Annotated in this window: 55 protein-coding genes and 1 tRNA gene (2 of these 56 only partly in view); 35 read left to right on the plus strand and 21 right to left on the minus strand. The window is 60.4% G+C overall.

The features are described 5' to 3' along the window. The 3 genes from ASE04_RS27900 to ASE04_RS27910 form a co-directional block, all read left to right on the plus strand. Positions 1–560: the 3' portion of a molybdopterin oxidoreductase family protein gene (locus ASE04_RS27900; protein WP_056825570.1), read on the plus strand. It extends 1,579 nt beyond the left edge of the window; the window shows 560 of its 2,139 coding nt (coding positions 1,580–2,139); the start codon falls outside the window, past its left edge; the stop codon is at positions 558–560. Then, complete coding sequence (locus tag ASE04_RS27905; protein WP_056825572.1) at positions 557–1,150, plus strand: NUDIX domain-containing protein; 594 nt, start codon at positions 557–559, stop codon at positions 1,148–1,150. Before ASE04_RS27900 ends, ASE04_RS27905 begins: the two co-directional genes overlap by 4 nt. A 96-nt stretch (positions 1,151–1,246) precedes the next feature. Continuing rightward, positions 1,247–2,410, plus strand: a complete 1,164-nt coding sequence (locus tag ASE04_RS27910) for an alpha-D-ribose 1-methylphosphonate 5-triphosphate diphosphatase (protein WP_056825574.1) — start codon at positions 1,247–1,249, stop codon at positions 2,408–2,410. Positions 2,411–2,513: 103 nt separating this feature from the next. On the opposite strand, the gene purN is transcribed toward ASE04_RS27910, so the two are convergent. Continuing rightward, positions 2,514–3,188 (minus strand): phosphoribosylglycinamide formyltransferase, encoded by a 675-nt coding sequence (gene purN, locus ASE04_RS27915; protein WP_056825578.1) that lies wholly within the window; start codon positions 3,186–3,188, stop codon positions 2,514–2,516. Then, positions 3,185–4,258 carry a phosphoribosylformylglycinamidine cyclo-ligase gene (gene purM, locus ASE04_RS27920; protein WP_056825580.1) on the minus strand — a complete coding sequence of 358 codons (1,074 nt, stop codon included), beginning with the start codon at positions 4,256–4,258 and terminating at the stop codon, positions 3,185–3,187. The genes purN and purM overlap by 4 nt, the downstream gene beginning before the upstream one ends. A 243-nt stretch (positions 4,259–4,501) precedes the next feature. Between purM and ASE04_RS27930 the strand changes: the two genes are divergently transcribed. The 7 genes from ASE04_RS27930 to ASE04_RS27965 all read left to right on the plus strand — a co-directional run bounded on the left by ASE04_RS27930 (position 4,502) and on the right by ASE04_RS27965 (position 14,020). Next, a complete protein-coding gene (locus tag ASE04_RS27930; RefSeq protein ID WP_056825865.1) occupies positions 4,502–5,623 on the plus strand; it encodes an AI-2E family transporter in 1,122 nt (373 codons plus the stop codon). After that, complete coding sequence (hdaA, locus tag ASE04_RS27935) at positions 5,620–6,333, plus strand: DnaA regulatory inactivator HdaA (protein WP_056825584.1); 714 nt, start codon at positions 5,620–5,622, stop codon at positions 6,331–6,333. The genes ASE04_RS27930 and hdaA overlap by 4 nt, the downstream gene beginning before the upstream one ends. Positions 6,334–6,398: 65 nt before the next feature. After that, the gene (locus tag ASE04_RS27940; RefSeq protein WP_056825587.1) at positions 6,399–8,603 is read left to right on the plus strand and encodes an RNA degradosome polyphosphate kinase; all 2,205 of its coding nucleotides are present in this window, start codon (positions 6,399–6,401) and stop codon (positions 8,601–8,603) included. Between the two features lie 12 nt (positions 8,604–8,615). Further along, positions 8,616–10,139 (plus strand): exopolyphosphatase, encoded by a 1,524-nt coding sequence (ppx, locus tag ASE04_RS27945; protein ID WP_056825589.1) that lies wholly within the window; start codon positions 8,616–8,618, stop codon positions 10,137–10,139. Positions 10,140–10,310: 171 nt separating this feature from the next. Continuing rightward, the gene (locus tag ASE04_RS27950; protein WP_056825594.1) at positions 10,311–10,931 is read left to right on the plus strand and encodes a YdeI/OmpD-associated family protein; all 621 of its coding nucleotides are present in this window, start codon (positions 10,311–10,313) and stop codon (positions 10,929–10,931) included. 325 nt (positions 10,932–11,256) lie between these two features. Next, complete coding sequence (locus tag ASE04_RS27960) at positions 11,257–12,450, plus strand: TCR/Tet family MFS transporter (RefSeq protein ID WP_056825598.1); 1,194 nt, start codon at positions 11,257–11,259, stop codon at positions 12,448–12,450. Between the two features lie 166 nt (positions 12,451–12,616). Beyond that, positions 12,617–14,020, plus strand: coding sequence for a DUF1254 domain-containing protein (locus ASE04_RS27965; protein WP_056825599.1), 1,404 nt, complete (start codon positions 12,617–12,619; stop codon positions 14,018–14,020). Positions 14,021–14,102: 82 nt separating this feature from the next. On the opposite strand, the gene ASE04_RS27970 is transcribed toward ASE04_RS27965, so the two are convergent. The 4 genes from ASE04_RS27970 to ASE04_RS27985 form a co-directional block, all read right to left on the minus strand. Next, positions 14,103–15,461, minus strand: a complete 1,359-nt coding sequence (locus ASE04_RS27970) for an esterase-like activity of phytase family protein (RefSeq protein WP_056825601.1) — start codon at positions 15,459–15,461, stop codon at positions 14,103–14,105. Positions 15,462–15,506: 45 nt separating this feature from the next. Continuing rightward, a complete protein-coding gene (locus ASE04_RS27975) occupies positions 15,507–16,574 on the minus strand; it encodes an adenylate/guanylate cyclase domain-containing protein (RefSeq protein WP_056825604.1) in 1,068 nt (355 codons plus the stop codon). A gap of 148 nt (positions 16,575–16,722) precedes the next feature. Next, positions 16,723–17,868: a ribonuclease D gene (rnd, locus tag ASE04_RS27980; protein WP_056825606.1), complete on the minus strand. Its 1,146-nt coding sequence runs from the start codon at positions 17,866–17,868 to the stop codon at positions 16,723–16,725. An 83-nt stretch (positions 17,869–17,951) separates the two neighbouring features. Beyond that, entirely contained in the window at positions 17,952–19,343 is a 1,392-nt protein-coding gene (locus ASE04_RS27985) for a multicopper oxidase family protein (protein ID WP_056825608.1), read from the minus strand. Positions 19,344–19,610: 267 nt separating this feature from the next. Here ASE04_RS27985 and aspS point away from each other — a divergent pair, with 267 nt between their 5' ends. Further along, on the plus strand, positions 19,611–21,401 hold the full coding sequence (gene aspS / locus ASE04_RS27990) for an aspartate--tRNA ligase (protein ID WP_056825867.1): 1,791 nt from the start codon (positions 19,611–19,613) through the stop codon (positions 21,399–21,401). Positions 21,402–21,465: 64 nt separating this feature from the next. On the opposite strand, the gene ASE04_RS27995 is transcribed toward aspS, so the two are convergent. Beyond that, positions 21,466–22,632 carry a serine hydrolase domain-containing protein gene (locus ASE04_RS27995; RefSeq protein WP_056825610.1) on the minus strand — a complete coding sequence of 389 codons (1,167 nt, stop codon included), beginning with the start codon at positions 22,630–22,632 and terminating at the stop codon, positions 21,466–21,468. Between the two features lie 66 nt (positions 22,633–22,698). On the opposite strand from ASE04_RS27995, the gene ASE04_RS28000 reads away from it, so the two are divergent. Further along, on the plus strand, positions 22,699–23,343 hold the full coding sequence (locus ASE04_RS28000) for a TetR/AcrR family transcriptional regulator (protein WP_443216930.1): 645 nt from the start codon (positions 22,699–22,701) through the stop codon (positions 23,341–23,343). 68 nt (positions 23,344–23,411) lie between these two features. Here ASE04_RS28000 and ASE04_RS28005 read toward each other — a convergent pair whose 3' ends face one another. Further along, a complete protein-coding gene (locus ASE04_RS28005) occupies positions 23,412–24,599 on the minus strand; it encodes a hypothetical protein (protein WP_056825615.1) in 1,188 nt (395 codons plus the stop codon). A gap of 238 nt (positions 24,600–24,837) precedes the next feature. Here ASE04_RS28005 and parC point away from each other — a divergent pair, with 238 nt between their 5' ends. Beyond that, positions 24,838–27,093, plus strand: coding sequence for a DNA topoisomerase IV subunit A (gene parC / locus ASE04_RS28010; protein WP_056825616.1), 2,256 nt, complete (start codon positions 24,838–24,840; stop codon positions 27,091–27,093). A 155-nt stretch (positions 27,094–27,248) separates the two neighbouring features. Further along, positions 27,249–27,755 (plus strand): SRPBCC family protein, encoded by a 507-nt coding sequence (locus tag ASE04_RS28015; RefSeq protein WP_056825619.1) that lies wholly within the window; start codon positions 27,249–27,251, stop codon positions 27,753–27,755. On the opposite strand, the gene ASE04_RS28020 is transcribed toward ASE04_RS28015, so the two are convergent. The 4 genes from ASE04_RS28020 to hemB all read right to left on the minus strand — a co-directional run bounded on the left by ASE04_RS28020 (position 27,697) and on the right by hemB (position 31,073). Then, a complete protein-coding gene (locus ASE04_RS28020) occupies positions 27,697–28,578 on the minus strand; it encodes a DMT family transporter (protein ID WP_056825621.1) in 882 nt (293 codons plus the stop codon). The two genes, ASE04_RS28015 and ASE04_RS28020, sit on opposite strands and share 59 nt — an antisense overlap. Next, entirely contained in the window at positions 28,579–29,355 is a 777-nt protein-coding gene (locus ASE04_RS28025; RefSeq protein ID WP_056825623.1) for an arginyltransferase, read from the minus strand. A gap of 173 nt (positions 29,356–29,528) precedes the next feature. Continuing rightward, complete coding sequence (locus ASE04_RS28030; RefSeq protein ID WP_056825625.1) at positions 29,529–29,987, minus strand: RDD family protein; 459 nt, start codon at positions 29,985–29,987, stop codon at positions 29,529–29,531. Positions 29,988–30,062: 75 nt separating this feature from the next. Next, a complete protein-coding gene (gene hemB / locus ASE04_RS28035) occupies positions 30,063–31,073 on the minus strand; it encodes a porphobilinogen synthase (protein ID WP_056825626.1) in 1,011 nt (336 codons plus the stop codon). Positions 31,074–31,206: 133 nt separating this feature from the next. Here hemB and ASE04_RS28040 point away from each other — a divergent pair, with 133 nt between their 5' ends. The 10 genes from ASE04_RS28040 (at position 31,207) to ASE04_RS28085 (ending at position 41,315) form a co-directional block, all read left to right on the plus strand. Then, complete coding sequence (locus tag ASE04_RS28040; protein ID WP_056825628.1) at positions 31,207–31,644, plus strand: DUF6163 family protein; 438 nt, start codon at positions 31,207–31,209, stop codon at positions 31,642–31,644. 131 nt (positions 31,645–31,775) lie between these two features. Continuing rightward, a complete protein-coding gene (gene ldtR, locus ASE04_RS28045) occupies positions 31,776–32,291 on the plus strand; it encodes a transcriptional regulator LdtR (RefSeq protein WP_056825631.1) in 516 nt (171 codons plus the stop codon). Positions 32,292–32,733: 442 nt separating this feature from the next. Then, the gene (locus tag ASE04_RS28050) at positions 32,734–34,038 is read left to right on the plus strand and encodes a L,D-transpeptidase family protein (protein WP_056825633.1); all 1,305 of its coding nucleotides are present in this window, start codon (positions 32,734–32,736) and stop codon (positions 34,036–34,038) included. Positions 34,039–34,191: 153 nt separating this feature from the next. Beyond that, complete coding sequence (gene glyA / locus ASE04_RS28055) at positions 34,192–35,490, plus strand: serine hydroxymethyltransferase (RefSeq protein WP_056825635.1); 1,299 nt, start codon at positions 34,192–34,194, stop codon at positions 35,488–35,490. A 9-nt stretch (positions 35,491–35,499) separates the two neighbouring features. Then, complete coding sequence (nrdR, locus tag ASE04_RS28060) at positions 35,500–35,976, plus strand: transcriptional regulator NrdR (protein ID WP_056825637.1); 477 nt, start codon at positions 35,500–35,502, stop codon at positions 35,974–35,976. Between the two features lie 3 nt (positions 35,977–35,979). Next, positions 35,980–37,116, plus strand: a complete 1,137-nt coding sequence (ribD, locus tag ASE04_RS28065; protein WP_056825639.1) for a bifunctional diaminohydroxyphosphoribosylaminopyrimidine deaminase/5-amino-6-(5-phosphoribosylamino)uracil reductase RibD — start codon at positions 35,980–35,982, stop codon at positions 37,114–37,116. Beyond that, positions 37,116–37,736 (plus strand): riboflavin synthase, encoded by a 621-nt coding sequence (locus tag ASE04_RS28070; RefSeq protein WP_056825642.1) that lies wholly within the window; start codon positions 37,116–37,118, stop codon positions 37,734–37,736. Before ribD ends, ASE04_RS28070 begins: the two co-directional genes overlap by 1 nt. A 286-nt stretch (positions 37,737–38,022) precedes the next feature. Then, positions 38,023–38,478: a 6,7-dimethyl-8-ribityllumazine synthase gene (gene ribH / locus ASE04_RS28075; RefSeq protein WP_056825644.1), complete on the plus strand. Its 456-nt coding sequence runs from the start codon at positions 38,023–38,025 to the stop codon at positions 38,476–38,478. Positions 38,479–38,481: 3 nt separating this feature from the next. Beyond that, positions 38,482–38,964, plus strand: a complete 483-nt coding sequence (gene nusB, locus ASE04_RS28080) for a transcription antitermination factor NusB (RefSeq protein WP_056825646.1) — start codon at positions 38,482–38,484, stop codon at positions 38,962–38,964. A gap of 215 nt (positions 38,965–39,179) precedes the next feature. Continuing rightward, positions 39,180–41,315 carry a sodium-translocating pyrophosphatase gene (locus tag ASE04_RS28085; RefSeq protein WP_056825647.1) on the plus strand — a complete coding sequence of 712 codons (2,136 nt, stop codon included), beginning with the start codon at positions 39,180–39,182 and terminating at the stop codon, positions 41,313–41,315. Positions 41,316–41,387: 72 nt separating this feature from the next. Here the strand turns inward: ASE04_RS28085 and ASE04_RS28090 are convergent, their stop codons facing one another. Next, the gene (locus tag ASE04_RS28090; RefSeq protein WP_056825649.1) at positions 41,388–41,921 is read right to left on the minus strand and encodes an outer membrane protein assembly factor BamE; all 534 of its coding nucleotides are present in this window, start codon (positions 41,919–41,921) and stop codon (positions 41,388–41,390) included. Between the two features lie 182 nt (positions 41,922–42,103). Here ASE04_RS28090 and ASE04_RS28095 point away from each other — a divergent pair, with 182 nt between their 5' ends. The 7 genes from ASE04_RS28095 to ASE04_RS28125 all read left to right on the plus strand — a co-directional run bounded on the left by ASE04_RS28095 (position 42,104) and on the right by ASE04_RS28125 (position 47,328). Beyond that, positions 42,104–42,694: a ubiquinol-cytochrome C chaperone family protein gene (locus ASE04_RS28095; protein ID WP_056825870.1), complete on the plus strand. Its 591-nt coding sequence runs from the start codon at positions 42,104–42,106 to the stop codon at positions 42,692–42,694. A 10-nt stretch (positions 42,695–42,704) separates the two neighbouring features. Continuing rightward, positions 42,705–43,259 carry a YceD family protein gene (locus ASE04_RS28100; protein WP_056825651.1) on the plus strand — a complete coding sequence of 185 codons (555 nt, stop codon included), beginning with the start codon at positions 42,705–42,707 and terminating at the stop codon, positions 43,257–43,259. Positions 43,260–43,362: 103 nt separating this feature from the next. After that, complete coding sequence (gene plsX / locus ASE04_RS28105; protein WP_056825653.1) at positions 43,363–44,409, plus strand: phosphate acyltransferase PlsX; 1,047 nt, start codon at positions 43,363–43,365, stop codon at positions 44,407–44,409. Positions 44,410–44,428: 19 nt separating this feature from the next. Beyond that, positions 44,429–45,400: a beta-ketoacyl-ACP synthase III gene (locus ASE04_RS28110; protein ID WP_056825656.1), complete on the plus strand. Its 972-nt coding sequence runs from the start codon at positions 44,429–44,431 to the stop codon at positions 45,398–45,400. Between the two features lie 110 nt (positions 45,401–45,510). Continuing rightward, on the plus strand, positions 45,511–45,849 hold the full coding sequence (locus tag ASE04_RS28115) for an integration host factor subunit alpha (protein ID WP_056825658.1): 339 nt from the start codon (positions 45,511–45,513) through the stop codon (positions 45,847–45,849). Between the two features lie 204 nt (positions 45,850–46,053). After that, entirely contained in the window at positions 46,054–46,587 is a 534-nt protein-coding gene (locus ASE04_RS28120; protein ID WP_056825660.1) for a MerR family transcriptional regulator, read from the plus strand. Between the two features lie 78 nt (positions 46,588–46,665). Then, on the plus strand, positions 46,666–47,328 hold the full coding sequence (locus tag ASE04_RS28125) for an HAD family hydrolase (RefSeq protein WP_056825662.1): 663 nt from the start codon (positions 46,666–46,668) through the stop codon (positions 47,326–47,328). Here ASE04_RS28125 and ASE04_RS30865 read toward each other — a convergent pair. Next, the gene (locus ASE04_RS30865; RefSeq protein WP_156408897.1) at positions 47,325–47,516 is read right to left on the minus strand and encodes a hypothetical protein; all 192 of its coding nucleotides are present in this window, start codon (positions 47,514–47,516) and stop codon (positions 47,325–47,327) included. The two genes, ASE04_RS28125 and ASE04_RS30865, sit on opposite strands and share 4 nt — an antisense overlap. 233 nt (positions 47,517–47,749) lie before the next feature. On the opposite strand from ASE04_RS30865, the gene ASE04_RS28130 reads away from it, so the two are divergent. The 3 genes from ASE04_RS28130 to ASE04_RS28140 all read left to right on the plus strand — a co-directional run bounded on the left by ASE04_RS28130 (position 47,750) and on the right by ASE04_RS28140 (position 48,984). Further along, a tRNA-Pro gene (locus ASE04_RS28130) sits at positions 47,750–47,826 on the plus strand. 581 nt (positions 47,827–48,407) lie between these two features. After that, the gene (locus ASE04_RS28135) at positions 48,408–48,623 is read left to right on the plus strand and encodes a hypothetical protein (RefSeq protein WP_056825872.1); all 216 of its coding nucleotides are present in this window, start codon (positions 48,408–48,410) and stop codon (positions 48,621–48,623) included. Between the two features lie 148 nt (positions 48,624–48,771). Further along, positions 48,772–48,984, plus strand: coding sequence for a hypothetical protein (locus tag ASE04_RS28140; RefSeq protein WP_056825664.1), 213 nt, complete (start codon positions 48,772–48,774; stop codon positions 48,982–48,984). A gap of 3 nt (positions 48,985–48,987) precedes the next feature. Here the strand turns inward: ASE04_RS28140 and ASE04_RS31330 are convergent, their stop codons facing one another. From ASE04_RS31330 to ASE04_RS28165, 6 genes are all read right to left on the minus strand, one after another. Then, entirely contained in the window at positions 48,988–49,137 is a 150-nt protein-coding gene (locus ASE04_RS31330) for a hypothetical protein (protein ID WP_200960778.1), read from the minus strand. Between the two features lie 62 nt (positions 49,138–49,199). After that, positions 49,200–49,493, minus strand: coding sequence for a hypothetical protein (locus ASE04_RS28145; RefSeq protein WP_056825666.1), 294 nt, complete (start codon positions 49,491–49,493; stop codon positions 49,200–49,202). Positions 49,494–49,552: 59 nt separating this feature from the next. Then, positions 49,553–50,776, minus strand: a complete 1,224-nt coding sequence (locus tag ASE04_RS28150; RefSeq protein WP_056825667.1) for an O-antigen ligase family protein — start codon at positions 50,774–50,776, stop codon at positions 49,553–49,555. Then, positions 50,773–52,326 carry an undecaprenyl-phosphate glucose phosphotransferase gene (locus tag ASE04_RS28155; protein WP_056825668.1) on the minus strand — a complete coding sequence of 518 codons (1,554 nt, stop codon included), beginning with the start codon at positions 52,324–52,326 and terminating at the stop codon, positions 50,773–50,775. Before ASE04_RS28155 ends, ASE04_RS28150 begins: the two co-directional genes overlap by 4 nt. A 57-nt stretch (positions 52,327–52,383) precedes the next feature. Beyond that, positions 52,384–53,553, minus strand: coding sequence for a glycosyltransferase family 4 protein (locus ASE04_RS28160; protein ID WP_056825669.1), 1,170 nt, complete (start codon positions 53,551–53,553; stop codon positions 52,384–52,386). Positions 53,554–53,558: 5 nt separating this feature from the next. Further along, entirely contained in the window at positions 53,559–54,134 is a 576-nt protein-coding gene (locus ASE04_RS28165) for a polysaccharide biosynthesis/export family protein (RefSeq protein WP_056825670.1), read from the minus strand. A gap of 188 nt (positions 54,135–54,322) precedes the next feature. Here ASE04_RS28165 and ASE04_RS28170 point away from each other — a divergent pair, with 188 nt between their 5' ends. Continuing rightward, on the plus strand, positions 54,323–56,470 hold the full coding sequence (locus tag ASE04_RS28170) for a GumC family protein (RefSeq protein ID WP_056825671.1): 2,148 nt from the start codon (positions 54,323–54,325) through the stop codon (positions 56,468–56,470). Here ASE04_RS28170 and ASE04_RS28175 read toward each other — a convergent pair whose 3' ends face one another. After that, positions 56,471–57,023, minus strand: partial view of a GNAT family N-acetyltransferase gene (locus ASE04_RS28175; RefSeq protein WP_244490499.1) — the end only. 683 nt of this gene lie beyond the right edge of the window; 553 of the gene's 1,236 nt are visible here — the last part of the coding sequence; the start codon falls outside the window, past its right edge; its stop codon occupies positions 56,471–56,473. It abuts the gene before it with no gap.

A 57,023-nucleotide genomic window follows, 5' to 3' on the forward strand; every position in this document is an offset into this window, starting at 1 on the left:
GCCAGCCGGATTTCGAGGACGCGCATTTCCTCAAGGGCTTCGCGCATCCTGATGGTAAGTTCCATTTCCGCCCGGACTGGGTCGATGGCGCCGCACCGAACAAGCCGCCGGCTGCCGTCGGCGCTCTCGGCCCGCACGAGCAACTGCCGGCGTTTCCGGATCAGGTCGATGTCATCGAGCTTGCCGATGCCGAGCATCCGTTCCGCTTGGCAACATCGCCGGCCCGCAACTTCCTGAATTCGAGCTTCTCTGAAACGAAGACCTCGCGCCAGAAGGAAGGGCGGCCGGAGCTGATGGTGAACCCGGCCGACGCCTTTGCTGGCGGCATCGAACATGGCGACCTAGTTCGGATCGGCAACGACCGTGGCGACTTGCGGATTCATGTGCGTTTGACCGAAGAGGTCAAACGGGGTGTGTTGATCGCCGAGGGCCTCTGGCCGAACAAGGCGCATGTCGACGGCGAGGGGATCAACGTGCTCACCGGCGCCGATCCGGTCGCGCCCTATGGCGGCGCGGCGGTTCACGACAACAAGGTTTGGCTGCGCAAGGATGTCGCATGACGAAATTTGACAAGGCAAGAGCCGAGATCGTCGATGAAAAGACGCTCTCGAATGGCTGGACGCGCCTGAGCGGCTTCCAGATCGACTATACGGATTCCGAAGGCGAGACGCATCGCCTGCAGCGTGAGGTCTACCACCGCACCCCGGCCGCGACGATCCTGCTCTACGATCCGAAGCGCGACACCGTCGTCCTCGTACGGCAGTTCCGGCTACCGGTCTTCCTCCACGGCGAGCCGGCGTGGATCATCGAGGCACCGGCTGGGCTGCTCGATGGCGATGCCCCGGAAGCTGCCATCCGCCGCGAAGCTGAGGAAGAAACCGGTTTCCGCGTCCGCGATGTACGCTTCCTCTTCAAGGCCTACAGTTCACCGGGCTCGAGCATGGAACTGCTGCACTTCTTTGCCGCCTCGATCGACACGACCGATCGCGTCTCCGATGGCGGCGGCCTTGCTCACGAGCACGAGGACATCGAGGTTCTGGAGGTGCCGCTGGACAAGGCGGTGGCGATGATCGAGGACGGCGAGATCATTGACCTGAAGACGATCACGCTCCTGCAATGGGCGGCAATGAACCGCGATGCGCTGCGCTAGCGGTAGATCACATTGCGCGGCTCATCTTCACACCGATGTCATGAATCAGCGCTAAGCGCTCCGCCTTGTCATAAATACTTGCCTGGAGATAAACCGATGTGGCTCAGCAATTTTACTCTCGTCCTTCCAGATGAGATCGTGAGCCACGGCTCGGTCCGTGTCGAGGACGGCGTCATCGCTGAAATCAGGCCCGAGCCGGTTGCCAACGCTGCGATCGATGGCGCCGGGCGCCTGCTGATGCCGGGCTTTGTCGACCTTCACGGCGATATGGTCGAACGCGAGATCGCGCCGCGTCCGAATGCACCGATGCCGATCGATTTCAGCATCCACGAACTGGACAAGAAGCTTGCAGCCGCAGGCGTCACCACCGCGTTCGCGGCGGTCTCCTTCGCAACGGAAAGCGTCTACGGCCACGTCCGCTCGCTCGAAACGACCTCGGCGGTGATCGAAAGCATCAGCCGGCTGAAGAATAATCTGCTGATCGATCACCGCGTTCACGCCCGCTATGAAATCACCAATCTCGGCGCCGCACCGACGCTGGAAAAGCTGCTCGATGCTGGCCATGTCGACATGGTCTCGCTGACGGATCACACGCCGGGGCAGGGGCAATACAACAACATCGAGAGCTACATCCTGAGCATCGCCGAACGCCGCGCCATTTCCGAGGAGATGGCCGCCGAGATGGTCGCCAAGCGTATCGAGATGCGCAACAATCCCGACATCGAGATCAAGCTGAAGCAGGTCGTGGACCTTGCTCTGAGGCACAAGTTGTCGCTCGCCTCACACGATGACGACAGCGCCGAGAAGGTCGCGCAGATGCACGATCTCGGCGTGACGATCAGCGAGTTTCCGGTGACACTCCCGGCAGCGGAAGAAGCGCGTCGTCGCGGTCTCTGGACGCTGATGGGCGCTCCGAACGCGCTGCGCGGCCAATCGATGTCCGGCAATCTCAGCGCATTGGATGCCGCCGCCGCCGGCCTTCTGACCGTCATTGCCGCCGATTATCATCCGGCGGCCTTCGTGCCCGGCATCTTCAAGATCGCCGACCGCACGAGCCTGCCTTACGCCGTCGCCATGGCGACCCGCAATGCGGCGCGTTCAGCCGGTCTCATGGATCGCGGTGAAATTGCCGTCGGTCAGCAGGCCGATCTGGTTGTCATCGAGGCCGGCGACGTGCACCGCATCCGCGCCACCTTCCGCAAGGGCCTGTTCGTCTATAGCGATGGCACGCTGCATCAGCCTCGGGCGCTTGCCGCCTGAGGCAAGGAGCATATCCCGAAATCGGAGCCGGTTTCGGGATGTGGGTATCACTGGAAAACAAGGAATGAGAGCAGGGCGGGAATCCCACGGATCGCGCCGTGTTTTAAGCGCCTTCGCCGATCAGCGAGATGACGCTGCTACGCTCCGCCGGCGCTGCTGCAGCGTCGGTGCTGACGGCCTTGCCGCCCTCCATTTTCACCTTGCCCTGGGCAAAGAGCCGCAGCGCCTGAGGGTAAAGCTGATGCTCGACGGTGAGCACACGTGCCGCGAGGCTGTCGGCACTGTCGCTGGAGAGGACTGGAACGGCCGCCTGGCCGATGACCGGTCCCTCGTCCATGCCTTCGGTGACGAAATGCACGGTGCAGCCGGCGATCCGCATTCCGGCGTCGATTGCGCGCTGATGCGTATGCAGGCCGGGAAACAGCGGTAGCAGGGAAGGATGGATGTTGATCATCCGGCCCTCGTAGCGCTGGATGAAGGTGCCGCTCAGCAGTCGCATGTAGCCTGCAAGGCAAAGAATGTCGGGCGAAAGCTGATCGAGTGCGGCAAAGATCGCCTCCTCATGCGCTTCCTTGCTCGCATAGTCCTTGCGCGCGAAGGCAAAGGTCGGGATGCCCTGAGCTGCCGCCTTGGCGAGCCCGCCGGCATCCGCCTTGTCGGAGATGACACCGACGATTTCCGCCGGAAAGTCGCCAGCCTTTGCGGCTGCGACCAGCGCCATCATGTTGGAACCGCCGCCGGAGATGAAGACGACGACGCGTTTGCGCGGCGACGTCATATGGCGAGCGTACCTTTGTAGAGCGTACCGGCTGCACCTTCGGCGCGCGCGATCATCCGACCGAGTGTCACGACCGTCTCACCTTCAGCTTCGAGAGCCGCGGTGACGGTTGCAACGTTCTCAGCCGAAACGACTGCAATCATACCGACGCCGCAGTTGAAAGTGCGCAGCATTTCGTTGGCCTCGACGCCGCCCGTCTTCGAAAGCCAGGAGAACACGGCCGGAACCTTGACGGCAGCCAGATCGATCTCGGCTGCCAGGTGCTTCGGAAGAACACGCGGAATGTTCTCAGGGAAGCCGCCACCGGTGATATGCGCCAGTGCCTTGATGGCCTTGGTTTCGCGTATCGCCTTCAGCAGCGGCTTTACATAGATGCGGGTCGGCGTCAGCAACGCTTCGCCGAGGCTCTTGCCTTCCGCGAACGGTGCCGGCGCATCCCAGGCAAGGCCCGAAATGCCGACGATCTTGCGCACGAGCGAGAAGCCGTTGGAATGAACGCCCGAGGAGGCGAGGCCGAGGATCACGTCGCCTTCGGCGATGTCGCCCGACGGCAGCAACTGGCCGCGCTCTGCTGCACCCACGGCAAAGCCTGCCAAGTCGTAGTCGCCGGAGGAGTACATCCCCGGCATCTCGGCGGTTTCGCCGCCGATCAGCGCGCAGCCCGCGTCGCGGCAGCCGGCAGCGATACCCTCGACGATCGCCGCACCCTGGTCGGGGTCGAGCTTGCCGGTGGCGAAGTAATCGAGGAAGAACAGCGGCTCGGCACCCTGGACGACCAGATCGTTGACGCACATCGCAACGAGGTCGATGCCGACAGTGTCGTGATAGTCGGCGTCGATGGCGATCTTCAGCTTGGTTCCGACGCCGTCATTGGCGGCAACGAGCACCGGATCGATAAAGCCTGCGGCCTTGAGGTCGAACAGGCCGCCGAAGCCGCCGATCTCGCCGTCCGCGCCGGGGCGGCGCGTCGAGCGCACGGCGGGCTTGATCTTCTCCACCAGAAGGTTTCCGGCATCGATGTCGACGCCTGCGTCGCTATAGGTCAGGCCGTTTTTTCCAGACTGGCTCATGCTGCTCTCCGATGGCTGTGCGGGGCGGGAAATGTCACCGCCTCAATATGGGGGTCGCCATTGCATGACACGGGCCTATATGCAAGGGATTGCATGGAAAAAGCCCCAATTTCCCGCTCTTTTGAAGCAGGCCCTCGGGATTTCTAGCGGCGGGGTTGACCATTCTCTCAGCCACATCCTATGTGCACGAAGACTGCATCACGACGATGCGGAAATCGAGGCCGTCGATCAACGGGGAATATGATGCCACAGCAAGTTAGCGGGGCGGGTCTGAAGCGACAGGTCATCTTCTGGCTGATCGTGCTCGCCTTCTTCATCGGTTTCCTCTTTGTCTTCAGCTCGATCCTGCTGCCGTTCCTTGCAGGCATGGCGCTGGCCTATTTCCTCGATCCGGTTGCCGACCGGCTGGAGCGCTTCGGGCTGAGCCGCCTGATGGCAACGATCGTCATCCTGATTGCCTTCGTCTTCATGATCGTGCTGGCCCTGATGATCCTCATACCGGTTCTTGCCAGCCAGTTGAGTGATTTCGCCGGCCGTCTTCCGGGCTACATCGATCAGCTGCAGACCTTCATCGCCAAGTCGCAGAATTCGCTTCTGCCCGAATGGGTCCGCAACCAGCTCGGAACGATCAAGAACAATTTCTCCGAGATTCTGTCTCAGGGCTTCGGGCTACTCACGGGGCTTTTCGGTCAGGTCTGGAGTTCCGGCCTTGCCGTCGTCAACGTCATCTCGCTCATGGTCGTCACCCCTGTTGTCGCCTTCTACATGCTGCTGGACTGGGATCGGATGGTCTCGAAGGTCGATCAGTACATACCGCGAGACTATGTGGCCAACGTCCACCAGATCGCGCGTGAGATCGACCAGGCGATCGCGGGTTTCATTCGCGGGCAGGGCTCTCTCTGCCTCATCCTGGGCATCTGGTACGCGGTCGGCCTGTCGCTCGTCGGCCTGAATTTCGGGCTGCTGATCGGTCTTTTCGCGGGCATGATCAGCTTCATCCCCTACGTCGGCTCGATGGTCGGGCTGGTGCTTGCCGTCGGCGTCGCCATCGTGCAGTTCTGGCCTGACTATATCTGGGTCGGGGCCGTGCTCGCCGTGTTCTTCAGCGGGCAGTTCATGGAAGGCAATATCCTGCAGCCGAAGCTCGTCGGGCATAGCGTCGGCCTGCATCCCGTCTGGCTGATGTTCGCACTCTTCGCCTTCGGCGCGCTGTTCGGTTTCGTCGGCCTTTTGGTCGCTGTTCCGGCTGCCGCGGCCGTCGGTGTGCTTGTTCGCTTTGCGCTTTCACGCTACCTTGAGAGCGATCTTTATGCGGGCGGGTCGAACACCGGCCAGGTTCGCAGGACAAAAGCTGACCCTAAATGAATGAAGTGAAGAACGCTGGTTCCAGGCGCACTGCCGTGGAACAGATCCCGTTGGCCTTTTCGCACGACGCCGCAAGCGGTCGCGACGATCTGCTTATCTCCGAACGCCTGGCTGCTGCTGTCGCGATCGTCGATGCCTGGCCGCAATGGCCGTCGCCGGTCGTTATCCTCGCCGGTCCGGTGGGCTCGGGCAAATCGCATCTCGCCAACATCTGGAAGCAGCATAGCGGCGCCGTCGATATCCACCCGGCGAAGGGCGCTCATGCCGCTGTCAGCGCCGCGAGCGGCCCGGTGCTGTTCGAGGACGTCGACCGGCTCGGCTTCGATGACAACGAACTTTTCCACGTGATCAACAGTGTCCGCGAAAACGGACATAGCCTTCTGATGACAAGCCGCCTTTGGCCGATGTCGTGGCCCGTCGAGCTAGCGGACCTGCGTTCCAGGCTGAAGGCCGCCACCGTGGTGGAGATCGGCGAACCCGACGAAGAACTCCTCTGTCAGGTGATCGTCAAACTCTTCGCCGACCGGCAGCTTAATATCGACGACAAACTCGTGCTCTATATCGTTAACCGAATGGAGCGCTCGCTGAATGCGGCGCAGACGATCGTGGAAAGACTGGACCGGTTGGCGCTCTCTCGTGGCACCAAGATCAGTCGCTCTCTTGCTGCCGAAGTGTTGAATGAATTGGGCAATTCCGGCGCGCCCGATTGACTGTCACAGTTCCGTCGTGAAACTGATATAATTCGCAGGGCGAATGAAAACGGGGCAATTTGACAATGGATAACGCAGTCGCGGGGCACGACGAACCTACTCCTGAGACGAAGGAGACGGTGCTGCCGCTCGATGAGCTGCTTTCCAGCCCGGAGCGTTTCATCAACCGCGAATTTTCGTGGCTGCAGTTTAACCGGCGCGTGCTTGAGGAAACGCTGAACACCGAGCATCCGCTGCTTGAGCGCGTTCGCTTCCTGTCGATCTCCGCCGCCAACCTCGATGAATTCTTCATGGTGCGCGTCGCCGGTCTCGAGGCGCAGGTGCGCCAGAACATCGTGGTCCGCACCCCGGATGGCAAGACGCCTGCGGAGCAGCTCGACGCCATTCTTCAGGAGATCGACAACCTGCAGATGGAGCAGCAGGCTTCGCTTGCCGTCCTGCAGCAGTATCTCGCCAAGGAAGATATTCTGATCGTCCGTCCGGGCGCCCTCAGCGAGATTGATCGTGCATGGTTGGCCACTGAGTTCGAGCAGGCGATCTTCCCGGTCCTGACGCCGCTATCGATCGATCCAGCGCATCCGTTCCCCTTCATCCCGAACCTCGGTTTCTCGATCGGTCTGCAGCTGGTCAGCAGAAACGGCCGTGATCCGATGACGGCTCTGCTGCGTCTGCCGCCGGCGCTCGATCGCTTCGTGCGCTTGCCCGACGACGCCGGGACGATCCGCTACATCACGCTAGAAGACGTCGCCAACATCTTCATTCATCGTCTCTATCCCGGCTACGAGGTGCAGGGCTCAGGTACGTTCCGCATCATCCGCGACAGCGATATTGAAGTCGAGGAAGAAGCAGAAGACCTCGTTCGCTTCTTTGAGACGGCGCTGAAGCGCCGCCGCCGCGGTTCGGTCATCCGCATCGAGACCGATTCCGAAATGCCGGCCTCGCTGCGCCAGTTCGTGGTGCAGGCGACCAACGTGCCCGACAACCGCGTTGCCGTTCTGCCGGGATTGCTGGCACTGAACACCCTGTCGGAAATCACCAAGGCGCCGCGCGACGATCTGAGGTTCCCCTCATACAACGCGCGATTTCCCGAACGTGTCCGCGAGCACGCCGGCGATTGCTTCGCCGCCATCCGCGAAAAGGACATGGTGGTCCATCACCCCTACGAGTCTTTCGACGTGGTGGTCCAGTTCCTTCTCCAGGCTGCGCGCGATCCTGACGTCCTGGCGATAAAGCAGACGCTCTACCGCACGTCCAACGACAGCCCGATCGTTCGCGCGCTGATCGATGCCGCCGAATCCGGCAAGTCGGTCACGGCGCTGGTGGAGCTGAAGGCGCGTTTCGACGAGGAAGCCAATATCCGCTGGGCGCGCGACCTCGAACGCGCCGGCGTGCAGGTCGTCTTCGGCTTCATCGAATTGAAGACCCACTCGAAGATGTCGCTGGTCGTCCGCCGCGAAGAGGGCAAGCTGCGCAGCTACTGCCATCTCGGCACCGGCAACTACCACCCGATCACCGCGAAGATTTATACCGACCTGTCGTTTTTCACCTGCAATCCCGTGATTGCCCACGACATGGCCAACATCTTCAACTTCATCACCGGCTATGGCGAGCCGGAGGAGAGCATGAAGCTCGCCGTGTCACCTTATACGCTGCGTTCGCGCATCCTTCGCCACATCGACGAAGAGATCAAGCACGCCAAGAGCGGCGCGCCTGCTGCCATCTGGATGAAGATGAACTCGCTCGTCGATCCCGAGATCATCGATTCGCTCTATACGGCCAGCCGCGCCGGGGTCGAAATCGATCTGGTTATTCGCGGCATTTGCTGCCTGCGCCCGCAGGTACCTTGTCTGTCGGAAAACATCCGCGTGAAGTCGATCGTCGGCCGTTTCCTCGAGCACAGCCGCATCTTCTGCTTCGGCAACGGTCACGGGCTCCCGTCCGACAAGGCGCTGGTCTATATCGGCTCCGCCGACATGATGCCGCGCAACCTCGATCGCCGCGTCGAAACCTTGGTTCCGCTGACCAATCCGACCGTCCACGAGCAGGTCCTCTCACAGATTATGCTCGGCAATATCATTGACAATCAGCAAAGCTACGAGATATTGCCCGACGGAACGTCCCGACGCATGGAGGTGCGAAAGGGCGAGGAGCCGTTCAACGCGCAACAGTATTTCATGACCAACCCGAGCCTGTCCGGCCGTGGCGAAGCGTTGAAATCCAGTGCGCCCAAGCTGATCGCCGGCCTGCTTTCTGGCCGAAACAACAAGTAATATTGGACCTGCATGGTTGAATCAGAAGCCCAGGGGCGCCTTCCAGGCATTGCCCCGGTCTCCGTTGTCGATATCGGGTCGAATTCGATCCGTCTGGTCATATACGAAGGCATGTCCCGCTCGCCGACGATCCTTTTCAACGAAAAGGTACTTTGCGGGCTCGGCAAGGGCATAGCCCTGACGGGCAAGATGGACGAGGCGAGCGTTGAGCGTGCGCTGACGGCGCTCCATCGGTTCAAGGCGCTTTCCGATCAGGCGCGGGCGGCCACGATGTACGTGCTGGCGACTGCGGCGGCGCGTGAGGCATCCAACGGTCCCGATTTCATTCATAGCGCCGAAACGATCCTGCGGCGCAAGGTCCGCGTCCTCTCCGGTGAAGAGGAAGCAAAGTTCTCGGCCCTCGGCATCGTCAGCGGCTTTTTCGCGCCCGACGGCATCGCGGGCGATCTCGGCGGCGGTTCGCTGGAACTCATCGATATCAAGGGCAAGGAGATCGGCAAGGGTATCACCCTGCCGCTCGGCGGCCTTCGACTGTCTGAGTATGCAGGCGGCTCGCTCGAGAAGGCCCGTACGTTTGCGCGCAAGCACGTCAAGACGAGCGCGAAGCTGCTCGCTCAGGGGGCAGGGCGAACCTTCTACGCCGTTGGCGGCACCTGGCGAAATATCGCAAAGCTTCACATGGAGATGACACAGTACCCGCTGCACATGATGCAGGGCTACGAGGTGTCGCTTGAGGCCCTGATGCAGTTTCTCGATCAGGTCGAGGCTGCCAAGGACTCCAAGGATCCCGCGTGGATGGCTGTCTCCAAGCATCGCCGGGCGTTGCTTCCTTTCGGCGCTGTCGCCATGAAGGAAGTGCTGAGCGTCATGAAGCCCTCGGTCATCTCGTTCTCCGGACAGGGCGTGCGCGAAGGTTATCTGTACTCGTTGCTCACGGAGAGCGAGCGTCGCAGCGATCCGCTGCTGGCGGCAGCGGGCGAACTTGCCATCCTGCGTGCCCGTTCGCCCGAACACGCTCGCGAGCTCGCCGACTGGACCGGCCGCATGATGCAATGCTTCGGCATCGTCGAGACGGAAGAGGAGGCGCGCTATCGCCAAGCGGCCTGTCTTCTGGCCGACATCAGCTGGCGCGCGCATCCCGACTACCGCGGCCTTCAGGCGTTGAACATCATCGCCCATTCCTCCTTCGTCGGCATCAGCCATCCGGGACGCGCATTCATCGCGCTGACCAACTATTACCGCTTCGAAGGGCCGCATGATGATGGCGCGACCGGGCCGCTGGCCACGATCGCCACGCCGCAATATGTCGAGCGCGCCAAGCTGCTCGGCGGCATCTTGCGCGTCGTCTATCTCTTCTCTGCTTCGATGCCGGGGATCGTTCGCAATCTGAGCTTCCAGAAATCGATGAACCCGGATCTCGATCTCGAGTTCGTCGTTCCCGCCGAATATCACGATTTCGCCGGCGAGCGGCTGGATGGACGTCTTCAGCAGCTGTCGAAGCTTACCAACAAGCGCCTGGCCTTCCGTTTCGAGTAGGGCCCGTCGATCTTGGCCGAGGCGAGCCCGACATTTGGGCTCGGAAACCGCTCGAAAGTCGGCGCCGGTCGTCTCATGGTGCATTAAAGGTCTTCACCCCCAGGTTGACCTATTGGCTTGATATGCTTGAAATGCCCAGCCGACATCATGAGCGAAATCCGAGCGAGAGAAATGATCACCGATATCGAGGACTTTTTCACCAAAGGATGCGGTCGCTGCGAGCGCTTTGCGACGCCGGACTGTTCGACGCGGCAGTGGATCGACGGCCTCAACGAACTTCGCCGCATCTGTCGCGAGGCGGGGCTCGTCGAGACGGTGAAGTGGGCGCATCCGTGCTACATGCACGAAGGCCGCAACATCGTGATACTCGGGGCGTTCCGTGACAATTTTCGCTCGACGTTCTTCAACGCCGCGCTGCTGAAAGACCCCGAAGGCGTGCTCGAGAGACAGGGCCCGAATACCCAACATCCCGATATGCTCTGTTTCCGGAACAACGAACAGGTCGCGAAGATGGAGCCGGTCATCCGGTCCTATCTGAAGGAAGCCATGGGCTATGCGGAGGCGGGTATCAAGCCGCCCAAGCTGCAAAGCCAAATCGAACTACCGGACGAGTTGGTTGAGGCTTTGGACTCCGATCCGGAACTCGCCGAAGCCTTTCACGACCTGACACCCGGCCGGCAGAAGAGCTACGTGATCAATCTCAACGGAACGAAGAAGCCGGAAACGCGAATGGCGCGGATTGCCAAGTTCCGGGATCACATTCTTGCGGGCAAGGGCGCAACGGAACGATAGCTGCGAACAGTAACCAGTTCGGGCCTCTTCCATCGCATTCTGCTTCCCAATCAGCGGCGACAGCGATCATTCCTACGATGCCAGTTGCCAGATGCCAGCGACTGGCGTAAACGTTGCCCATCGCGAAAAGCGACCGCCTCTGTCGATCCGACCAACGGTCGGATGAAACGGACGATGTCCGAGGCAGTCGAGTACAAGCCATCCGCTGCACATCAAGCAGGGATCGGCCAGCGTTTCCAAAGAAACCAGATGCCTGCGTTCGCAGGCCCAACCGCAAGAACGGATGCCTGAGGGCACCGGACGCTTGCGGTGATCGGAACGCGTCATGAATAAACCACTTGTCGTTATTTTCACTGCCATTGTCCTCGATGCCGTCGGCATCGGGCTTATCTTTCCCATCCTGCCGTCACTCCTGAGCAACGTTACCCACGGCGGGAACGTCGCGGCCTACATCGGCGTGATGACCGCGCTCTATGCGGTCATGCAATTTATCTTCTCGCCGGTGCTGGGTGCGCTCAGCGATCGTATCGGCCGTCGGCCCGTGCTGCTCGTTTCGCTGGCCGGTGCGGCGGTAAACTATCTGATGCTCGCCTTCGCGTCCAATCTATGGATGCTTCTGCTCGGACGCGCGATCGCCGGCCTCACCAGCGCGAACATGTCAGTCGCGACAGCCTACATCACCGATATCTCTCCGGAGGATCAGCGAGCCCGCCGCTTCGGCCTGTTCAACGCGATGTTTGGCCTGGGCTTCATCGTCGGACCTGTGCTCGGCGGCGTCCTCGGTGACTATTGGCTACGCCTGCCGTTCATCGCCGCTGCGCTGTTGAACGGCTGCAATCTGCTGCTGGCGTTCTTCGTCCTGCCGGAATCGCGTGCGCCCGGCACGAAGAAAGTCGACCTGGCGGCGCTCAATCCGCTTCGTCCGTTACGGTGGGTATTGTCGGAGAAGCGCTTGCTGCCCGTGACGCTCATGTTCTTCATCCTGAGCTCCACCGGAGAAGCCTACGGCACCTGCTGGGCGCTTTGGGGAAATGACGCCTTCCAGTGGAACGGCCTCTGGATCGGCCTGTCGCTCGGCACCTTTGGCATCTGCCAGACCCTTGCTCAGGCGTTTCTTCCGGGGCCGGCCGTCAAGCTGCTGGGCGAACGTGGAGCCATCGTCACCGGCATTGCGGGCGCATGCCTCGCACTGACCGTCATGGCCTTCGCCGGCCAGGGCTGGATGATCTTCGCGATCATGCCGATTTTCGCACTCGGCGGCATCGGTACGCCGGCCTTGCAGTCGCTGGCGACCCGCCAAGTGGAAGAGCACCAGCAGGGCCAGTTCCAGGGCGTGCTCGCGTCGGCGGTAAGCCTTGCCACGATCGTCGGACCGCTCGGATTTTCGAGCCTGTATCTTCTTGTGAGAGCGCAGTGGCCGGGCGCGATCTGGCTCTCGGTGGTTGTCGTCTATGTTGCCGCGCTACCCGTGGTGCTGGGGCTACGACTGAAGGCACCAAAGCCCGAGTTTGCCTGCTGATCGCAGACGCCATCGGTTCTGCTTCGTGTCGCAACGGATAGGCCGGTGGCTTCGCTCTTGGGCGAATGGGCCCCGGCCAGGCGTAGATTTACTGTAACGTACTTCCTTTCGGCCGCCTTTAGGCGCTCCATCCGCTCAGGATTGGTCCCGGTTGGAGAAAAAGTTGATGAGAATCCTCGCGATCTTATGTCTGCTGCTGTTTGCTCCCTCAGCGATGGCCGCGGATAAGGCTCAGCGCGCCTTTGACAAGGAGATTGAACGTAACGCGGCTCAGGCCGTGGTGTGGGGCATGCCGGTGGTCAATTACGACCTGATGCGGCAGGAGATGCTCACCAAGACACCGGGAAAAGTCGGCCAGGTGATCTACTGGGGGCGCCCTCTGGATGGGAGAAACCAGACCCTGACACCCAATCCGGATGCCCTTTACTTCATGGTCTTCTTCACCACCAAGGATGGCCCCGTCGTTCTCGATCTGCCGCCTGCGGAGGACAAGGCATCGTTCAACGGCAACATCGTCACGGCCTGGCAGTTGCCGCTGGAGGACGCGGGCCTGCTCGGATACGACAAGGGCAAGGGTGGAAAATTCGTGGTTCTGCCTCCCGGCTACAAGGAGAAGCTGCCGGATGGCTACATCCCGCTGCGGTCCGAGGTCTACGGCGGCTACATGCTGTTTCGTTCGAACCTCAGGAGTCACGGCGAAGCCGACGTGCAGGCCTCGATCGACTACGGCAGGAAGATGAAAGTCTACCCGTTGTCAGCGGCTGCCAACCCGCCGGAGACAGTCTTTTCCGACGTGAAGGACGTCATGTTCGACTCCACGATCAAGTGGAACGCGAGCTTCTTCGAAAACCTGAACCGCGTCGTTCAGGAAGAACCGTGGATCGACCGTGACCGCGTCTTGATCGACGGGCTCAAATCTCTGGGGATCGAGAAAGGCAAGCCGTTTGCACCCGATCGGCACACGCAATCGCTGCTGACGAAGGGCATCCGGGAAGCCGAGGCGCTGCTTGAAGCAAAATACGATGCCGGTCTGCCGCCATTTTTCACCGCGACGAGCCGCTGGACCTATCCCGCCTATCCCGATCTCATCAAGGCCGCACAGGCGGACTTCAACGAACCGGATGCCTATCCGGTCGACCACCGCGGCGTCGCCTATAGCTATGCCTATATCGGCATCAAGCGTCTCGGAGCCGGCCAGTTCTATTCGATCTCGATCCGGGACAAGGACGGGCATGCCTTCGACGGCGGCAAGACCTACCGCCTCAACGTGCCGGCGAACGTTCCGGTCAAGCAATACTGGTCGGTGACCGCCTATGACCGGCAGACGCATGCGCTGATCAAAAATGTCCCGCGCGCCAGCCGTTCATCGCAGATCCCGGAACTCGTGAAGAACGACGACGGTTCCGTCGATCTCTATTTCGGCCCGAAGGCGCCCAAGGGCAAGGATGCGAACTGGGTGCCGACGGATCCGAAGCGCGGTTTCGAGTTGATGTTTAGAGCCTACGGCCCGACACCTGAGTTCTTCGACAAGAAGTGGATACTGTCCGACGTCGTCCGTATGGGGAAGTAAGAGCGGCGCATAGCTGTAACGGCTTGCGTAACGAAAAAGGCCCTGCTCGATTGAACGGGGCCTTCCTTTTGAGTGTCTTGGCTTACTTCGCGTTCAGAAGCTCACCGACTTCGAGCAGGCTGAACTCGTTGTTATCTGCCTTGTCGAGCGCGCGGCCGGCCGAGAATGGCAGGTTGTTGTCGTTGCCGACGACGATGTGGGTGGCGTCGACGCGGTCGACGTTCTCGATCGTCACGAACGGCATGTCGTAGATGCCATCCTTGCTGCCGGCCTTCTTCTTGTCGTCGGGGTCCTGGATGTTCAGAAGGTCGATATAGCCGATCTTGCGGACAGCCTTGCCGACATTGGCGTCGTTGAACTCGATCTTGTAGATACGCTTGAGTTCAGCCAGCGCCTCGAAGCAATCCGGCTTCGGCTGCTTGGGATCGGCGCAAGCCTTGTCCTTCGAGCCGGCGCCGTTGTCACGTTCGATGACGAGTGCCGTGGCATCGTCAAGCATGTTGAAGTCGCCAATCGAAACGCCCTTGTCCTCGAACGGATACAGCCATGTACGGCCGGTCCAGTTCTTGGAAGCGGTGTCGAACTCGATAACGCGGATGGCGGTGTGGCCGTCAACCGATTCCATCTTGCCGTCTTCCAAATAAAGCGGGCCTTCCAGCAGGCCGTAAAGCTTGCTGCCATCCTTCGACATGGCAAGACCTTCGAAGCCGCCGGAGCGCTTCAGGTTGAAGACCGGCATCTTGGCGGCCGGGTTTGCGGGAACGGAGAGCACCGGATTGTCGGGCGATAGGACCGGCTTGCCGTTGACGGTGGTCGAGAACACGTCGGTCAGGCGGCCTTCGGTGTCGAACTTCAGGAGATAGGGTCCGAATTCCTCACCGATCCAGAAGCCGTCGGCCACGGGTTGTACTGATTCGATATCGAAGTCGGCGCCGGTCAGGTAGCGCTTCTCCGCGCCTTCGAGAACGATCGGGAAGGGGGCCTTCTTGTCGGGATCGGACAGGAACAGGTTCTTGACGACATCGACCTTGCCGGTCTGCCAGTCGAACTTGACCTGATGCAGGAAGAGCATCGCGTCGCTGGAGTTGGCCTTGGAGCCGAAGCCGTTGTCGGAGAGCGTCCAGAAGCTGCCGTCAGCCATCGTCTTGATGCCGGAGAAGCCCTGGATCGGCTGGCCGTCGAACGGAAGCTTCAGATCGGTGATGCGTGCGCCGTCCTTGCCCGGAACGGTGCCGAGCGCTTCGGTGCGCTTGCGATCGGCGGTGGTGAACTTGCCGGAGTGCTTCAGGAACTCAGGCGCATCTGCCGGAGCCGCAACCAGCGTGTTAGCAGGCAGAATGGCCTGGCCCGCGAGCTTGGCAGGAAATTCCTGTTGGTCGGCGGAAGCCGAAGCAGTGATCAAAAGAACAAATGAAACAGAAGCAAGAAGAGTATTTTTCATCGAAACCCCCAAGGATTGGAATGCGGGTTTCGATTAGCAAGGCTTTCATGTCGGCGCGTTGACGCTTGCATGAAGCTTTGGTGACGCCTTGAGGTTGTCCGCCTTGAAGAGCGAGATGACGCCGAGGCTTTGCCCGCGTCCCTTGACGGCGTGGGTTCCTAGGTCCTCCACCGATACCATCTCCGGCATGTCGATCCTCTGGGCGAGGTCGGACGAGATGAGAACGGATCGGTTCAACGTCTTGCAGAGCGATTCAAGCCTGGAGGTCGTATTAACGGTATCACCGAAATAGGTGATCTTGTGGTGATCGACGCCGATCTCGGCCGTGATGACGGTGCCGCCATGCAAGGCAGCGCGCAGACGAGGGACCTGGCCGTAGGTTTGCAGCCAGCTCTCGGCGTCCGCCTCTATTTCACCGATGATGTCGAAGATGCAGTTGATGCATCGGGCAAACTTGACACCACGCTCGAGCGGCCAGCTGATGATCGCGGCGTCCCCGACATAATCGTCAATCGTGCCCTTGTACTTCCGGACGGGCTCGGCGAAAGCGGCGAACAGCGAACTCAGCATCTGCTGGGCCCTGAGGTCGCCGTGCTTTTCGGCAAAGGCGGTCGAATCCACCAGGTCGATGAACAGAAAGACGCGTTCTTCGCTGATCGGCTTGCGATAGCGGCTGAAAAGCATGCTTGAGAAGATGTCGCGACCCAGAAGCTCGCGAATCCGCAGCACGAAGATAATCAGCGCACACACCGCGAGCGCATAGAGAAAAGCATCGAATGGCAGGATGACCGCATCCACCCAGGAAGCCGGACGAAAGGCGCCGAGCCACCACATCGAAAGGCCCGCAACCGCAAATCCGATGCTCATCAGGATCTCGTAGACGAAGATTTCCGCGAGGAAGTACGTCACGGTTGGCAATGCCTGCATGCGACGCGAAAGACCGCGCAGGATCACCTTGCGCTCGAACAGGATGATCGGCATGCCGATGAACAATGCGAATGTCGCGCCGACGAAGGGGTGGCCGCCGTAAAACCTGAGATCGTAGAGAACGCCACTACCGGCTATGACAAGCGCGATCAGCAGCCAGTTCTGGACTGGAGATATTTCCCTCATGGAGTCCTTTTCGCGGTAAAGCGTCGCCGGAAATGCTTAAGGCATATAGGAACGGCCCGGCGCTTCAAAAAGGCGCGCCAGCGCCGTTTCCTCGATCTGGTCCGATCTCGGAAGCACTTTACCCATAAAAACGTCCGCCTGATGGCAGTTACAGCGCGACTGTCTCGACTTTCTTGCCGACGAAACGAAGCGCCACCTGGCCCTGAATGAGCTGCAGGGCGGGTTCGCCGAAAAGCTCCCGGCGCCAGCCGTGGAGTGCCGCGACTTCGGCGTTCTCGCCTTCCGCCGCGATCCGGTCGAGATCCTCGCTATTGGCGATGACCTTCGGGGCAACGCCGTGCTTTTCGGAGATCAGCTTCAGCAGAACCTTCAGCAACTCGGCTGCGGCGGCAGCGCCCTCAGGCGGCTGCGTCTGCCGGGGTGCGTGCGGCATCTCGGCCTTTGGCAAGGCAAGCGCCGCGTTGACGGCCTCGACGACCGCGCCACCGGCTGCCGATCGTTCCCAACCCTTGGGGATGGTCCGCAGGCGGCCAAGCGCCTCGTTGTCCTTCGGCTGCTGCTGCGCGATTTCGTAGATCGCGTCGTCCTTGATGACGCGCGAGCGCGGCACGTTGCGAGAGCGAGCCTCGCGCTCGCGCCAGGCGGCAACGAATTTCAGGACCGCCAGCTCCTGCGGCTTGCGCAGGCGCATCTTCAGCCGCTGCCACGCATCGTCGGGATGCATGTCGTAGGTTTCGCGGGCCTCGAGGATATCCATCTCCTCCCGGAGCCAGGACGAGCGGCTTTCGCGCTCGAGTTCGGCCTTGAGGTAAAGATAGACGTCGCGCAGGTGGGTGACGTCCGCCAGGGCATAGTCGAGCTGCTTTTCCGAAAGCGGCCGCCGGCTCCAGTCGGTGAAGCGCGAGGACTTGTCGATCTGGACGCCCTTGGTGCGGCTGACGAGCTGGTCGTAGGAGACGGAATCGCCGAAGCCGCAAACCATCGCCGCGACCTGCGTATCGAAGATTGGGTGCGGAATGAGGCCGCCCCGGTTGTAGATGATTTCGATGTCCTGCCGCGCGGCATGGAACACCTTCAGAACGCTGGTATCCGCCATCAGCTCGAAGAACGGCTTGAGGTCGAGCCCCTTCGCCAGAGGGTCAACCAGCACTTCCGTTGTCGGGCTTGCCATCTGTATCAAGCAGAGTTCCGGCCAGAACGTCGTCTCTCGGAGAAACTCGGTGTCGATGGTAATGAATTCTGACTTGGCCAGCTCTTTGCAGGCCGCCTCCAAATCGGCGGTTGTTTCGATCATCTCAATTCATTCGCAGGATAGACATAGTTGAACCTTCCTTCTCCTTTCGGCCGGATATGTCAACTAGAACCCGCAAAGAGCTGTCAAACAACTCTCACATAACTGGTCATGCCGGTCTTTTGATGCTCGATGATGTGGCAATGCAGCAACCAATCGCCGGGATTGTCGGCCACGAAGGCGAGCTGCACCTTTTCGTCGGGCTGCACCAGATAAGTATCGGTCACGAGCGGCATGACCTCCCGCGTCGATGACGAAAGCACGGTGAAGCTCATGCCGTGCAGGTGGATCGGATGCGTGTGCGGCGTCACGTTCTCGAGCTGCAGGATATAGCTCTTGCCGAGCTTCAATTCCGCCAGCGGCGCGGTCGGGTCGGGCGTATCGCCCGGCCACGGCACCTTGTTGATGGCCCAGAAGCTGTAACCGAGCGTGCCGCAGATACTGTCGACAGGCGCGCTTTCCGCCGTGGCGCTGAGGATGAGCGGGATTTTCTGTGCTGAGGAAAGATCCGCCTTGGCAACCGGGTTTTCGCCGAGCGCTGCAAGATCGCCGACATTGCGCTTCAGCGATGTTCCGACGGCCCTGATCCTGGCGATCGTCTTCGGTGTGGTGCCTCTGATGTCTTCGAGCGTCGCAACCGCGCCCTCGCTGTCGGGCATACGCACGGCGAGATCGAGACGCTGGCCGGGGCCGATCAGAAGCAGCTCGAGCGGAAAACGCTTCGGCACGGGATTGCCGTCGATCGCAATGACCATCGCCTCGGCGCCCTCCATCTTCAGCGAGAAGATACGGGTGACGTCGGTCACCGCAATCCGCAGCCGGACAAGGCCGCCGGCCGGCGCATCATATTGCGGCTCCGGATGCCAGTTGGCGGTGCGCACTGTTCCGTAGGTCCCGGTCTTTGCCGCATCGCGCGGCCGAAACGGCGCAATGAACTGCCCATCGCTGCCGAGCCGCCAGTCGCGCAGGTTCAGCACTACTTCGGCATCGAAGGTCGGATCAGCGGGGTCTTCCACCACGAGAACGCCGGTCATGCCGTGGCCCATCTGGGTCAACGTGTTGCAATGCGGGTGATACCAGAAGGTACCGGCGTCTGGTGGCGTGAAGGCGTAGTCGAAGCTGTCGCCGGTGTAGACGTAAGGCTGCGTCATGAACGGCACGCCGTCCATTTTGTTGGCGATTCTCAGGCCATGCCAGTGAATCGTCGTCGGCTCGTCGAGCGTGTTCGTCAGCCGTGCCGCATAGGGCTTGCCCTTGGTCATCCTCAGCACCGGCGGCATGCCGCCGTCGCCCCAGGTCATGATGTCCTTCGTCACGCCTGAATCGGCGATGCTGGCCGTCGTCCTTATCGCCTTCAGCACCTGTGGTTCAGGTGCCGCCTCCGCCAGTCCGAACTTGCCGGCGACGCCGATCCCGACGCCGTAAGCGCCTGCGACGGCGGAAGCCTTCAACAGATTGCGGCGGGTGAGAAGGGGCATGGCGAGACTCCGCGGGAACGATATCGCTCCTCTTTAAAGTTGACCGCGAGCTTCAGCAATATGGTGCGAGCCTGCCAAACTGCCGCACGGTTTGTCGCAACTCGGTTGCGAGCGTGCCATAATGCCTTCGCAACGCGCGTGCGATATGCGCCAAGTCTTGACAAATCAGGCGGTCCATGCGCTTTTCCGCCCGATTTTCTTGTCGGAACGGGAGAGCCATTCGAGCCCCCGCTGCCGTCTTCAAGCCAAATACCGGGAATTGAGATGATGCATCGTTACCGCAGCCATACATGTGCAGCCCTCCGCAAGTCGGATGTCGGCGCCAATGTCCGGATTTCCGGCTGGGTCCACCGCGTTCGTGACCATGGCGGCGTTCTCTTCATCGACCTTCGCGACCATTACGGCATGACCCAGGTCGTCGCCGACCCGGACAGCCCGGCCTTCAAGATCGCCGAGACCGTTCGCGGCGAATGGGTCATCCGCATCGACGGCGTCGTCAAGGCGCGCTCGGAAGACACCGTCAACAAGAACATGGCGACCGGCGAGATCGAACTCTACGCTCAGGAGATCGAAGTGCTCTCCGAAGCCAAGGAACTGCCGCTGCCGGTCTTCGGCGAGCCGGATTATCCTGAGGACATCCGCCTCAAGTACCGCTTCCTCGACCTGCGCCGCGAGACGCTGCACAAGAACATCGTCAAGCGCAGCCAGATCATTTCTGATATCCGCAACCGCATGACCTCGGCCGGCTTCGGTGAATACACGACCCCGATCCTGACGGCGTCCTCGCCGGAAGGCGCGCGCGACTTCCTCGTGCCGTCACGTATCCACCCCGGCCAGTTCTTCGCCCTGCCGCAGGCTCCGCAGCAGTACAAGCAGCTGCTGATGGTTGCCGGTTTCGACCGCTATTTCCAGATCGCGCCGTGCTTCCGCGATGAAGACCCCCGCGCCGACCGCCTGCCGGGCGAATTCTACCAGCTCGACCTGGAAATGAGCTTTGTCACCCAGGAAGACGTCTGGGACACGATGGCCCCGATCATGACCTCGGTCTTCGAGCAGTTCGCCGAAGGTAAGCCGGTCACCAAGGAATGGCCGCGCATCCCTTATGACGTCGCGATCCGCAAGTACGGCTCCGACAAGCCCGACCTGCGTAACCCGATCGAGATGCAGGCCGTCACCGAGCATTTCGCAGGCTCCGGCTTCAAGGTCTTCGCCGGCATGATCGCCTCGAACCCGAAGGTCGAAGTCTGGGCGATCCCGGCCAAAACAGGTGGTTCGCGCGCATTCTGCGACCGCATGAACGCCTGGGCGCAGTCGCTGGGTCAGCCGGGCCTCGGCTACATCTTCTGGAAGGAAGAAGACGGCAAGGTCGTCGGCTCCGGTCCGCTCGCCAAGAACATCGGCGAAGAGCGCACCGAAGCGCTCCGCGTCCAGCTCGGCCTTGAAGCAGGCGACGCCGCCTTCTTCGTCGCCGGCGAACCGGCAAAGTTCTACAAGTTCGCGGGCGAAGCGCGCACCAAGGCGGGTGAAGACCTGAACCTGGTCGATCGCGACCGCTTCGAACTGTGCTGGATCATCGACTTCCCGTTCTACGAATGGAGCGAGGAAGACAAGAAGGTCGATTTCGCCCATAACCCCTTCTCGATGCCGCAGGGCGGTCTCGAGGCGCTGCAGACCCAGGATCCGCTGTCGCTCAAGGCATACCAGTACGACGCCGTCTGCAACGGCTTCGAAATCGCCTCGGGCTCGATCCGTAACCAGTCGCCGGAAGCTATGGTGAAGGCCTTCGAACTGGTCGGCCTCAGCCAGACTGATGTCGAAGAACGCTTCGGCGGCATGTACCGCGCCTTCCAATATGGCGCGCCTCCGCATGGCGGCTGCGCCTTCGGTATCGACCGTGTCGTGATGCTCCTGCTCGGCGCCAAGAACCTGCGCGAAATCACGCTGTTCCCGATGAACCAGCAGGCGCAGGACCTCCTGATGAACGCCCCGTCGCCGGCAATGCCGAAGCAACTGATGGAACTGTCGCTACGCGTCATCCCGCCGGTCAAGAAAGACTGAGCAAACTGACTGAACAAAAAAAGCCGGCGACCTGTTCGCCGGCTTTTCGCATTTTGGAAGTGCGTCAGATTGCGGCGTAGACCGCCTTGCGCAGATCCACGGTGAACCGGCCCCACATGCCCTCCAGCGTCGTGTTCGTAAGGGCGACGACCGTCAGCCCCTTGGATGGGTCGACGAACCAGCTGTGGCCATAGACGCCGCCCCACTGCAGCGATCCCTTCGTAAGCGGCACCTGCGCAGCCTCCGGGTCGGTGACGACGGCCCAGCCGAACCCGAATCCTGAGCCGGGCTCCACGGCTTGCCGGCGCCCGCCGGTCTGGTCGACCATCATCGTCGCAACCGTTTCGCTTGAGAGCAGGGGAGCGCCGCCCCGTCGGATCGTCTCGAGGATCGTCAGGATATCGTCTGCCGTACCCGCCATCCCCGCGCCGCCGGAGTGATAGGAGGTTGGGTCGAAGATGCGATCCGGCGCGAAGCGGACGGAACCGGTCAAGGCTGGCACCAACGCTTCCTTGCCCATCAGCTTCGGCTCGGGTGAGGCGTCCGTGTAGGCTGCGGCAAGCCGCTGGCGATCGCGAACGGAAAACGCGGTGTCCCGAAGGCCGAGGGGACCGGTGACGAGCTCTGCCACGGCCTCGTCAAGCGAAACACCCATCTCCGCCTCGATGATGCCGCCGAGCACATCGATCGCAAGCGAGTAGCGCCAGCCTTCGCCCGGCGCAAACAACAACGGCACGCTCGCGATCCGGCGGAGGTTTTCCGCCAGCGACATGCCGGGCTCGCCGATGCCGTCAGAGACACCGGCGCGTTCATAGGAGCCATCCTCCTCGGCAAAGCAATAGCTGAGGCCTGACGTGTGGTTCAGCAGATGCCGAATCCGGATGGTTGCCTCACCGCCATCGGGAAGCGTCGGGCGGAAATCGGGAAGCCATTTGGTGATCGGATCGTCCAGTCCCAAGCGCCCCTGTTCGATTAGCCGCATCGCGGCGATCGTGACGATCGGCTTGGTGACAGAGGCCAGCCGGAAGATGGTGTCTTCCCGCATGCCGATACCGTTCTCCCTGTCGGCGAGCCCGGCGGCACGGCGATAAACGGTCTCGCCATTCGCGGCGATCAGGACAACGGCGCCGACCAGCCGCTTGTCGTTCAATGCAGCGTCGATTGCCGCATCCACCCCGTCAGCGTGGAAAAGGGGCGTGGTCGCTCTCTGCAAATCAAGGGGAAGACTCATCGGACCAGATCTCCTATAATCACAATGATCGTTCCTGAATAACTCAGGTCGCCAAATAATTCTAGAGTGATCATTGTGAGAAATGACGATAGCGCGAAAAAAATGACCTCAGGCAGGCGAGGGCGGCCACCCGCCTTCGACCGCGAGACGGTCCTTGCCGCCGCGCGCGACACATTCTGGGAGCACGGCTACGATGGCTCGTCCATCGCGGACCTCACCGCATCGATGGGGATCACGCCGCAGAGCCTCTATGCCGCCTTCCGCTCCAAGGCCGAGCTTTACCGCGAAGCCCTGAACCAGTATCGCCGCATGCCCCGGCCCGATCCGGGCAATCCATTCAGCGAGGCGATCGATACTGTCACCACGTTCGCCCGATTTCTCAAGAACTCGGCCATCATCTTCACGGCGCCCGAACACCCCAAGGGCTGCATGATCTCGACAGCGGTGCTGAACTGCGCATCCGAGAACGAAGACATCGCCCACTATGTCTCCTCGCTCCGGCTCGACACGCTGCGGCTGTTCACGTCACGCATCGAGCGCGGCATGAAGGAAGGGGACATCAGAGCGGAAACCAACGCAGCATCACTCGCCCGTTTTCTCGGCGCCATCGTCCAGGGCATGTCCGTCCAGGCGCGCGACGGTGCCACCACGGCAGAGCTCATGGAAGTGGTCGACCACGCCCTGACCGAGCTGCGCCGCTATACCGTCTAGCCCCAAGAAAAGAAAACCCGGCGGACCGTAAGGCACGCCGGGTTCCAGGCACTTGCTAAGCGTAACGATCAATCGTTGGCCGAAACCTTCACGCCGAGAACCTGCGGCAGGGTGTTTGGCGCACCCATGGCCGCGCCCATGATCATCGGGAACGGAACCGGCTTTGCCGGAGCGGCGGCGAGCGTCAGGCTCTTCGGATTGTCGAGGAAGGTGTTGACAGCGGCCGATACAGCGTTCTGCAGCTCGGGAATGTTGAGCTGAGCGAGCATGATCGGGGTCATCGCCTTCAGCGAGTCTGCCATCTGCTGGCCGGACATGTTCTGCTGGCTGCCGGCGTAGTCGAGCGCGCGCTTGGTGATCGAGGCGTCGTCGAAGCGGATCTGGGCGCTCTCGAACGACAGCTGCTGCAGCAGTCCGAGCATCGAAAGGCCGAGCGCCTGCTGCGCCTCTTCCTTGTTCGCATTGGCTTCAGCCTGCTTGGCGGCTTCCTGCAGCGACTTCACGAACGGCATGGTGTAGCCGGAGATCTTGAAGGCGAGGTTGAGCTTGCCGATGTTGTTGAAGTCGAACGCGAACTCCGAAACGTCGATCGTGCCGGGCGTCAGCTCCCAGGCGCCCTTCATGGTGATGTCGCCGCTGACATGCTGCAGGGCGAGCTTGTCGATCGCTTCCTTGCTCTGCGGGTCGCTTGCCTTGGTGAGGTCGGCCTTGAGGCTCTTGAACGCGCCGTCGAAATCGAAGCCGGACTCGTCTTCGCGCAGCGTCAGGTTGACGTCGCTCTCCGCGATCGAGAACAGTTCGGCGCCGTCCTGGACGACCTTGACCGGACCGCTATGGGCGGTTTCGTAAAGCAGCATGGAGTCGAGACCGTCACCCTTCGGGTTGGCGGGGATCGAAATGCCGCCGAGCTTCAGGTCGGATGCCGTGAAGGTGGCGCCGTCGTTGGTGGCGCTGACGTTCGGAAAGGACGCTTCCTCGACATAGTAGCCGCCGTCTTCGTCTTCCTCGACGCCGGTCATCGTGATGTCGCCGATCGAGACCGGCTGGCCGCTGTTCGGCTTGAAGCTTGCCTTCTTCAACGTGACAGTCGTTCCGTCGACATCGACGCCGTCGGAGACCAGCGTGCCGCCCTGGAGGCTGTAGGCTGCGTTGATCTTGGTCAGCAGGTCCTGGCCGTCGAGCGCGAACGCCGAGCCGGCGAGAGAAAGAAAAGCAGCGCCCGAAAGCATCAGCCGTGTCGTCCGGTAAAACGTCATCTGGTGTCCCCTTGGTGGCAGCCTGAGCGGCGAGCGAGAATTCGTCGCCGGTCTACTGTGGTTCGATCGCGGTTTATATTTGCGGATTTCTAAATTTGTGTTGAAAGGAAAACGAAAGAACGACCAAATTCAGGCAAAGCGCCCACACTCATTCTTTTCACGCCGTTCCAAGACTTCATCCACAGCCGGAATGCCCGGATTCCTTGCCCGCAAGGGCTATCTCGGCTAGTCAAGGCATATGGGACAAGAGATTTTGCCGCCCTCTGGCGGAGACGACGATAGTATCCTTCCGGTCGATCTGAAGGCGGCGCTCGAAGAGCGCTACCTTGCCTATGCGTTGTCGACGATCATGCACCGCGCGCTCCCCGATGTGCGCGACGGCCTGAAGCCGGTGCATCGCCGTATCATTCACGCCATGAGCGAGATGGGCATCCGGCCGAATTCGGCCTTCAAGAAATGCGCCCGTATCGTCGGCGACGTCATCGGTAAATTCCATCCGCATGGCGACCAGTCGGTCTACGACGCGCTGGTACGCCTGGCGCAGGATTTCTCGCAGCGTTATCCCGTCGTCGACGGGCAGGGCAACTTCGGCAATATCGACGGCGACAGCGCCGCCGCCTACCGATACACCGAAGCCCGCATGACCGAGGTCGCGGGTCTCCTGCTCGATGGCATCGAGCAGGACGCGGTGGATTTCCGTCCGACCTACAACGAGGAAGACGAAGAGCCGGTCGTGCTGCCGGGCGCCTTCCCGAACCTGCTCGCGAACGGTTCTTCCGGTATCGCCGTCGGCATGGCAACATCCATCCCGTCGCACAACGTCCACGAACTCTGCGATGCAGCGCTCCATCTCATCAAGCACCCGGATGCATCAGTCGAGAAGCTGGTAGAGTTCATTCCCGGCCCGGACTTCCCCACCGGCGGCATCATCATCGATGGTCGCGAAAGCATCATTGAGGCCTACAAGACCGGTCGTGGCGGCTTCCGCACACGCGCCAAGTGGGAGACGGAGGATCTCGGCCGCGGCGGCTATCAGATCATCGTTACCGAGATCCCGTTCCAGGTGCAGAAGTCGCGCCTGATCGAAAAGATCGCCGAGCTCCTGCTGGCGCGCAAGCTGCCGCTGCTGGAGGATATTCGCGACGAGTCTGCCGAGGACGTCCGCGTCGTCCTGGTGCCGAAGAACCGCACCGTCGATCCGACCATCCTGATGGAATCGATGTTCAAGCTGACCGAGCTTGAAAGCCGCTTCCCTCTGAACATGAACGTTCTCTCCATGGGCCGCATTCCGCGCGTCATGGCGTTGAACGAGGTGCTGAAGGAGTGGCTCGACCACCGTCGGGACGTGCTGCAGCGTCGCTCGCGCTTCCGTCTCGCCGCTATCGATCGCCGCCTGGAAATCCTCGGCGGCTTGCTGATCGCCTACCTCAACATCGATGAGGTCATTCGCATCATCCGTGAAGAGGACGATCCGAAGGCGGCCATGATCGCGCGCTGGTCGCTCACCGACAATCAGGTCGAGGCGATCCTCAACATGCGCCTGCGGTCGTTGCGCAAGCTCGAGGAATTCGAGATCCGCACCGAGTTCGACGCGCTCACCAAGGAAAAGGGCGAGATCGAGGCCCTGCTGGCATCCGAAGACAAGCAATGGCAGACCGTCGCCTGGGAAATCGGCGAGGTGAAGAAGAAGTTCGCGAAGGCGACCGAGCTTGGACGCCGCCGCACACAGTTTGCCGATGCTCCCGAAGCCGACGAGCAGGCAATCCAGCAGGCGATGATCGAGAAGGAACCGATCACAGTCGTCGTCTCCGAAAAGGGCTGGATCCGCGCGCTGAAGGGGCATATCTCCGACACCGCGACCCTGACCTTCAAGGAAGGCGACGCGTTGAAGGTTGCCTTCCCGGCGCAGACGACCGACAAAATCCTGATCATCACCACGGGCGGCAAGGCCTACACGCTTGGCGGCGACAAGCTGCCCGGCGGTCGAGGCCATGGCGAACCGCTGCGCATCATGATCGATATGGACAACGACCAGGACGTCCTGACCGCGTTCGTGCACGATCCTGCTCGCAAGCAGATGATTATCTCGACTGCGGGCAACGGCTTCGTCGTCGCCGAGACCGACATGGTCGCCAATACCCGCAAGGGCAAGCAGATCATGAACGTCTCCATGCCCGACGAGACGAAGCTGATCGTTCCCGTCAGCGGCGACCACGTCGCGGTTGTCGGCGAGAATCGCAAGTTGGTCGTCTTCCCGCTGGCGCAGGTGCCTGAAATGGGCCGCGGCAAGGGTGTCCGTCTGCAGCGCTACAAGGACGGCGGCATTTCCGACGTTCGCTGCTTTGCGATATCTGACGGGCTCGTCTGGGAAGACAGCGCCGGTCGTACCTTCACCAAGAACAAGGACGAACTCGCCGAATGGCTTGCCGACCGTGCGACGGCCGGCCGAACCGTTCCGAAGGGCTTCCCGCGCAGCGGCAAGTTTGCCGGCTGACGGGAAAATAAATCCGCGCCTCGCTCTTGGCGAGCGAGGCAACTCCTCTAGCTTTGTCCTGTAATCACAACATGGACAGACATCATTCCGATGGCGGACGGAATGATCGCGTATGGCGCCAAGGTGGCGCCGTGTCCGATCACGGAGGAATGTTGATGAGTGCTTGCAATACCATCACGTTGAACGTCGCGCATACCTATGCCGCGTCGCCCTGCGCCGTCTATGATGCCTGGCTCAACCCGGAACGGGCCAAGCGCTTCCTGTTCGCGACTGATAGCGGTCGGGTGATCCGCGCCGACATCGATGCGCGCGTCGGCGGGCATTTTCTTGTCATCGACAGGCGTCCGACGGGAGATGCGGTGCATTACGGCGTATTTCTTGAATTGCGTCGGCCGCGGCGGATGACGTTCTGCTTCTCGGTCGCCGAGCATGACCACAATGCCGATCGTATCCAGATCGACATCGAGCCGTTGGGCGAGGGCACGAGGCTCACCCTATCGCATGAAATGTGCGCTGAATGGGGGAATTTCGAGGAAGAGACCCGCCAGGGGTGGGCTCATGTCCTCGAGGGGCTTGAGCGCGAGCTCGACGGCATGATCGCAGTTATGCCAGCGCTTGCTGCACAGGCTGCCTCCGAGCCATCCAAAGCGAGTGCCCCATAATGGCGCAAACGAGGATGGCACCGCCGACCAATGTCATGGTCGGCGGGGTTTCCGAAAAGATCAGCCAGATCCAGATCGGCGCGAGGATTGTCTCCAGCAGATAGAACATGCCGACCTCGGGTGCAGAAAGATATTTCGGCCCGGTCGCGAGACACCAGAAGGCAATCGGCATCAGCACAGCGCCGTTGAAGACGATCCATGCGGGATGTTCGATGCCGAGTCCCGCAGGTAGCGCGTTGGCGAGCCCGAGCGCGGCCGGAAACGCGGCCGCCAGCAGAGGCACGAACCCCATATCCCGGCCTGAGGCGCGACCAACGGTGATTGCGGACGCCAGGATGAAGGCCGACAGCAATGCCATCGCATCGCCGAAGAAATGACCTCCGGACATTCCCTGATAGACGATCAGGGATACGCCGAACAGCATGACAACCATGGTCAAAAGCGTCGAGCGGGTAGGGCGCTCCTTCAGGAACACCCATGACAGCAGGGCGCCGAACATCGGGTTGAAAGCGACGATGAAAACCACGTTCGCCGTTGCCGTATGGAATACCGCCAGCAGGAATGTCAGGGTCGAGCAGCCGTAGAGAATGCCGCAGGCAATCCCGTGACGACCGGGTACCAGCACAGGCCAGCCGCCTTTGATGCACCGAATCGCCAAGACGACAAGCAGCGTCACGGCGACTGTGGTGATGTTGCGGATTCCGAGGATCGACCACATGTCTCCATGCGCGAGCCGGACCAGCGGAATGTCCATGGAGAGTGCCAAGCCGCCGATCGCCGTCAGCAGAAGGCCCTTGCGATGAGCGGAAATGCCGGAATGCATTTAGGGGTGTGAACTTTCAGGAACTGCGGATGGATCGAAACGCTCCCAACCGCGCGGTGTCAGATGTTCCTGCGGCTGGAAGCGTGTCTTGTAATCCATTTTCCGGGAGCCTTGAACCCAGTAACCCAGATAGACATGCGGCAGGCCAAGCGCCTTCGCGCGTCTGACATGATCCAGGATCATGAAGGTACCGAGGGAACGCTGATCGAGATCGGGATTGAAGTAGGAATAGACCATCGAAAGCCCGTCGCTCATCGTGTCGGTGAGGGCTGCAGCGACCAGTTCGCCGGTCGGACGTGCTTCCAGTCCGGCTCCTTCTTCGCGAAGGCGGTATTCGATGATCTTCGTGTTCACATGCGTGTCCTCGACCATGATCGCATAGTCGAGCACGGTCATGTCGGACATGCCGCCCTGCTGGTGACGGAAATCCAGGTAGCGGCGAAACAGCGAATATTGCTCGCTCGACGGCTGTGCCGGGAATTCGGACGAGATGATGTCGGCATTCGTCGCAAGGACGCGCTTCATGGAACGCGTCGGCTCGAATTCCTGCGCCAGGATTCGCACGGACACGCAGGCGCGACACGCTTCACATGCCGGCCGGTAGGCGATGTTCTGCGATCGGCGGAAGCCGCCCTGTGTCAGGATGTCGTTCATCTCAGCCGCACGAGGCCCGACGAGATGAGTGAACACCTTGCGTTCCATCTCGTGCGCCAGATAGGGGCAGGCAGCCGGAGCCGTCAGATAAAACTGCGGAGATGGCGTTGTCTGCGTATTCATCTGCTGCGGAGATTTCCTTCGGTTTATGCTGATATGACAGCATGACTTAAGAATGAAAAACGTCAACAGCGGGGCCATTTCCCGGCCCGCCGTTACACGTCATACTTTGGGATATGGTGCCGTAAAACTCCCGGCAAAGACCGGAAGCGCGGTTTAATTCTCGGTTCCGGACGTTAAGCGGTGCGTACCGTGACTGTACCGACCAGGAAGTCGTGGATCAGTCTGCTGCGCTCGGTAAAGAGCCCCACGAGGAGAATCAGCGGCGTCAGTATGGAGTTGAGGATCCAGAACAGCGCGAGGTGAACGATCGCTGTCAGGAAGTCCATATGCCGCCCATCGACGCGCATGATTGCGACGCCCATCGCCCGCATTCCGAGCGACGCCTGGGAAGGACCGCCGACCGTGAACCCGAAATACAGTCCTGCGACGATCACGAATAGGGCCGGGTAGAGAAAGAAGCCGAGCCCCAGCGTGACGATCGACAGGAAGAACAGGATTACCGCTGCCGGAATGCACAAAAGCAGGATGATCACGTAGTCGATAATGAAAGCGAAGACGCGGCGGCTCAGTGTCCCGCTATAGGCGCGCCAGTCGTCCGGTGCGGCATAGAGCGGGTTGGGATTGAGCGTCATCGCATTGGTCTCCTGTGGTGAATGGTCACCTGCTGATATGGTATCGCCAACCCCGAATGCAATATTTCCATCCGCTCAGCGCTTCGACAGTATCTTCGCAACCTCGACGGCGAAATAGGTGAGAATCCCGTCGCAGCCTGCGCGCTTGAACGCAAGCAATGTCTCGAGCATGGCGCGTTCGCCGTCGATCCAGCCGTTCATCGCCGCCGCCTTGATCTGGCTGTACTCCCCGGAAACCTGGTAGGCGAAGGTCGGCAGGCCGAAAGCCTCCTTCATCCGCCAGCAGATGTCGAGATAGGGCAGGCCGGGCTTGACCATCAGCATGTCCGCACCCTCTTCGACATCGAGTGCGGCATCGCGGATCGCTTCGGTGCCGTTGGCGGGATCGATATAATAGGTCTTCTTGTCGCCCTTCAGCAGGCCGCCGGTGGAGATTGCTTCGCGGTAAGGGCCATAGAAGGCGGACGCGAACTTCGTCGCGTAGCTCATGATGCCGACATTCTGGTGTCCCGCGGCATCGAGCGCCCGCCGGATCGCCCCGATCCGCCCATCCATCATTTCCGAGGGGGATATGATGTCGGAGCCGGCGTCGGCCTGCATGACGGCGGCGCGGGCGACTTGCTCGACGGTCTCGTCGTTGACGATCTCGCCGTTCCTCAAAATCCCGTCGTGTCCATGGCTGGTGAAGGGATCAAGCGCGACATCCGTAATGATGCCGATGTTCGGCACCGCCTTCTTGATCGCAATCGTCGCCTGATTGATCAGATTGTTGGCTTCGAGACTGTTGGAGCCGGTCTCGTCGCGCAGCTCCATCTCGATGTTCGGAAAGGTGGCGATCGCCGGGATGCCGAGATCCGCAGCTTCCCTGGTCGCCTCGACAAGCTTGTCCACGCTCATGCGATTGACGCCGGGCATGGCCGGGATAGGTTCGATGATCCCCGAACCCGGAACGACGAAGACCGGCCAGATCAGGTCATCGACCGTCACGCGGTTTTCCTGCACGAGCCGCCGTGTCCAGTCCGCCTTACGGTTGCGGCGCATACGCCGGTGTCCGGTGATTTCGTCGACGAGATGGGTTCTGTCCATGGCTTCCAACTTTCAGCAGTTCCATTTGATGTCGCGCTGATTATCATGCACGTGCGCAAATCCAAACCGGACGATTGGCCGCAATCGAATGCATTGCTGGCGGAGCCGTCCTCGCGAACCTATTGTTGGACCCATGGATGCTGATTCTACCACGATACCGAAGCGAACGCTGACGAGCGTGCTCTTCATGCTGTTCCTCCGGCTGATCGCGATTTCGTGCTTCTGGTTCGGCTTGCAATATTGGGCGATGCTGGTCGGCTACTCGCTGGTCGGCGCCGGTCGTTTCGATCTTTTGAGCCTGCAGTGGAAAGTGGCGAGCACCTGCCTTGCCGTGCTTTTCCCGGTCGCGTCGCTGGGGCTCTGGCTGGCGGTGTCATGGGGGCCCGTCATCTGGGTGCTGGCCGCGGGCTGTCAGGTCCTCATGTACGGCTTTCTGCCGGAGACGTTCGGGGCCAATCGCCTCATCGTGCTGCTGCACATTCTGGTGGCCGTCATCTACTGCGTCTTCCGCTTCCTGCTCTGGCAGGAGAAACGCCGGCGCCGGCAGCAGGTAAGCGTTGATTTACCCTGATACAACGAGGGGTTTTCGGTAAGGCGCTGTTAAGCCTGCGGTTTAAGTAGAATTTTATTTGTATTCGATAGGGTCTGTCTCAAGGCGGGAAGAAAACCAACACCGCCAAACAAAACAGTGAGGCAGTCATCATGAACACGAAAATCAAGCCGCAGGCGGTATCGAACTTCCGTGAACAGCAGGACCTGGGTATCCGTGATCTTTACATGGAATCCCTTCATCTTGTTGAACGTCTTCACCGCCGTCTCCTCGACGTCATCAAGGACGAGTTCGACCGTCAGGGTCGCAGCGACGTCAACGCCGTCCAGGCTCTTCTTCTCTTCAACATCGGGAACTCCGAGCTGACCGCCGGCGAACTTCGCTCCCGCGGTTACTACCTGGGCTCCAACGTTTCCTACAACGTCAAGAAGCTCGTCGACCTCGGCTTCATCAACCATCAGCGCTCGCGCATCGACCGTCGCTCGGTCCGCATCAGCCTGACGGAAACCGGCCAGGACATCGCGGAAACCGTTGCAAAGCTCTACGAGCGCCACATTGCCTCGATCGACAAGGTCGGCGGCATCGGCACCGACGAGTTCACGCAGATGAACAAGCTGCTGACCCGTCTCGATCGCTTCTGGAACGACCAGATCCTGTATCGCCTCTGACACTAGCGACCTCCTCCAAGGTCAACGAAAACCGGATGCGTTCCCTGCGCGTCCGGTTTTGTCGTTTGCGCTGTCGTGGCATCTTTGCAACGCCTGCCAGACAAGCGCCATCGCCTGTATTCAAGCCGCTTTTTAGCCGCTATTAACCGCCACGTTTTATACAAGGAAATGGTTTCTCGCGTCGCCGCGATCTACTGATGGTTGAGTATTGTTTGGCGCGACACGAATTGGCCATATTAGCATGTCAGCGGAAACATACGGAAATGGCCCTTCTCGATCAGAGGTCCGAAAACCTCGCGCTACTTGCTCGCGATCATGTGATGGCGGGGAGCGAAATCGTGCAGTGCGCCGTGGAAACCGATTGATAGGAATCTGCGTTCTCGCAGGGATAGCGCAAAGGCCGCCGGTCTCTCAAGCAGCGGCAATTTAGTGGTTGGGATGAATGTCGAAGAAAATCGGAACTGAAGCTTTCTCTCGGCGGGCGTTTTTGACGTCCGCGGCAATGATTGGTGCGGGTGCGCTCGCGGCGCCTGCTTTGGCGCAATCGGCCGTAGATTCGCTGATCAATGCTCCGCAGCGCGGCGATTGGGATGACCAGTTCGATGCGAAGGCAGCATCGCGCACGGCTACCGCGGTCGTGTCGAACACGCCGATCCTCGGCCCCCAGTCGGTGCCTAGCATCCAGCAGGCGATCGCCCAGTATCAGCAGATTGCCTCGGCCGGTGGCTGGCCTGAGGTCACTCCGAGCCAGCAGCGTCTCCAGATTGGCGTGAGCGATCCGTCTGTTCAGAGCTTGCGTCAGCGCCTGATCGTAACGGGTGATCTTCCACGCGAAGCGGGCCTTTCCAGCGCGTTCGATTCCTATGTCGACGGCGCGGTGAAGCGCTTCCAGGCGCGTCACGGTCTTCCGGCTGATGGCGTTATCGGCGAGTTCACCCTGAAGGCGATGAACATTCCGGCCGACGTCCGTCTGCAGCAGCTGAACACCAACCTGATCCGCATCCAGACCTTCCCCGAGGACATGGGCCGTCGTCACGTGATGGTCAACATCCCGGCAGCCTATGTCGAGGCAATCGAGGATGGCAGCGTCGCGACCCGCCACAATGCGATCGTCGGTCGCCTCAGCCGCCCGACCCACCTCGTCAACTCGAAGATCTACGAGGTCATCCTCAATCCTTACTGGACCGCGCCGCGCTCGATCGTCGAAAAGGACATCGTGCCGCTGATGCGCAAGGACCCGACCTATCTCGAGAAGAACTCCATTCGCCTGATCGACGGCAAGGGCAGCGAAGTTGCGCCCGAGACGATCGACTGGAACGCCGAGAAGGCGCCGAACCTGATGTTCCGTCAGGATCCCGGCAAGATCAACGCAATGGCGTCGACCAAGATCAACTTCTACAACAAGAACGGCGAGTACATGCACGACACGCCGCAGCAGGGCCTGTTCAACAAGCTCATGCGCTTCGAGTCGTCGGGCTGCGTCCGCGTTCAGAACGTTCGCGATCTGACCAACTGGCTGCTTCGCGACACCCCGCCGTGGTCGCGCCAGCAGATGGAGCAGGTCATCGCCAGCCGCGTGAACACGCCGATCAAGCTCTCGGAAGAAGTGCCGGTCTACTTCGTCTACATTTCTGCCTGGGGCATGCCTGACGGCGTCGTGCAGTTCCGCGACGATATCTACCAGATGGACGGCAACGCCGAACTGGCGCTCGATACGACCGCTGGCACTGAACAGCCGGTTCAGTAAGGCGGCTCACCAATATATTTGCTCTCGAAACCGCGTCTTTTCAGGCGCGGTTTTTTGTTGCGCGTAGATTGCCTAGCAAATGTCGTTCTCCGTATTGCCCTTGGCAGGGCAGGGCGCTAATACCTTCGCGCATTCCAGTTGAGGAGCCCGCCCATGACCAATGCTTCCACCCAGACCTTCTTCAATCGCTCGCTTGCGGACACCGATCCGGAAATCTTCGGTTCGATCCAAAAGGAACTCGGTCGCCAGCGTCATGAGATCGAGCTGATCGCCTCGGAGAACATCGTTTCCCGGGCGGTCCTGGAAGCCCAGGGCTCCATCATGACCAACAAGTACGCCGAAGGTTATCCGGGCAAGCGCTACTATGGCGGCTGCCAGTTCGTCGATATCGCTGAAGAACTCGCGATCGAACGCGCCAAGAAGCTCTTCGGCGTCAACTTCGCCAACGTTCAGCCGAACTCCGGTTCGCAGATGAACCAGGCCGTCTTCCTTGCGCTACTGCAGCCGGGCGACACCTTCATGGGCCTCGACCTCAACTCGGGCGGTCACCTGACGCACGGTTCGCCGGTCAACATGTCCGGTAAGTGGTTCAACGTCGTCTCCTACGGTGTTCGCGAAGGTGACAACCTGCTCGACATGGACGAAGTCGCTCGCAAGGCTGAGGAAACCAAGCCGAAGCTGATCATCGCCGGCGGCACCGCTTACTCCCGCATATGGGACTGGAAGCGCTTCCGCGAGATCGCTGACTCTGTCGGCGCCTACCTGATGGTCGACATGGCCCACATCGCCGGTCTCGTTGCCGGTGGCCAGCATCCGTCGCCGTTCCCGCACTGCCACGTTGCCACCACCACGACCCACAAGTCGCTGCGCGGCCCGCGCGGTGGTGTCATCCTGACCAACGACGAAGATCTGGCGAAGAAGTTCAACTCGGCCGTCTTCCCGGGTCTCCAGGGTGGTCCGCTCATGCACATCATCGCTGCCAAGGCCGTTGCCTTCGGTGAAGCGCTGCAGCCCGAGTTCAAGGACTACGCGGCCCAGATCGTCAAGAATGCCAAGGCGCTTGCCGAAACGCTGATCGCAGGCGGCCTCGACGTCGTCTCCGGCGGCACCGATAACCACCTGATGCTGGTCGATCTTCGCAAGAAGAATGCGACGGGCAAGCGCGCTGAGGCAGCGCTCGGTCGCGCCTACGTCACCTGCAACAAGAATGGCATCCCGTTCGACCCTGAAAAGCCCTTCGTTACATCAGGTGTCCGCCTCGGCGCGCCTGCCGGCACGACGCGTGGCTTCAAGGAGGCGGAATTCAAGGAAATCGGCAATCTCATCGTCGAGGTTCTCGATGGCCTGAAGGCTGCCAACTCGGACGAAGGCAATGCAAGCGTTGAAGCGGCCGTACGGGACAAGGTGGTCAGCCTGACCAACCGCTTCCCAATGTACGACTACATCGGCTAAGGATAGCGCATGCGCTGCCCATTCTGCGGATCGGAAGACACACAGGTCAAGGATTCACGCCCGGCGGAGGACAATACGTCCATCCGCCGCAGGCGTATTTGTCCCGATTGCGGCGGTCGCTTCACGACCTTCGAGCGCGTGCAGCTGCGCGAGCTCATGGTTGTCAAGAAGACCGGCCGCAAGGTGCCTTTCGACCGCGACAAGCTGGTAAAGTCCTTCGAGATCGCCCTGCGCAAACGGCCGGTCGATCGCGATCGCATCGAGCGCGCCGTTTCCGGCATCGTCCGGCGGCTGGAAAGCTCCGGCGAAGTGGAAATCGGGTCCGAGCAGATCGGTCTGCAGGTGCTTGAAGCCCTGAAGAGCCTCGACGATGTCGGTTTCGTTCGCTACGCCTCGGTCTATCGGGATTTCTCGCATGCCGAGGATTTCGAAAAGGTCATCTCCGAAATCAACGCCAAGATCGCCCGCGATCCCCTGGATAGCTAGCTGATGAGCGCATCGGAAGACGACGCGCGTTTCATGGAAGAGGCGATCCGCCTGGGTCTCCTGCATCTTGGCCAGACATCCACCAATCCGTCGGTCGGCTGCGTCATCGTTCGTGACGGGCAGATCGTCGGGCGCGGCACCACGGCCGTCGGTGGTCGTCCGCACGCCGAGACACAGGCTCTGGCCGACGCTGGCGAGTTGGCGCGCGGCGCCACCGCCTATGTCACGCTCGAACCCTGCTCGCATCATGGCAAGACGCCGCCTTGCGCCGACGCGCTGATCGCCTACGGCGTCGGTCGTGTTGTCATCAGCGTGACCGATCCTGATCCGCGCGTTTCCGGCAGGGGCATATCCATGCTGCGCGATGCCGGTATCGAGGTCGAGGCAGGGATTCTCGAAGACGAAGGCAAGAGATCGCTCGCCGCCTATCTGACCCGCCAGACGAAGAACCGCCCCTATGTGATTCTGAAGCTTGCCGTTTCTCGCGATGGCAAGATCGGCCGTTTGGGCGAGGGCCAGATCGCTATTACCGGCCCGGCGGCGCGCGCCGAAGTGCAGAAGCTGCGCGCCGAGACGGATGCGATCCTTGTCGGCATCGGCACTGCCATTGCCGATGATCCGGAGCTGACGGTGCGCATTCCGGGGCTTGAGAAGCGCTCACCTGTTCGCATCGTGCTGGATCCGTTGCTTGAGCTGCCGCTGGTTTCGAAGCTGGTGCGGACAGCGCGGCAGGTTCCTGTCATTGTGGTGGCCCGCGAGGAGATTTCTGGCTCGGAGACAGAGGAGGGTGCTCCAACCGCCGACGCCGAGAACAGCCAAGTCGATGCCCGCCGCCTAGCCCTTGAGGCAGCCGGCGTAGAAGTCGTCTACTGCCACCCCTACCACCTGGAACAGCTGCTACCAGCACTCGCGTCCCGCAGCATTTCCTCACTGCTGGTCGAGGGCGGCGCCAGAACCGCCAAGCTCTTTCTCGATGCGGGCTATGTCGATCGCATTCTTCTCTATCAGGGCCCGGGCGTGATCGGGCAGGGCGGTATTGAATCGCCGGTGTCGGAGACCGATATGCCATCGGGCTTCCTGCACAGGGGCACTTCCATATTTGGCGAAGATCGCCTGGACGAATACGAAAGAGAACTTTGATGTTTACCGGAATTGTCACCGACGTCGGCACGATCGAATCCGTTTCCCCGTTGAAGGAAGGCATCAAGCTGCGTGTCGCCACCGCCTATGATCCGGCGACCATCGACATGGGTGCTTCGATCTCGCATTCCGGCATTTGCCTGACGGTCACCGGTCTCCCGAGCGATGGCAGCAACGGTCGTTGGTTCGAAGTCGAAGCCTGGGAAGAAGCGCTGCGGTTGACCACGATCGGAACGTGGAAGGAAGGCAGCCGCATCAATCTTGAGCGTTCGCTGAAAATCGGTGACGAGTTGGGCGGCCATATCGTCTCCGGCCACGTCGACGGCAAGGCCGAGATCCTCTCGGTGACCGAAGAAGGTGACGCAACGCGCTTTCGCCTTCGCGCGCCCGAGCATCTCGCCAAGTTCGTGGCCCCCAAGGGCTCGATCGCCCTGGATGGCACGTCGTTGACGGTCAACGCGGTCGACGGCACTGATTTTGACGTCCTGCTGATCCGCCACACGCTTGAGGTTACGACCTGGGGCCAGCGCAAGGCAGGCGACTTCGTCAACTTCGAAGTGGATACGATGGCGCGTTATGCCGCCCGGCTCGCGGAATTTCCCGCAGCAAAGTCCGAGTAAAAAATCGTCGTCGTGATAGCAACGGACAGCGGCAGACCGCCGCCCGTTCGTTCCGCCGAGAGCCGTTTAAAGGGTCTAAGTTGCTGAAATCAACTTACGAATTGTTACTTTGACTTGCCTCGCGGTTGCTCTCCGGCTAGGCGAACTTTCTTGTCCGGCTAGCGCGCTGCGTAAATTTCGCATTCCGCATCCAAAACACGAGCCGAATTTGCTTGCCATTCGACCGAAGGCGTGTTTTGACCGCGACCTGCCGCGTGGCAAGTCCTCTAGGAAATGAAGGTGAAGCATGGCGCGCGAAACCGCTCCCCATATTTTGATCGTCGAAGCCCGTTTCTATGACGATATGGCAGATGCCCTTCTCGAAGGCGCGACCTTCGCATTGAAGGAGGCCGGCGCCACCTATGATGTCGTGACCGTGCCGGGTGCTCTCGAGATTCCCGCGGCCATTGCCATGGCGCTCGATGGAGCAGACAATGAAGGCACGAACTATGACGGCTATGTCGCCCTCGGCATGGTCATTCGTGGCGAGACCTATCATTTCGATATCGTGTCGAACGAATCTTCGCGTGCGTTGATGGATCTCGCAGTCAGTGAATCGCTTGCTCTCGGCAACGGCATTTTGACGGTTGAGAATGACGAACAGGCATGGTCGCGTGTGCGCCGTTCGGACAAGGACAAGGGCGGCTTTGCTGCTCGTGCGGCTCTCACGATGATCGAGCTGAAAAAGAAGTTGGGTGCATAAAGAATGACGAACGAAAACTCGGAGCGTCCGGTCAAGACGGCCAACCAGCGAGGCGCTGCGCGTCTCGCCGCGGTTCAGGCGCTCTACCAGATGGACATCGGTGGAACCGGTGTCCTCGAAATTGTTGCCGAATATGAAGCGCATCGCCTCGGTCAGGAGCTCGACGGCGAGACCTACCTGAAGGCCGACGCTTCCTGGTTCCGCTCCATCGTCTCGGGCGTGGTTCGCGAGCAGACACGCCTCGATCCGTTGATTGCGTCCGCTCTTCAGGACGATTGGGCATTATCGCGCCTCGACAGCACGGTTCGCGCCATCCTGCGCGCCGGCGTGTTTGAAATACTCGAGCGCAAGGACGTGCCGGTTGCGGTCATCGTCACAGAATATGTCGAGATCGCGCAGGCCTTCTTCAGCGAAGATGAGCCGAAGCTGGTGAATGCGGTCCTTGATCGCATTGCCAAGCAGGTGCGTGGCGACGCCAAAAAATAGGGCCAGAACGCTCGCCGCCGAGCGCTCCGCCATTTTGGTCATTCCTCCTTTCCCGTTGCTCCGTAAGGGTTTTCAGCCCTTGCGGGGCTTGACGTCGTTTGTTCCACCACGCAATCTCCACCCGGCGTTGCAGCATTTCTGTGGGAGGAAATCGAGTCGGCGTATTCGCAGCCGGAGAGGGAGTGAGCTCCGGCTCTTTTGGAGGAAAGAGCGAAATGACCATTCTTTTATGCGTAATAGCATGCGGTCTGCTCTCGGTGGTTTACGCCATCTGGGCAACCCGGTCGGTGCTGGCCGCCGATCAGGGCAATAGCCGCATGCAGGAGATCGCGGGCTATATCCGCGAGGGCGCGCAGGCCTATCTGACGCGTCAATACAAGACTATTGCCATCGTCGGTATCGTTGTCTTCATTGTAGCCTGGCTGCTACTCTCCGGCACGGCTGCAATCGGCTTTCTGATCGGAGCCGTTCTTTCTGGCGTTGCAGGCTTCATCGGTATGCACGTGTCTGTCCGGGCGAATGTCCGGACCGCACAGGCCGCATCTCATAGTCTTTCCGCCGGCTTGGAAATTGCCTTCAAGTCGGGAGCCATCACCGGCATGCTCGTTGCAGGCTTGGCCCTTCTCGGCGTTTCCATCTACTTTTTCGTGCTTACCTCGGTGCTCGGACATGATCCCGGCTCGCGTGAGGTTATCGACTCATTGGTCGCGCTTGGCTTCGGCGCGTCGCTGATCTCGATCTTCGCGCGTCTCGGCGGTGGTATTTTCACCAAGGGCGCCGACGTCGGCGGCGATCTCGTTGGCAAGGTCGAGGCCGGAATTCCGGAAGATGATCCGCGTAACCCGGCTACCATCGCTGATAACGTTGGCGACAACGTTGGCGATTGCGCTGGCATGGCGGCAGACCTTTTCGAGACCTACGCTGTGTCAGTGGTCGCGACGATGGTTCTCGCCTCGATCTTCTTTGCGGGTATGCCGACTCTGGAAACGGCGATGATCTACCCGTTGGCGATTTGCGGCGCGTGCATCATCACCTCGATCGTCGGCACGTTCTTCGTCAAGCTTGGCAGCAACGGGTCGATCATGGGCGCGCTCTACAAGGGGCTCATCGTAACCGGCCTGCTGTCGATCGTCGGGCTCGGCCTTGCGACCTCGCTGACGATTGGATGGGGATCCCTCGGAACGCTCGGCGGTGTGGAGACGACAGGAACCGATCTCTTCATTTGCGGCCTTGTCGGCCTTGTCGTCACGGCATTGATCGTGGTGATCACCGAATACTACACCGGCACGAACAAGCGCCCGGTGAATTCGATCGCCCAGGCCTCCGTCACCGGTCACGGGACCAACGTCATCCAGGGGCTTGCAGTCTCTCTTGAATCGACGGCGCTCCCGGCGATCGTCATCGTTGGCGGCATTCTCGCGACCTATCAGCTGGGCGGTCTCTTTGGAACCGGCATTGCCGTCACCGCCATGCTCGGTATTGCCGGCATGATCGTGGCTCTCGATGCCTTCGGACCGGTCACGGACAATGCGGGCGGTATCGCCGAAATGTCCCATCTGCCGCCTGAAGTGCGCAAGTCGACCGACGCGCTCGATGCTGTCGGCAACACGACGAAAGCCGTCACCAAGGGGTATGCGATCGGCTCTGCCGGTCTCGGCGCCCTGGTCCTGTTTGCCGCCTATTCCTACGATCTCAAGTACTTTGCCGCCAATGGTGACAAGTATCCGTATTTTGCAGGCATCGGCGACATTTCATTCGACCTGTCGAATCCCTATGTCGTCGCCGGATTGATCTTCGGCGGTCTCATTCCCTATCTCTTCGGTGGCATCGCGATGACAGCGGTCGGTCGCGCGGCCGGCGCCATCGTCGAGGAGGTTCGCCGGCAGTTCAAGGAGAAGCCCGGCATCATGCAGGGCACCGAGCGGCCTGACTACGGCAAGGCCGTCGATCTTCTGACGAAGGCGGCGATCAGGGAGATGATCATTCCGTCGCTCCTGCCCGTGCTGGCGCCTGTCGTCGTCTACTTCGGCGTGCTTTTGATCTCGGGCTCCAAGGCATCGGCCTTTGCAGCGCTCGGCGCATCGCTCCTCGGCGTGATCATCAACGGTCTCTTCGTCGCGATCTCGATGACATCGGGCGGCGGCGCATGGGACAACGCCAAGAAGTCCTTCGAGGACGGTTTCGTCGACAAGGACGGCGTTCGCCACATGAAGGGATCGGATGCCCACAAGGCTTCCGTGACCGGCGACACCGTGGGCGACCCCTACAAGGATACGGCAGGTCCTGCCGTGAACCCGGCGATCAAGATCACCAACATCGTCGCGCTGCTTCTGCTGGCAATTCTGGCGTAAGCAATACTTCGACAAGGCAAAGAAAAAACCCGCCGGATCGCTCCGGCGGGTTTTTTGATTGGTGTGGCGCCTTTAGCGAAGGCTGCCCGGGTTCTGTGGCGACGCGGGAGCGCCGGCGGTGCCGAACAGGCCCTTGGCCATATTCGCGGCACTGCCACCGGAAAGCAGCTGCTGCAGGAAGGTAAGATCCTTGCCGCCCGTAGGCGTGACGCGCGTGACGGTATCGAAGACCTTGCCGTCCTGGAGGGTGTAGTTCGCGCGACGCGCGACGACGCCGTCCTTGTCGAAATAGATCGCCAGAACGCTCTGGTCGACGACCTTCAGCTTCTGGAACGCGACCGAACGCTCGCGGCGCTGGGAAATATAGTAGAAGACTTCGCCATCGAAGGTGGCCGTGGTCGACGGTGTGCCGAGCGAAAGAAGGACCTGCTCGCGGCTCGAACCTTCCGGGACAAGATTGAGAGACTGCTCGTCGGCAACGTAACCGCCGTTCAGGACGGTGCCGGTCTGGCAGCCGGACAACCCGGCGGAGGCGATCATGATGGCAATGGCGGCATTGCTGAGGAATTTTTTGTCAGACTTGAAATACCGTTTCTTCAACGACATCTACTCCCTAAAGATATTGAAGGCAGCCATTGGCCCGCGAGTGTCGCTGATGCAAAACCATTGTGGCCTTTCCGGGGTCGGATGATTGCCACGGCATCGACGAGTATCCCAGCGCTCTGTCGGCGGCGGCCAGCTTCGGCATTGCAATTCGCGCATGCTTCGGTAAACCAGCTTTCAAAATCATGCAACAAGGCCGGACGCTGCTTGGCGCGAAGAATGAGGCCTTTCCGGAAAAAACAATGATCTTCGGGCTCTTTGGCAAGAAAAACAACAATCAAGCAATCGTCGACCGGCAATATGCGACGCTGACATCGGCTGCGCGCATGCCGGGTTTCTACGAGCATCAGAACGTCCCCGACACTGTCATGGGGCGCTTCGAGATGCTGTCGGCGGTGATGATCCTTTTTTTTCGCAGGACACGCGCCTCGCAAACGAGTGGCCAGGAGCTTGCTCAGGAAATCGTCGACGCCTTCTTCGAGGACATCGACTATTCCATCCGCGAACTGGGTATCGGCGACAATACCGTGCCGAAGCGGATGAAGAAGCTGGCGGGGATGTTTTACGGCCGGCTCGAATCCTATTCCAAGGCCATGGACGCCGGCGACGCCGGGGCCTTGGCAACGGCCCTCGGGCGGAATATTCACCCCAAAACGGCCGAAGCAATTGATATGGGCGGTTTGGCAGGTTGGATGTTTCAGGCCGAAGCCCATCTGTCCGCCCAGTCCGAAGACGTGATTGCAACGGGCTCGGCAACGCTCCCGGCCGTTGCGTGAGGAGACAATCATGACGAAAACACACGACGAAGTACCCTTTTCCTACCTCGTGAAGGTCGGCCACATCTCCGCTAATCCGGTTGAAGTGCGCCTCGAGGCGGATGCAAGGGAGTTGAAGGCCTTGGCTGAGACGTGGAACGTGCTTTCTGTCGAATCTCTCCGCGCAGACCTGCAGATTTCCCGATGGAAGCGCGATGGCGTGCGCGTGAAGGGCAGGGTGAAGGCTAATATCGTCCAGGCATGCGTCGTTACCCTGGAGCCCGTACCATCTGCACTCGACGAAACCTTCGAGCAGATTTTCGTTCCCGAGAATTCGAAGCTGGCGCGTCGCGCGGCAAATGATGCCGGCGAAATGGTCCTTGATCCTGATGGCCCCGATTTGCCGGAAAGCTTCGTCGGAGATACGATTGATGCTGGAGAGGTGGTTACGGAGTTCGCTGCCCTGGCGATCGATCCTTATCCGCGCAAGCAGGGGATCGAGTTCGACAGTCACATAGAGGACACGGGCGAGAACGATAAAAAGCCATCCGCCTTTGCCGTGCTGAAGGACTGGAAAAAGGACTGAAAGCCTTTGGCTATTTGACACAATTCAGTTGTATGCGACGGGAAAACCGGTATTTTGGCCGAAATTTCGCTCTCTCGGGGCGAAAAATAAGGATCAGGGACGCGTGATCAGAATTTCTCTCGACCTCATGGGTGGCGACTTTGGTCCCCAGGTTGTCATCCCCGGTGCCGCGAAGGCGCTGGAAAGACATCCCGATATTACGTTCGTGATGTATGGTTTGAAGGAACAGTGCGAACCCGTTCTCAATCAGTTTCCGAAGGTAAAAGAGAAGTCGATTTTCCACGACTGCGAGCTTGCTGTGCGCATGGACGAGAAGCCGAGCCAGGCTCTCCGCCGTGGCCGTTACGTCTCGACGATGTGGCGCTCCATCGAAGCGGTGAAGACGAAGGAAGCCGACGTCGCGGTTTCGGCCGGAAATACCGGCGCGCTGATGGCCATGGCCAAATTCTGTCTGCGCACGATGGCGAATATCGAACGTCCGGCGATTGCGGCGATCTGGCCGACCCTCAAGGGCGAAAGCATCGTTCTCGATGTGGGCGCGACGATCGGCGCCGATTCGCAGCAGCTAATGGATTTTGCCCTCATGGGTGGCGCCATGGCGCGTGCATTGTTCGATGTCGAGCGCCCGACGATCGGCCTTCTGAATGTCGGCGTCGAAGAGATCAAGGGGCAGGAAGAGGTTCGCGAAGCCGGACGCCTGCTTCGCGAAGCAGACCTCGATTCGCTTGAGTATTTCGGCTTCGTGGAGGGCAATGATCTGGGCAAGGGAACGGTCGACGTTGTCGTCACCGAGGGCTTCTCCGGAAATATTGCGCTGAAGGCTGCCGAAGGCACCGCGCGTCAGATCGGTGAATATCTGCGGGCGGCGATGTCGCGTACCTTGCTGGCAAGGATCGGCTATCTCTTTGCGAAGGGCGCATTCGACATGCTCCGCGAGAAGATGGATCCAAGCCGGGTCAACGGCGGCGTCTTCCTTGGGTTGAATGGCGTGGTCATCAAGAGCCATGGCGGAGCCAATGCCGACGGGATCGCGGCCGCGATCGAGGTCGGCTACGACATGGCCAAGAATGGCCTCAATCAGAAAATAGAAAACGATCTTCAAAAATATCATGCCAAGCGGCAGCCCCCTATCGGGCCGGAAGCCGCGTGAGCGACGGGGTTTAAGCAATATGATCCGTTCAGTGGTTCGTGGTTTCGGGGCAGCGCTTCCGAAGCGCGTAATGACAAATCGCGACATGGAAGATGTCGTCGATACCTCCGACGAATGGATCGTCCAGCGTACGGGTATCCGCCAGCGTTATATTGCCGGTGACGATGAGACGACGTCGTCGCTCGGCGAAGCGGCTGCTCGCGCGGCCCTCGACAAGGCAGGCCTGACACCTGCCGATATCGATCTCATCATCTGTGCCACCTCGACGCCCGACAATACCTTCCCGGCGACGGCGGTGAATATTCAGAACCGTCTGGGCATGACCCACGGATTTGCCTTCGACGTTCAGGCCGTCTGCACCGGATTCGTCTACGCCGTGACCACGGCGGATGCCTACATCCGCGGCGGTCTGGCGAAGCGCGTTCTGGTCATCGGTGCCGAAACCTTCTCACGCATTCTCGACTGGAACGACCGCACGACCTGCGTCCTCTTCGGCGATGGCGCGGGCGCGATCGTGCTCGAGGCGGGCGAGGGCGCTGGCACGACGGCGGATCGCGGCGTTCTGACCGCGCATCTTCGCTCCGACGGCTCGCACAAGGACAAGCTCTACGTCGATGGTGGTCCGTCGAGCACCGGAACGGTCGGCAAGCTTCGCATGGAGGGCCGTGAGGTCTTCAAGTATGCGGTCGGCATGATTACCGACGTGATCGAGGCAGCTTTCAAGGCGACTGATACGACGTCTGACGATCTCGACTGGCTTGTGCCGCATCAGGCCAACCGCCGCATCATCGACGGCTCGGCCAAGAAGCTGAATATCGCGCCGGAAAAGGTCGTCATAACCGTTGACCTGCACGGCAATACCTCGGCCGCTTCGATCCCGCTGGCGCTGGCAACCGCGGCCGCTGACGGTCGTATCAAGCAGGGCGATCTCGTGATGCTGGAAGCGATGGGCGGCGGCTTCACTTGGGGCGCTGTACTGCTGCGCTGGTAGTGCATCCAAAAACCGAAAAAACTGACAACGAACAAGAGCTTGACCGTAAGGCGCAAGACAAATAATCTTCGCTCGTTTCATAAATATCTTAGGCGATGGGCGGGGAAACCATGACCGGAAAAACAGTGACGCGAGCAGATTTGGCAGAGTCCGTTTTTCGCAAGGTTGGTTTATCTCGAACAGAGTCGGCGGAACTCGTGGAGACCGTGATCGACGAGATCTGCAATGCGATCGTCCGCGGCGAAACAGTCAAGCTGTCCTCTTTCGCGACCTTTCAGGTTCGTGACAAGAACGAGCGCATCGGCCGCAACCCGAAGACCGGCGAAGAAGTGCCGATCTCGCCGCGTCGCGTGATGACCTTCAAGGCATCCAACGTCCTGAAGACGCGCATCCTCAAGGCGCACACCTCCCGCAAGGCCAAGCTGAAGCCGGCAAGCCCCGCTCCCTGAGGTTTTTGGGATGCGCGCGCGCCGGCCAGACGGCCGGACCCGCGCTATTCCCTCAGTGATCTGTGCGCTTGTCGAAGACGTGACTTGAATTCACGTCGGCAAACCGTTGAAATATGATGAGTCGCGAAGCATGTTCGCGTCGCTACCGTCGGCGGCGTTCGAGGTGCATGCCCGGACAAGCCTCGAGAGAGCGTAGGGAGTACGATGTTGGACAAGAGCCCGGATGCTTTCCGCACCATCAGCGAGGTGGCGGACGATCTCGATCTTCCGCAACATGTCCTGCGTTTCTGGGAGACGCGATTCCCGCAGATCAAGCCGATGAAGCGTGGCGGCGGACGCCGCTATTATCGCCCTGAGGATATCGACCTTCTCAAGGGCATACGCCATCTGCTCTACGATCACGGCTACACGATCAAGGGCGTGCAGAAGCTCTTGAAGACGAACGGCAACAAGTTCGTCATTTCCATCGGTCATGGCGACCTTGCAAGCGTGCAGGCGCTGACCGGGCATCAGGAGGCGGAAAGCGATCCGCGCGTTGCCACGGCAGAGGAAGATCAGGTCGTTGGCCGCGCCAAGCCGCCGATCACGCGCCGCTTTTTCAATTTCGTCGGCGGAGAAGACGAATCTCCTGAAGTCTCGATCGGCAAATCGAGTGTCGGCAAGGAGGATCGGGCCTTGTTGCAGGAGGCGCTCTACGACCTGCTTGAATGCAAGCGTCTTCTTGACCAGGTCCGCTAGTACGCCGACCTGTCGCTGATAACCTTTCCGGATGAGCCCCCGGGAAGGGCTCTCTTGCCAAGCTTTAAGGAAATTCCCGTGTCCGCATCTCGCGCCGTATTCGACAAGCCGTACGAAGCATTTCTGTTCGACATGGACGGAACGCTTCTCAATTCGATCGCCGTCGTAGAGCGCGTTTGGGCGGGTTGGGCGGTGAGGCACGGTATAGAGCCTGAGGTCTTCCTGAAGACCATTCACGGCATTCGCGCGGTTGACGTCATCAAACAGCTGGCATTGCCGGGTGTCGATCCGGTCGTTGAGGCGAAGCTGCTGCTCGACGAGGAGATGGAAGACGTGGACGGTATCCTCGCGATACCGGGCGCGCTGGCATTTATCGCGGGGATACCCCGGGAGCGCTGGGCAATCGTCACGTCGGCACCGATAGAACTCGCAAAGCGCCGGATGACCGCTGCGGGGATTCCGACACCTGCGGTATTGGTGAGCGGCGAGGAAGTCTCAGCCGGCAAGCCGAGCCCGGAAGGCTATCTCCTGGGCGCTCGCCGGCTTGGTGTCGATCCGGCGAAATGCCTGGTATTCGAGGACGCGGTCGCCGGCATCCTGGCTGGTGAAGCAGCCGGCGCGGATGTGACCGTCATCACGGCCACCCACGCCACGCCCTTCGAGACGCCGCATTTTTCGACGCCTGACTATCTCGGGCTGCGCGTCGCTTCGACCGAAGGATCGGTCAGCCTTCAGCGTTAGTTCTTGCGCTGAAGCGCCTGCCTGCGCATTCGCTCGAATGCGGCCAGCATTCTCGCTTTCACGAAGGCAAGGGTGCCGAGCTCGTAGCCGCAGGTGAAGCAGGTGACGATGTCGCTGTTGCGCGGCTCGGCATGCTCGAATTTCATGCGGGTGTTTCTGCACTTGGGGCAGGGGATTTCAATCTGCATATCAAAGGCTCCTCTATAAGGCTCTCCTTAGTCAGGAGCAGCGGCTTGAGCAAGAGCTTTGGCTATCCTGACCCGGGCGGTCGTTGCTGCGTCAAAGAAGAAGTGAAGGCGGATGAAGATGCTGTCCGCATGTCCTCCAGTGTTTGGATAAGCCCTTTTATTTCGAGCGTCCGCATTTTTCGCTTGCACGGAAAAAGCCAAAAGACTAACAGGATCAGGCCGTAAAGGCAGGTCGGGGCGTAGCGCAGCCCGGTAGCGCACTTGACTGGGGGTCAAGGGGTCGCAGGTTCAAATCCTGTCGCCCCGACCATTAAAATCTTGATTGCCCCAGCTTTCTTACAGGACAGACAACCTTGGATCTCGTGTCGACGATGCGCGACTGCGGGACATTCGCATTCTGCTTGCCTGCTAAGCTGCTGAGATCATTCTGAATGCTGTCCGTCCGTGGCATGGCGTTGTGATGCACGGTGACAGGGTTGCGGCCAGCACCTCCGCTGCGTAGAGCGCTGCATCGGCGCACACGATCGCGTCGTGTATCGCCGGCATTGGCATCGGCTTCGCCAATGCCAAAGCTTACCGTGATCCGCTCTGCGATGCCCGTGCAAGGCGCTCCGCGTCAGCTCCACTCCTTTCCGTGATAGCGATGATTGACTCCTCGATTCCGTCGGTGTGACGGCTACAGATCGGCAATCACGCAGCTCTCCTTTTCAGAGACTTTCGGGCTCTGTTCGATCTCCAAGCTTTAACGATGAAATAAAAATTATGTAAAGCCATGAGAAAGTTGGAATATAAGCAAATGTAAATCTAATTCCCGATCGCTTCGAAACTCGCATTTCTGGAGACGATGCAGTGAATATGTTAGGGTAACGTCAATTAGTGCTGGGGATATATATGGCTTCCATAGAATTAACCTCTGATTGCAGAGAGGCTGTTTCTAGAGCATTCCTGGATTTGGCTGAAAAGACCGTTTCGGCTGGCATGCGGCAAGGCGACGTAGCGTTGCTGTTGCTTGACCTTGCCGAAGCTTATTTGATGAAGGTCAGCGGCGAGATAATCGCCGAAGGCTCTATCCAATCGCAAGTGATTCACGACCGCCTGAAGAACTGATGAGCGCGCCCAATCACATTAGTGTTTCATAAGATAATGCGAGTTGATTAACGGTAGAGTGGCGAGCATAGTGCCTGCATTGCCGGCTATGGGAGTGGCTGCCGGCCCGGTGGTTTTCCGTTTCGGCCCTCCGTGGGTGATATAACCTATGCTTAGATCGCCAATATTTCCGCGTGATCTGCCTCTGTTTTCGGAGGATCTGGATATCCTTTCCGACGTTCTCGACGACGTTTGCCGCCACAGGCAGATTGCGCGAAACTGCCCGCGAGCCGAGCAGATCGCATCGCGTCTCATTGAGCTGTATCGCCAGGGCGTCAAAGATCAGAAGACCCTTGCCGCCCTCGCCAAAGCCTATCTCTGAAGATTACTTCTGCTCGATCGAAACGCCGTTCTGGCCGATACTCATCTCGATCCCTTCAGGCTTGCTCTCCTCGTGCAAAATATAGGCTCCAAGCCCAATGACGATAACCACCAGCGCGCCAATAACGAGATAGAGTCTGTTGCCGTTTCTCACGCAAACCTCTGCAATATGTTGAATACGCGAGATAAACGCGAACCTGAGGCTTTGGTTCCCACTCAGTCGTCGTTGGTCGCGTTGAGATTTTCCGGCCGAAGGCCTTCGTCGGCACTGGTGCGCGCCTTGAGCCTGACGCCCGGGCCGCCCTCGTCGTGATTGCCGCTGGCAAGGAAGATAACGCCGGCGGCTTCGAGCGCCTGCTTGACGGCAAGCAATGCCTGCGGCTCTCCCGAGGAATGGCCTTGTTCGAGGGTTTCGATGATTGCGGCTGGCAGTCCCGATGCGGTTGCCAGCTGCTGGATGCTCATGCCCGTCATGGCGCGGGCGCCGCGCATTTGTGTTGCTGTGATCATCAGGTAAGTCTAGCGCGCCAATGACGGTTCGCAAGTGTCTCGCCGATGCTGCCTGGCGTTTATGACCGACCTCGTCGCGCCTCGAGGGCGGCGCAACCCCAGACGACGCCGAACAGCAGATACACATGGCGCCAGTGGTCGATGTCGATGACGTTTCCGATCGCGGCGTGGCCGAGGATGGCAATCCACCCGATCATCAAATACGGCTGCCAGGGGCGGTCCTTAAGCAGGTTCTTAAAGCCGAGATAGAATGTCCAGCAGAGCATACTCACGTAGCTGATGAAGCCAAGCCATCCGTAGGTGGTCAGCGATTTCAGCCAGATATTGTGCTCGTCTTCAGGGAAGATCGTCCCGAATACCATCGGCCCGATGCCGAGCGGGCGCTCCATCATCATGGTGAAACCGATTCGATGCCGGTCGAAACGCCCGAGATGCTCGCCATCGTACTGCTGCACGAGCTGCGCGCGTGTCGAAAAGAGATCGGCAACCTTTGGAAACTGCAGGGCGATCAAGAGAGATGCCGTCATCATCCCGATCGCGGCGAGCGACAGGATCAGAATGCGCAGGCGAAACGCTCCGCTCCGCTCCTTCAGCATCATCACGAAGATCAGCAGAATGATCGTGAGAAGGAACAGGCCCCAGGCCGCACGCGAGAATGACAGGAAGACGCCGAGCGCCAGGATCAACAGCGCGCCGGCCTTGATCGGCGCAGTCCTAAGCGAGCCTGTCAGGATACCATGCACGAGATACAGGGAAGGGGGGACGAGGAACGGACCGAACACGTTCGGGTCCTGAAACGCTCCCTTGGCTCGATCGTAGAGTGTAAAGACCTCGGAGCCTGGAAATGCATGGAAATAGCCGAGGATCCCGAGCAGCGACGTAATCACCGCAGCGATCGTCCAGGCATTGAAGATGAGCGGGAGACGGCGGTGGCTGTCCTCGATGATCGCGGCATAAAAGATCGAGGTCAGCGCCAGGAACGTCGATACCGCGACATACATCGGTCCGTCGGCCAGGTCACGCATCTGCGTCAGCGACAGCATGCCGCCGACATTGAAGGTCAGAAGCAAGGCGAGCAGTGGTGCCGTCGTCCGCGATATGCGCAGCCCGAGGATGAACCACAGGCCAACGAGGCCCGCCATCCACAACTCATAAGGCGCCGGCTCGTTGATGACGAAACCGGACAGGAACACGCCGAAGCCGACCGCTGCCGACCCGATCAGGCGGAGCGTCGCTCTCTGCGGCTGAGCGACACGCGAGTATGTCGCTTCCATCGCAGTCAATATGCGTTTTCCGTGTTGAAGAGCCGGAAAGGCGTCAGGAACAGGATTTTCAGATCGAACCACAGCGACCAGTTCTCGATGTAGTAGAGGTCGTATGCGGTACGGAACTTGATCTTGTCGTCGTTGTCGACCTCGCCGCGCCAGCCATTGATCTGAGCCCATCCGGTAACGCCGGGTTTGACGCGATGGCGCGCGAAATAGCCCTCGACGACATCGCCGAATGCCCGGTCACGTGCCTGGGCGAGCACGGCGTGCGGACGAGGGCCGACGAGCGACAGGTCGCCCTTCAGCACGTTGAACAACTGGGGAAGCTCGTCGATCGAGGACTTCCGGATGAAGCGGCCGACCGGGGTCACGCGCGCGTCGCCCTTGGTGACGGCGGCGCGTCCCGTCGGGTCGGCTTTGTCCGCGTACATGGAGCGGAACTTGAAGACGTTGATGACCTCATTGTTGAAGCCGTGACGCTTCTGCATGAAGAACACAGGGCCCTTCGACGTCAGCTTTATGGCGATGGCAGTGCCGAGCATGATCGGCCAGAGCAGGCAGAGCGCGAAGAGGGCGAAGAAGATGTCAAAACAGCGCTTGGCGACCGAATCCCAGTCGCGAATCGGCTTGTTGAAGATGTCGAGCATCGGGATCGCGCCGATATGCGAATAGGCGCGCGGACGGAAGCGAAGGCGGTTTGCGTGCGCTGCCAGACGGATGTCGAGCGGTAGAACCCATAGCTTCTTGAGCAATTGGAAGATGCGCGCCTCGGCGCTGAGCGGCAGCGCGATGATGAGCATGTCGAGGCGTGTGAGACGGGCGAACTCGACGAGCTCGGCCACGGTGCCGAGCTTGGGATAGCCGGCCACCATGATCGGCGAGCGCTTTTCGCCGCGATCATCGAAAATACCGCAAATTCGGATGTCGTTGTCGGGCTGCATCTCGAGCGAACGGATCAGCTCCTTCGCAGGCTCGCCGCCTCCGACGATGACCGCCCGGCGCTCCATGATGCCGTTGCGTACCCAGTTGCGGATGCCATAGGCGACGAGAAAGCGGCTCGCCAGCAGGAATAGCGCACTCATCCCGAACCAGAGGCCATAGGCATCGACGTCGGCCAGGCCAGCGTTGCGCACCAGTAGCATGCCGACGGCGGTCGCAAGAAAGACGCCCATCCACACCCCGAGAATGCGCGGCAGGAGGCGTATTCTCGAGCGGAGTGCAGGAATGGAATAGGTATCGGCGGTCTGCAGCGCGAGGATCAGCAGCCCGGAAGCGAAGGCGCCTGAGAGCGCACGCCCGCCGAAGGTCTCGTCAACAGCCGGCCAGACAAGGAAGGTCACGAGCGCGATCGCCAACTGCGACAGGAACTCGAACAGCCGCAATTGCCCGATGAGCATGACGGGCGAGTGTGTGCTTTCGGCGAACTGTTCCGCTATTTGCCGCGCATACTCATTGAGCGGCTCGGCGGGGTGCGCATCATCGGCCGTGTTGCGTTGATTGACGTCGGAAACCTGTCTGCGCAATGCTTCCAGGTCGAACTGATCGTTCTTTTCTGCCTTATTCATGAGGCCACCGCCAGTTATTGACCTCAAGGCAATAGCAGGAAGCCCCTAAGAAACGTTTTACGTCGCGCTATCACGCTTCTTTCGTTGCGGTTCTTCAAGTAGCTCCTGGTACAGTTTCAGCACATCTTGCGCCATGACGGAGGCGGAGAAGACTTGCTTGATCTGGTCGACCCGAGGCATCGATGTTTCGTGCCATCCGGGAATGCTGACAGCCTCGGCCATGACACGGGCGAGGTCGTCTGAATTCTCCGGTTCGACGAGGGCGGGGCTGTCTTTCCCAAGCGCCTCCGGAATGCCGCCGACGCGTGTGGCGATGATCGTCTTTCCTGCCGCCAATCCTTCGAGCACGATGTAGGGCATGGCTTCGGCGCGAGAGGGCACGACAAGGTTTTGGGCCATCGCGAATGCCTGCTGGACACGCATGGCCGGCAGCATGCCGATCCGCTTTCCGAGACCACGCTCGATCATCATGTCCCGGTATCGATCCCGATCCGGCCCATCGCCGATCATCAGCGCGGACAGCGGTCTGCCGAGAATGCGTTCCGCTTTTGCAAAGGCATCGACAAAAAGGTCGGGACCCTTAAGGTCCCGCAACATGCCGACATAGATGTAATGGACCGCATCGGAGCGCGTCGGGATCAGTTCGAAGTCCCGGTCGGCGATGCCGTTATAGATCAGCCGGGTCTTGGTCCGTGGTCGCCCGATCCGCTTCGTGTAGGTGTCGCGTTCGTAGTCGCAGATGAAAACCAGAGCGTCTGTCAGATATTCCTGCAGGCGCTCCATTCGAAGGACGAACTGACCGACGAAGGAGGAGCGCGCGTAGTGCAGGCTCCCCCCATGGGCCGTATAGAGGCGGGCTACGCGATACCTGTTCACCCGCAGGGCTGAGCCGGCAATCCGCGCGAGCACACCGCCTTTGGCGCCGTGTCCGTGCAGCACGTCCGGCCGCAAACTTTTGATCTTCTTATAGCCGTCCCACATCACGGCCATGTCGGAGAAGCTGATCGAGCGCCGGATGGGTACGCGCGTCAGGCCGAGCGACAGATATGGGCGGATGTCGTCGAAGAGCGCTTCTTCGTGCTCGCCACCGGTCGAGCTGTCACAGAGAATGCCGATCTCATGGCCCGCCCGGCTGTGCTCCATGACAAGATCGCGAACGTGGCGGAAGATTCCGCCGACTGGCGACCTGAAGCAATGGATGATGCGGAGAGGGCGCTCGCTGCTCATGCGGCTCAGAACAGTCGCTCGCGGACGTAGATCGTATCGCCGGCCACGATGGCGGAAGAAATGTTGACGCGGCCGGTAATAACCTGGCCGTTGATCTTCCTTGTCACATCGACCGCGCCCTGATTGGCTCTGGCAGTAAAGCCGCCCGCAACGGCAACGGCGTTCTGAACCGTCATCCCGGGAACGTAGGCATACTGACCGGATTGTCCGACTTCGCCCATGATGAAGACCGAACGGTAGCGATCGACGTCGATGGTGACATCCGGGTCGCGTAGGTAACCCTGCTTGAGTTTCTGGGCGATTTGACCCGACAGTTGCTGCAGCGTGCGGCCGCGCGCGGCAACCTGGCCGACGAGCGGGAAGGCAATGTAGCCGGCCTGGTCGATCGTATAGGTATTCGTCATGCTTGGCTGGTCGAAGACCGTGATGCGCAGGCGGTCACCGCTATCCAGGGAATAGGGCTGGATGGTCGCCTCGTTGAAGGCTCTCGGCGCCGGCTTGTAGCTGTTGCAGCCGCCGAGGATCGCTGCCATAGCGGCAACGCTCAAGGCCATTACTAACTTGGTCTGGGCGACAGGCATCCGCAATGCTCACAGGAAATGAAAGTGTTCCCTGTCGTTATCGATCCGTTAGGGTTAATAGCCGGTAAAGACCGTTATCTTTTCCGTTTTGCGCAGCCTTTATCCAAGTATCGGCGCATCAGTCGCATTAACTGTTGCGTTACTATACTCATTTACCCTCACGCCACCTTTGTTCTTGGAGTGAGAGCATGTCCGGCGTAAGTGGTCATGAGGATGTCGATATCGATCTCGGGCAGTTGGTTCGTGCCGTTTGGGCACGCCGACTGAAGGTCGTGACCATTGCGTTATTGGGGGCAGGGGTCGCCTTCGCCGGTGCGAAGATGATTTCGCCGAAGTATCGCAGCGAAACGCGCATCCTGATCGAGCCGCGCGCGCCGGCCTTCGCGAATGCCCAGACCAACGACGCCGGCGCAAGCCCGCTGCTCGACGAACTGAACATCGCCAGCCAGGTCCAGCTGCTGCAGTCCGCCGACCTGATCAAGCAGGTGATCAACAATCAGAAGCTCTACGACCTGCCGGAGTTCGACGCTGCCGCGAGCGGCTCGGCGTTCAGCGATCTGCTGGTCGCCCTGCATCTCAAGAAGAGCCCATTGGAGAGCCCACCGGAAGAGCGCATCATCGATGCCTTCACCGAACGGCTGCAGGTCTATCAGGTGCCTGGCTCGCGCGTCATCGGAATAACCTTCACCTCCAAGGATCCGCAGCTCGCTGCCCAGATCCCGAACGCGATGGCGGCGGTCTATCTCTCCAAGCAGAGCGGCGCAAAGCTCGCATCCAACTCGGAAGCCACCCGCTGGCTTGAGCCGGAGATCGAGACGCTTCGCCAGAAGGTCAGCGATGCCGAGCAGAAGGTTGCCGAGTATCGCGCCGAACACGATCTGTTGCCGACAAACGGCGGCAGCAATTTTCCGACGCAGCAGCTGAACGACATCTCCGCGGAGCTTACCCGCGTTCGCGGCGAAAGAGCCAATGCCGAGGCCCGCTCGCAGTCCGTGCGCAACGCGCTTTCGTCAGGCGAGGCGTCCGACACGCTGCAGGATATAATGTCGTCGCAGTCGATTCAGCGGCTAAAAGGCACCGAATCCGCATTGCAGTCGCAGATTTCCGATCTCCAGACCACGTTGCTCGGCAATCATCCGCGCTTGAGGAGCCTGCGGGCCCAGATCACCGACATCAAGGCGCAGATCCGCGAAGAAACCCAGAAGATTCTCGCAAGCATTGAAAATGAAGCGAAGGTGGCCTCGCTCCGCCAGAAGGAACTTGAGCAGCAATCCGACAAGCTGAAAGCAAGCAGCGCGCAGGCAGGAACGGATGAAGTCGGCTTGAACGCTCTACAGCGTGAAGCCGCCGCCCAGCGCCAGTTGCTCGAAACCTACCTCGCTCGCTACCGCGAGGCCGCTTCCCGCTCCGACAAGAATTCGAGCCCGGCCGATGCCCGTATCGTCTCGAACGCGATCCAGCCGGTCGATCCCTATTTCCCGAAGGTCGTACCGATCGTCACGGTCGTAGCGCTCGCCACCCTCATCATAACCTCGATTGCGATCATGCTCGCTGAACTCTTCAGCGGTCGCGCGCTGCGGCCGGTGTCCCGTGTCATCGAGATCGAAGAGGAAGTGGTTGACGAAGTGGTCGTATCGGAGCAGCCAAGGCGTGCGCCTACGCCAAGCATGCTGGCGGTTCCCGAAGACGACGGGCCGTCCGAGGAAGTCATCGAGCCGGAGGAAGAGCCGCAGGGCGAGGAAGAAAACGAGTTCTCCGTCACGTCGGTGGCCGATTATCTGCTCGAGAGCCGCGCACAGTTGGCCATCGCGATCTCGCCCACCGGCGACGACGGCTCGGCCGCAACCGTATCGCTTGCACGCCGGCTTGCCATTGTCGGTTCCCGGGTCGTTCTTCTGGATATGACGGGTTCCGGCTATCCCACCCGCCTCATGGCCGAGAATGACGAGGCGCTTGGCGTCACCGATCTGCTATGCGGCGAAGCCGCTTTCGGCGAAACCATCCACAGCGACCGCCTGACCGATGCTCATCTGATCCCGCAGGGCATGAGCGATATGCGCCAGGCCATGCGCGGCGCCGAGCGCCTGAGCCTGCTGCTCGAAGCGCTGTCGTCCGCCTACGACCTCGTCGTCGTCGAATGTGGTGCGGCCAACGTCGCTGCTGTGTCGCGTCTGACGCGCAGCAAGGATGTCGAGATCATTCTCTCCATGCCTGAGATCGTCGAGGCCGAGTTCCTGGCCGCAATGACGGATTTCGAGGAAGCGGGCTATCATCGCGTGCTGCTGATGAGCGGCGGCGAGGCGGAAATCCTCCCGGAATCGCGCGAGGCTGCCTGATCAGGCGAACCGACGCATCCGCTGCGCAATCTTGTAGAGCCGCGGATGCGACTTCACGAGGGCCTTTCCTCTCGTGATAGTACGATGAAGCAGGCCCATCGCCGCGCCGCGAGCATTCATCGGCAGAACCACATCGTAGTGTGCCGTCTCTTCCGGTGCCCATGAGCGCTTGTAGCTCTGGTCGCCGAGGCCGAAGTCGAACAGGCTGACGCCGTGATCCTGCTGCCGCTGGATCATTTGCCAGAAGAGGAATTCGCCGGGGCTGGCATCCGCCGCGATGCTCTCGTCGATCGAGCTGAACTGGCAGACGACGTGATCGCCCTTGCGCGAGATGCCGGCGAGCGCCGCGATATGCCCGTCGTGCTCACCTTTCAGCTGGATTGCATGCATTTCAAGGCCAAAGGCCGGGATACCCGGGTCGCGAGCGTCGATCGCGCCGTGCAGGAATTCCTTGGTCTCCGCATCAGAGAAGACATCGGGCAGCCCAAGCGCCTGGAAGCGCTGGCTCTTTTGCGCGAAGAACGCGTCCAGGAGCCTATGCTGCTCCTCCGGT

This window comes from Rhizobium sp. Root708 (genome assembly GCF_001429725.1).
In the GTDB taxonomy this organism is placed as follows: Bacteria; Pseudomonadota; Alphaproteobacteria; order Rhizobiales; family Rhizobiaceae; genus Rhizobium.

Coding starts and splice junctions, on each gene's coding strand:
- ASE04_RS27905 (WP_056825572.1), top strand. CDS start 557: ATGACGAAATTTGACAAGGCAAGAGCCGAGATCGTCGATGAAAAGACG.
- ASE04_RS27910 (WP_056825574.1), top strand. CDS start 1,247: ATGTGGCTCAGCAATTTTACTCTCGTCCTTCCAGATGAGATCGTGAGC.
- purN (WP_056825578.1), bottom strand. CDS start 3,188: ATGACGTCGCCGCGCAAACGCGTCGTCGTCTTCATCTCCGGCGGCGGT.
- purM (WP_056825580.1), bottom strand. CDS start 4,258: ATGAGCCAGTCTGGAAAAAACGGCCTGACCTATAGCGACGCAGGCGTC.
- ASE04_RS27930 (WP_056825865.1), top strand. CDS start 4,502: ATGCCACAGCAAGTTAGCGGGGCGGGTCTGAAGCGACAGGTCATCTTC.
- hdaA (WP_056825584.1), top strand. CDS start 5,620: ATGAATGAAGTGAAGAACGCTGGTTCCAGGCGCACTGCCGTGGAACAG.
- ASE04_RS27940 (WP_056825587.1), top strand. CDS start 6,399: ATGGATAACGCAGTCGCGGGGCACGACGAACCTACTCCTGAGACGAAG.
- ppx (WP_056825589.1), top strand. CDS start 8,616: ATGGTTGAATCAGAAGCCCAGGGGCGCCTTCCAGGCATTGCCCCGGTC.
- ASE04_RS27950 (WP_056825594.1), top strand. CDS start 10,311: ATGATCACCGATATCGAGGACTTTTTCACCAAAGGATGCGGTCGCTGC.
- ASE04_RS27960 (WP_056825598.1), top strand. CDS start 11,257: ATGAATAAACCACTTGTCGTTATTTTCACTGCCATTGTCCTCGATGCC.
- ASE04_RS27965 (WP_056825599.1), top strand. CDS start 12,617: ATGAGAATCCTCGCGATCTTATGTCTGCTGCTGTTTGCTCCCTCAGCG.
- ASE04_RS27970 (WP_056825601.1), bottom strand. CDS start 15,461: ATGAAAAATACTCTTCTTGCTTCTGTTTCATTTGTTCTTTTGATCACT.
- ASE04_RS27975 (WP_056825604.1), bottom strand. CDS start 16,574: ATGAGGGAAATATCTCCAGTCCAGAACTGGCTGCTGATCGCGCTTGTC.
- rnd (WP_056825606.1), bottom strand. CDS start 17,868: ATGATCGAAACAACCGCCGATTTGGAGGCGGCCTGCAAAGAGCTGGCC.
- ASE04_RS27985 (WP_056825608.1), bottom strand. CDS start 19,343: ATGCCCCTTCTCACCCGCCGCAATCTGTTGAAGGCTTCCGCCGTCGCA.
- aspS (WP_056825867.1), top strand. CDS start 19,611: ATGCATCGTTACCGCAGCCATACATGTGCAGCCCTCCGCAAGTCGGAT.
- ASE04_RS27995 (WP_056825610.1), bottom strand. CDS start 22,632: ATGAGTCTTCCCCTTGATTTGCAGAGAGCGACCACGCCCCTTTTCCAC.
- ASE04_RS28005 (WP_056825615.1), bottom strand. CDS start 24,599: ATGACGTTTTACCGGACGACACGGCTGATGCTTTCGGGCGCTGCTTTT.
- parC (WP_056825616.1), top strand. CDS start 24,838: ATGGGACAAGAGATTTTGCCGCCCTCTGGCGGAGACGACGATAGTATC.
- ASE04_RS28015 (WP_056825619.1), top strand. CDS start 27,249: ATGAGTGCTTGCAATACCATCACGTTGAACGTCGCGCATACCTATGCC.
- ASE04_RS28020 (WP_056825621.1), bottom strand. CDS start 28,578: ATGCATTCCGGCATTTCCGCTCATCGCAAGGGCCTTCTGCTGACGGCG.
- ASE04_RS28025 (WP_056825623.1), bottom strand. CDS start 29,355: ATGAATACGCAGACAACGCCATCTCCGCAGTTTTATCTGACGGCTCCG.
- ASE04_RS28030 (WP_056825625.1), bottom strand. CDS start 29,987: ATGACGCTCAATCCCAACCCGCTCTATGCCGCACCGGACGACTGGCGC.
- hemB (WP_056825626.1), bottom strand. CDS start 31,073: ATGGACAGAACCCATCTCGTCGACGAAATCACCGGACACCGGCGTATG.
- ASE04_RS28040 (WP_056825628.1), top strand. CDS start 31,207: ATGGATGCTGATTCTACCACGATACCGAAGCGAACGCTGACGAGCGTG.
- ldtR (WP_056825631.1), top strand. CDS start 31,776: ATGAACACGAAAATCAAGCCGCAGGCGGTATCGAACTTCCGTGAACAG.
- ASE04_RS28050 (WP_056825633.1), top strand. CDS start 32,734: ATGTCGAAGAAAATCGGAACTGAAGCTTTCTCTCGGCGGGCGTTTTTG.
- glyA (WP_056825635.1), top strand. CDS start 34,192: ATGACCAATGCTTCCACCCAGACCTTCTTCAATCGCTCGCTTGCGGAC.
- nrdR (WP_056825637.1), top strand. CDS start 35,500: ATGCGCTGCCCATTCTGCGGATCGGAAGACACACAGGTCAAGGATTCA.
- ribD (WP_056825639.1), top strand. CDS start 35,980: ATGAGCGCATCGGAAGACGACGCGCGTTTCATGGAAGAGGCGATCCGC.
- ASE04_RS28070 (WP_056825642.1), top strand. CDS start 37,116: ATGTTTACCGGAATTGTCACCGACGTCGGCACGATCGAATCCGTTTCC.
- ribH (WP_056825644.1), top strand. CDS start 38,023: ATGGCGCGCGAAACCGCTCCCCATATTTTGATCGTCGAAGCCCGTTTC.
- nusB (WP_056825646.1), top strand. CDS start 38,482: ATGACGAACGAAAACTCGGAGCGTCCGGTCAAGACGGCCAACCAGCGA.
- ASE04_RS28085 (WP_056825647.1), top strand. CDS start 39,180: ATGACCATTCTTTTATGCGTAATAGCATGCGGTCTGCTCTCGGTGGTT.
- ASE04_RS28090 (WP_056825649.1), bottom strand. CDS start 41,921: ATGTCGTTGAAGAAACGGTATTTCAAGTCTGACAAAAAATTCCTCAGC.
- ASE04_RS28095 (WP_056825870.1), top strand. CDS start 42,104: ATGCAACAAGGCCGGACGCTGCTTGGCGCGAAGAATGAGGCCTTTCCG.
- ASE04_RS28100 (WP_056825651.1), top strand. CDS start 42,705: ATGACGAAAACACACGACGAAGTACCCTTTTCCTACCTCGTGAAGGTC.
- ASE04_RS28110 (WP_056825656.1), top strand. CDS start 44,429: ATGATCCGTTCAGTGGTTCGTGGTTTCGGGGCAGCGCTTCCGAAGCGC.
- ASE04_RS28115 (WP_056825658.1), top strand. CDS start 45,511: ATGACCGGAAAAACAGTGACGCGAGCAGATTTGGCAGAGTCCGTTTTT.
- ASE04_RS28120 (WP_056825660.1), top strand. CDS start 46,054: ATGTTGGACAAGAGCCCGGATGCTTTCCGCACCATCAGCGAGGTGGCG.
- ASE04_RS30865 (WP_156408897.1), bottom strand. CDS start 47,516: ATGCAGATTGAAATCCCCTGCCCCAAGTGCAGAAACACCCGCATGAAA.
- ASE04_RS28135 (WP_056825872.1), top strand. CDS start 48,408: ATGGCTTCCATAGAATTAACCTCTGATTGCAGAGAGGCTGTTTCTAGA.
- ASE04_RS28140 (WP_056825664.1), top strand. CDS start 48,772: ATGCTTAGATCGCCAATATTTCCGCGTGATCTGCCTCTGTTTTCGGAG.
- ASE04_RS28145 (WP_056825666.1), bottom strand. CDS start 49,493: ATGATCACAGCAACACAAATGCGCGGCGCCCGCGCCATGACGGGCATG.
- ASE04_RS28155 (WP_056825668.1), bottom strand. CDS start 52,326: ATGAATAAGGCAGAAAAGAACGATCAGTTCGACCTGGAAGCATTGCGC.
- ASE04_RS28160 (WP_056825669.1), bottom strand. CDS start 53,553: ATGAGCAGCGAGCGCCCTCTCCGCATCATCCATTGCTTCAGGTCGCCA.
- ASE04_RS28165 (WP_056825670.1), bottom strand. CDS start 54,134: ATGCCTGTCGCCCAGACCAAGTTAGTAATGGCCTTGAGCGTTGCCGCT.
- ASE04_RS28170 (WP_056825671.1), top strand. CDS start 54,323: ATGTCCGGCGTAAGTGGTCATGAGGATGTCGATATCGATCTCGGGCAG.